The sequence below is a fragment of the Rhizobium leguminosarum genome, from assembly GCF_004123835.1.
GTDB classification, from domain to species: Bacteria; Pseudomonadota; Alphaproteobacteria; order Rhizobiales; family Rhizobiaceae; genus Rhizobium; species Rhizobium leguminosarum_M.
The window spans coordinates 838,321-894,865 of the sequence record NZ_MZMU01000012.1 but is presented as its reverse complement, the minus strand read 5'-3'; the positions used below and the strand labels follow the sequence as shown (position 1 = coordinate 894,865).

At 61.0% G+C, this 56,545-nt stretch carries 55 protein-coding genes and 1 riboswitch (2 of these 56 running past the window's edge); of the genes, 33 read left to right on the top strand and 22 right to left on the bottom strand.

Features of this window, described 5'->3' with window-relative positions; all coding sequences use genetic code 11:
- Positions 1-534 carry the 3' portion of a fumarate hydratase gene (locus tag B5P46_RS21240; protein WP_129420431.1) on the top strand. The gene continues 1,074 nt to the left of window position 1, outside the view, so only the last 534 of its 1,608 coding nucleotides appear in the window; its start codon lies off the left edge, out of view; it ends in the stop codon at positions 532-534.
- 26 nt (positions 535-560) lie between these two features.
- Here B5P46_RS21240 and B5P46_RS21235 read toward each other — a convergent pair whose 3' ends face one another.
- Positions 561-767 carry a hypothetical protein gene (locus tag B5P46_RS21235; protein WP_129420430.1) on the bottom strand — a complete coding sequence of 69 codons (207 nt, stop codon included), beginning with the start codon at positions 765-767 and terminating at the stop codon, positions 561-563.
- Between the two features lie 347 nt (positions 768-1,114).
- Between B5P46_RS21235 and B5P46_RS21230 the strand changes: the two genes are divergently transcribed.
- On the top strand, positions 1,115-2,182 hold the full coding sequence (locus B5P46_RS21230) for a GGDEF domain-containing protein (protein WP_018242281.1): 1,068 nt from the start codon (positions 1,115-1,117) through the stop codon (positions 2,180-2,182).
- A 333-nt stretch (positions 2,183-2,515) separates the two neighbouring features.
- Here the strand turns inward: B5P46_RS21230 and B5P46_RS21225 are convergent, their stop codons facing one another.
- Positions 2,516-3,127 (bottom strand): pyridoxamine 5'-phosphate oxidase family protein, encoded by a 612-nt coding sequence (locus B5P46_RS21225; RefSeq protein WP_129420429.1) that lies wholly within the window; start codon positions 3,125-3,127, stop codon positions 2,516-2,518.
- Positions 3,128-3,162: 35 nt separating this feature from the next.
- The gene (locus B5P46_RS21220) at positions 3,163-4,143 is read right to left on the bottom strand and encodes an alpha/beta hydrolase (protein WP_129420428.1); all 981 of its coding nucleotides are present in this window, start codon (positions 4,141-4,143) and stop codon (positions 3,163-3,165) included.
- Positions 4,144-4,190: 47 nt separating this feature from the next.
- Here B5P46_RS21220 and B5P46_RS21215 point away from each other — a divergent pair, with 47 nt between their 5' ends.
- Positions 4,191-4,658 carry a MarR family winged helix-turn-helix transcriptional regulator gene (locus B5P46_RS21215; RefSeq protein WP_129420427.1) on the top strand — a complete coding sequence of 156 codons (468 nt, stop codon included), beginning with the start codon at positions 4,191-4,193 and terminating at the stop codon, positions 4,656-4,658.
- A 3-nt stretch (positions 4,659-4,661) separates the two neighbouring features.
- Here the strand turns inward: B5P46_RS21215 and B5P46_RS21210 are convergent, their stop codons facing one another.
- Together B5P46_RS21210 and B5P46_RS21205 are read right to left on the bottom strand one after the other, a co-directional pair.
- Positions 4,662-5,852: a low temperature requirement protein A gene (locus B5P46_RS21210; RefSeq protein WP_129420426.1), complete on the bottom strand. Its 1,191-nt coding sequence runs from the start codon at positions 5,850-5,852 to the stop codon at positions 4,662-4,664.
- 62 nt (positions 5,853-5,914) lie between these two features.
- A complete protein-coding gene (locus B5P46_RS21205; RefSeq protein ID WP_129420551.1) occupies positions 5,915-6,289 on the bottom strand; it encodes a gamma-butyrobetaine hydroxylase-like domain-containing protein in 375 nt (124 codons plus the stop codon).
- A gap of 137 nt (positions 6,290-6,426) precedes the next feature.
- Between B5P46_RS21205 and moaA the strand changes: the two genes are divergently transcribed.
- Positions 6,427-7,473, top strand: coding sequence for a GTP 3',8-cyclase MoaA (gene moaA / locus B5P46_RS21200; RefSeq protein WP_129420425.1), 1,047 nt, complete (start codon positions 6,427-6,429; stop codon positions 7,471-7,473).
- A 303-nt stretch (positions 7,474-7,776) separates the two neighbouring features.
- Here moaA and B5P46_RS21195 read toward each other — a convergent pair whose 3' ends face one another.
- On the bottom strand, positions 7,777-8,562 hold the full coding sequence (locus B5P46_RS21195; protein WP_129420424.1) for a class I SAM-dependent methyltransferase: 786 nt from the start codon (positions 8,560-8,562) through the stop codon (positions 7,777-7,779).
- A gap of 115 nt (positions 8,563-8,677) precedes the next feature.
- On the opposite strand from B5P46_RS21195, the gene B5P46_RS21190 reads away from it, so the two are divergent.
- The 3 genes from B5P46_RS21190 to B5P46_RS21180 are packed head-to-tail and all read left to right on the top strand — an operon-like array spanning position 8,678 to position 11,637.
- Entirely contained in the window at positions 8,678-9,814 is a 1,137-nt protein-coding gene (locus B5P46_RS21190) for an ABC transporter substrate-binding protein (protein WP_129420423.1), read from the top strand.
- A 6-nt stretch (positions 9,815-9,820) separates the two neighbouring features.
- Positions 9,821-10,891 carry a FecCD family ABC transporter permease gene (locus tag B5P46_RS21185; protein WP_129420422.1) on the top strand — a complete coding sequence of 357 codons (1,071 nt, stop codon included), beginning with the start codon at positions 9,821-9,823 and terminating at the stop codon, positions 10,889-10,891.
- Complete coding sequence (locus B5P46_RS21180; RefSeq protein ID WP_129420421.1) at positions 10,885-11,637, top strand: ABC transporter ATP-binding protein; 753 nt, start codon at positions 10,885-10,887, stop codon at positions 11,635-11,637. The genes B5P46_RS21185 and B5P46_RS21180 overlap by 7 nt, the downstream gene beginning before the upstream one ends.
- A 24-nt stretch (positions 11,638-11,661) precedes the next feature.
- Here B5P46_RS21180 and B5P46_RS21175 read toward each other — a convergent pair whose 3' ends face one another.
- From B5P46_RS21175 to B5P46_RS21160, 4 genes are all read right to left on the bottom strand, one after another.
- Entirely contained in the window at positions 11,662-12,612 is a 951-nt protein-coding gene (locus tag B5P46_RS21175) for a sugar-binding transcriptional regulator (RefSeq protein WP_028741194.1), read from the bottom strand.
- A gap of 21 nt (positions 12,613-12,633) precedes the next feature.
- On the bottom strand, positions 12,634-14,100 hold the full coding sequence (locus tag B5P46_RS21170) for an FGGY family carbohydrate kinase (protein WP_129420420.1): 1,467 nt from the start codon (positions 14,098-14,100) through the stop codon (positions 12,634-12,636).
- A 68-nt stretch (positions 14,101-14,168) separates the two neighbouring features.
- Positions 14,169-15,125, bottom strand: coding sequence for a transketolase family protein (locus B5P46_RS21165; protein ID WP_062942160.1), 957 nt, complete (start codon positions 15,123-15,125; stop codon positions 14,169-14,171).
- Positions 15,125-15,934 (bottom strand): transketolase, encoded by an 810-nt coding sequence (locus tag B5P46_RS21160; protein WP_011652254.1) that lies wholly within the window; start codon positions 15,932-15,934, stop codon positions 15,125-15,127. The genes B5P46_RS21165 and B5P46_RS21160 overlap by 1 nt, the downstream gene beginning before the upstream one ends.
- Before the next feature lie 205 nt (positions 15,935-16,139).
- Between B5P46_RS21160 and B5P46_RS21155 the strand changes: the two genes are divergently transcribed.
- From B5P46_RS21155 to ribB, 6 genes are all read left to right on the top strand, one after another.
- Positions 16,140-17,120, top strand: coding sequence for an ABC transporter permease (locus tag B5P46_RS21155; RefSeq protein ID WP_027667634.1), 981 nt, complete (start codon positions 16,140-16,142; stop codon positions 17,118-17,120).
- Between the two features lie 117 nt (positions 17,121-17,237).
- Positions 17,238-18,167, top strand: a complete 930-nt coding sequence (locus tag B5P46_RS21150; RefSeq protein ID WP_003540275.1) for a sugar ABC transporter substrate-binding protein — start codon at positions 17,238-17,240, stop codon at positions 18,165-18,167.
- A 28-nt stretch (positions 18,168-18,195) separates the two neighbouring features.
- Positions 18,196-19,674 carry a sugar ABC transporter ATP-binding protein gene (locus tag B5P46_RS21145; RefSeq protein ID WP_129420419.1) on the top strand — a complete coding sequence of 493 codons (1,479 nt, stop codon included), beginning with the start codon at positions 18,196-18,198 and terminating at the stop codon, positions 19,672-19,674.
- Positions 19,675-19,696: 22 nt separating this feature from the next.
- On the top strand, positions 19,697-20,485 hold the full coding sequence (locus B5P46_RS21140; protein WP_129420418.1) for an SDR family oxidoreductase: 789 nt from the start codon (positions 19,697-19,699) through the stop codon (positions 20,483-20,485).
- Positions 20,486-20,758: 273 nt separating this feature from the next.
- The gene (locus B5P46_RS21135) at positions 20,759-21,541 is read left to right on the top strand and encodes a glucose 1-dehydrogenase (RefSeq protein ID WP_017994294.1); all 783 of its coding nucleotides are present in this window, start codon (positions 20,759-20,761) and stop codon (positions 21,539-21,541) included.
- A gap of 193 nt (positions 21,542-21,734) precedes the next feature.
- Positions 21,735-21,922: riboswitch (FMN riboswitch) on the top strand.
- Between the two features lie 126 nt (positions 21,923-22,048).
- A complete protein-coding gene (gene ribB, locus B5P46_RS21130; protein WP_129420417.1) occupies positions 22,049-22,684 on the top strand; it encodes a 3,4-dihydroxy-2-butanone-4-phosphate synthase in 636 nt (211 codons plus the stop codon).
- Between the two features lie 211 nt (positions 22,685-22,895).
- Here ribB and B5P46_RS21125 read toward each other — a convergent pair whose 3' ends face one another.
- Positions 22,896-23,663 (bottom strand): SDR family oxidoreductase, encoded by a 768-nt coding sequence (locus tag B5P46_RS21125; RefSeq protein ID WP_129420416.1) that lies wholly within the window; start codon positions 23,661-23,663, stop codon positions 22,896-22,898.
- A 326-nt stretch (positions 23,664-23,989) separates the two neighbouring features.
- Between B5P46_RS21125 and B5P46_RS21120 the strand changes: the two genes are divergently transcribed.
- From B5P46_RS21120 to mobB, 3 genes are read left to right on the top strand one after another with little or no spacing between them, the layout of a single operon-like run.
- On the top strand, positions 23,990-24,898 hold the full coding sequence (locus B5P46_RS21120) for a DMT family transporter (protein WP_129420415.1): 909 nt from the start codon (positions 23,990-23,992) through the stop codon (positions 24,896-24,898).
- Between the two features lie 9 nt (positions 24,899-24,907).
- Positions 24,908-25,537 (top strand): molybdenum cofactor guanylyltransferase MobA, encoded by a 630-nt coding sequence (gene mobA / locus B5P46_RS21115; RefSeq protein ID WP_129420550.1) that lies wholly within the window; start codon positions 24,908-24,910, stop codon positions 25,535-25,537.
- Complete coding sequence (gene mobB / locus B5P46_RS21110; protein ID WP_129420414.1) at positions 25,534-26,055, top strand: molybdopterin-guanine dinucleotide biosynthesis protein B; 522 nt, start codon at positions 25,534-25,536, stop codon at positions 26,053-26,055. Before mobA ends, mobB begins: the two co-directional genes overlap by 4 nt.
- On the opposite strand, the gene B5P46_RS21105 is transcribed toward mobB, so the two are convergent.
- The 3 genes from B5P46_RS21105 to B5P46_RS21095 form a co-directional block, all read right to left on the bottom strand.
- Positions 25,987-28,146, bottom strand: coding sequence for a response regulator (locus B5P46_RS21105; RefSeq protein WP_281023428.1), 2,160 nt, complete (start codon positions 28,144-28,146; stop codon positions 25,987-25,989). The two genes, mobB and B5P46_RS21105, sit on opposite strands and share 69 nt — an antisense overlap.
- Positions 28,124-29,635 (bottom strand): ATPase domain-containing protein, encoded by a 1,512-nt coding sequence (locus B5P46_RS21100; RefSeq protein ID WP_129420413.1) that lies wholly within the window; start codon positions 29,633-29,635, stop codon positions 28,124-28,126. The genes B5P46_RS21105 and B5P46_RS21100 overlap by 23 nt, the downstream gene beginning before the upstream one ends.
- A 153-nt stretch (positions 29,636-29,788) precedes the next feature.
- Positions 29,789-30,682 (bottom strand): LysR family transcriptional regulator, encoded by an 894-nt coding sequence (locus tag B5P46_RS21095; RefSeq protein WP_129420412.1) that lies wholly within the window; start codon positions 30,680-30,682, stop codon positions 29,789-29,791.
- A 165-nt stretch (positions 30,683-30,847) separates the two neighbouring features.
- Here B5P46_RS21095 and B5P46_RS21090 point away from each other — a divergent pair, with 165 nt between their 5' ends.
- The gene (locus B5P46_RS21090; RefSeq protein ID WP_129420411.1) at positions 30,848-31,243 is read left to right on the top strand and encodes a (R)-mandelonitrile lyase; all 396 of its coding nucleotides are present in this window, start codon (positions 30,848-30,850) and stop codon (positions 31,241-31,243) included.
- 14 nt (positions 31,244-31,257) lie between these two features.
- Entirely contained in the window at positions 31,258-32,247 is a 990-nt protein-coding gene (locus tag B5P46_RS21085) for an aldo/keto reductase (protein ID WP_129420410.1), read from the top strand.
- A gap of 48 nt (positions 32,248-32,295) precedes the next feature.
- Here B5P46_RS21085 and maiA read toward each other — a convergent pair whose 3' ends face one another.
- The 6 genes from maiA to B5P46_RS21060 form a co-directional block, all read right to left on the bottom strand.
- Positions 32,296-32,931, bottom strand: coding sequence for a maleylacetoacetate isomerase (gene maiA / locus B5P46_RS21080; protein WP_129420409.1), 636 nt, complete (start codon positions 32,929-32,931; stop codon positions 32,296-32,298).
- 19 nt (positions 32,932-32,950) lie between these two features.
- Complete coding sequence (locus tag B5P46_RS34525) at positions 32,951-33,112, bottom strand: hypothetical protein (RefSeq protein ID WP_164986520.1); 162 nt, start codon at positions 33,110-33,112, stop codon at positions 32,951-32,953.
- Positions 33,113-33,177: 65 nt separating this feature from the next.
- A complete protein-coding gene (locus tag B5P46_RS21075) occupies positions 33,178-33,594 on the bottom strand; it encodes an organic hydroperoxide resistance protein (RefSeq protein ID WP_129420408.1) in 417 nt (138 codons plus the stop codon).
- Between the two features lie 191 nt (positions 33,595-33,785).
- Positions 33,786-35,108 carry a sensor histidine kinase gene (locus B5P46_RS21070; RefSeq protein WP_129420407.1) on the bottom strand — a complete coding sequence of 441 codons (1,323 nt, stop codon included), beginning with the start codon at positions 35,106-35,108 and terminating at the stop codon, positions 33,786-33,788.
- Positions 35,105-35,845: a response regulator gene (locus B5P46_RS21065; RefSeq protein ID WP_129420406.1), complete on the bottom strand. Its 741-nt coding sequence runs from the start codon at positions 35,843-35,845 to the stop codon at positions 35,105-35,107. Before B5P46_RS21065 ends, B5P46_RS21070 begins: the two co-directional genes overlap by 4 nt.
- Before the next feature lie 122 nt (positions 35,846-35,967).
- Entirely contained in the window at positions 35,968-37,014 is a 1,047-nt protein-coding gene (locus tag B5P46_RS21060) for an alpha/beta fold hydrolase (RefSeq protein WP_129420405.1), read from the bottom strand.
- A 358-nt stretch (positions 37,015-37,372) separates the two neighbouring features.
- Between B5P46_RS21060 and B5P46_RS21055 the strand changes: the two genes are divergently transcribed.
- The 11 genes from B5P46_RS21055 (at position 37,373) to B5P46_RS21000 (ending at position 50,912) form a co-directional block, all read left to right on the top strand.
- Positions 37,373-39,148, top strand: coding sequence for a cytochrome c biogenesis protein DipZ (locus B5P46_RS21055; RefSeq protein ID WP_129420548.1), 1,776 nt, complete (start codon positions 37,373-37,375; stop codon positions 39,146-39,148).
- 54 nt (positions 39,149-39,202) lie between these two features.
- Complete coding sequence (locus B5P46_RS21050; protein WP_129420404.1) at positions 39,203-39,961, top strand: alpha/beta fold hydrolase; 759 nt, start codon at positions 39,203-39,205, stop codon at positions 39,959-39,961.
- Between the two features lie 382 nt (positions 39,962-40,343).
- Positions 40,344-41,066 (top strand): DeoR family transcriptional regulator, encoded by a 723-nt coding sequence (locus B5P46_RS21040; protein ID WP_129420402.1) that lies wholly within the window; start codon positions 40,344-40,346, stop codon positions 41,064-41,066.
- Positions 41,067-41,244: 178 nt separating this feature from the next.
- On the top strand, positions 41,245-42,258 hold the full coding sequence (deoC, locus tag B5P46_RS21035) for a deoxyribose-phosphate aldolase (protein ID WP_129420401.1): 1,014 nt from the start codon (positions 41,245-41,247) through the stop codon (positions 42,256-42,258).
- Between the two features lie 5 nt (positions 42,259-42,263).
- The gene (locus tag B5P46_RS21030) at positions 42,264-44,651 is read left to right on the top strand and encodes an aldehyde dehydrogenase family protein (protein ID WP_129420400.1); all 2,388 of its coding nucleotides are present in this window, start codon (positions 42,264-42,266) and stop codon (positions 44,649-44,651) included.
- A gap of 157 nt (positions 44,652-44,808) precedes the next feature.
- Positions 44,809-45,264 carry an RbsD/FucU family protein gene (locus B5P46_RS21025; protein ID WP_129420399.1) on the top strand — a complete coding sequence of 152 codons (456 nt, stop codon included), beginning with the start codon at positions 44,809-44,811 and terminating at the stop codon, positions 45,262-45,264.
- Between the two features lie 11 nt (positions 45,265-45,275).
- Positions 45,276-46,208: a ribokinase gene (rbsK, locus tag B5P46_RS21020; protein ID WP_129420398.1), complete on the top strand. Its 933-nt coding sequence runs from the start codon at positions 45,276-45,278 to the stop codon at positions 46,206-46,208.
- The gene (locus B5P46_RS21015) at positions 46,205-47,080 is read left to right on the top strand and encodes a carbohydrate ABC transporter permease (RefSeq protein ID WP_003560016.1); all 876 of its coding nucleotides are present in this window, start codon (positions 46,205-46,207) and stop codon (positions 47,078-47,080) included. Before rbsK ends, B5P46_RS21015 begins: the two co-directional genes overlap by 4 nt.
- Positions 47,077-48,105, top strand: coding sequence for a carbohydrate ABC transporter permease (locus B5P46_RS21010; RefSeq protein WP_112846370.1), 1,029 nt, complete (start codon positions 47,077-47,079; stop codon positions 48,103-48,105). Before B5P46_RS21015 ends, B5P46_RS21010 begins: the two co-directional genes overlap by 4 nt.
- Before the next feature lie 43 nt (positions 48,106-48,148).
- The gene (locus B5P46_RS21005; RefSeq protein ID WP_129420397.1) at positions 48,149-49,603 is read left to right on the top strand and encodes an extracellular solute-binding protein; all 1,455 of its coding nucleotides are present in this window, start codon (positions 48,149-48,151) and stop codon (positions 49,601-49,603) included.
- A 220-nt stretch (positions 49,604-49,823) separates the two neighbouring features.
- Positions 49,824-50,912 carry an ABC transporter ATP-binding protein gene (locus B5P46_RS21000; protein ID WP_129420396.1) on the top strand — a complete coding sequence of 363 codons (1,089 nt, stop codon included), beginning with the start codon at positions 49,824-49,826 and terminating at the stop codon, positions 50,910-50,912.
- On the opposite strand, the gene B5P46_RS20995 is transcribed toward B5P46_RS21000, so the two are convergent.
- The gene (locus B5P46_RS20995) at positions 50,909-51,088 is read right to left on the bottom strand and encodes a hypothetical protein (protein ID WP_129420395.1); all 180 of its coding nucleotides are present in this window, start codon (positions 51,086-51,088) and stop codon (positions 50,909-50,911) included. The two genes, B5P46_RS21000 and B5P46_RS20995, sit on opposite strands and share 4 nt — an antisense overlap.
- Positions 51,089-51,170: 82 nt before the next feature.
- Positions 51,171-53,348 carry an OmpA family protein gene (locus tag B5P46_RS20990; protein ID WP_129420394.1) on the bottom strand — a complete coding sequence of 726 codons (2,178 nt, stop codon included), beginning with the start codon at positions 53,346-53,348 and terminating at the stop codon, positions 51,171-51,173.
- Positions 53,349-53,678: 330 nt separating this feature from the next.
- Between B5P46_RS20990 and B5P46_RS20985 the strand changes: the two genes are divergently transcribed.
- The 4 genes from B5P46_RS20985 to B5P46_RS20970 all read left to right on the top strand — a co-directional run.
- The gene (locus B5P46_RS20985) at positions 53,679-54,452 is read left to right on the top strand and encodes a transporter substrate-binding domain-containing protein (protein ID WP_129420393.1); all 774 of its coding nucleotides are present in this window, start codon (positions 53,679-53,681) and stop codon (positions 54,450-54,452) included.
- Positions 54,453-54,565: 113 nt separating this feature from the next.
- Complete coding sequence (locus tag B5P46_RS20980) at positions 54,566-55,372, top strand: ABC transporter permease (protein ID WP_129420392.1); 807 nt, start codon at positions 54,566-54,568, stop codon at positions 55,370-55,372.
- Entirely contained in the window at positions 55,369-56,199 is an 831-nt protein-coding gene (locus B5P46_RS20975; protein ID WP_129420391.1) for an ABC transporter permease, read from the top strand. The genes B5P46_RS20980 and B5P46_RS20975 overlap by 4 nt, the downstream gene beginning before the upstream one ends.
- 163 nt (positions 56,200-56,362) lie before the next feature.
- Positions 56,363-56,545: the 5' portion of an usg protein gene (locus tag B5P46_RS20970; protein WP_062942183.1), read on the top strand. It continues 84 nt past the right edge of the window; only the first 183 of its 267 coding nucleotides appear in the window; the start codon lies at positions 56,363-56,365; its stop codon lies off the right edge, out of view.

Genomic DNA, 56,545 nt, shown 5'->3' with positions numbered 1-56,545 from the left:
CGGCCGATGGCCGAGGTGCTCGCCGAACTCTCCAGGCATCCCGTCAAGACCCGCCTGTCATTGACCGGTACCATCATCGTCGCCCGCGACCTCGCCCATGCCAAGATCCGCGAACGGCTGGAAAAGGGCGAAGGCATGCCCGACTACCTGAAAAACCACCCGGTCTATTACGCCGGCCCCGCCAAGACGCCGGTCGGTTACGCCTCCGGCTCCTTCGGCCCGACGACGGCCGGGCGCATGGATAGTTACGTCGACCAGTTCCAGTCCTTCGGCGGCTCGATGGTGATGCTCGCCAAGGGCAACCGCTCGCGCGCCGTGCGCGAGGCCTGCAAGAAGCACGGCGGCTTCTATCTTGGCTCGATCGGCGGTCCCGCCGCCCGTCTTGCCCAGGACTGTATCCGCAAGGTTGAAGTATTCGAATATCCCGAACTCGGCATGGAAGCGGTCTGGAAGATCGAAGTCGAAGACTTCCCCGCCTTCATCGTCATCGACGACAAGGGGAATGATTTCTTCCAGGAACTGAATTTGGGGTGATGGGCCAGGTTGCGTTGCCGCCTGCTCTACCGTGCCGACGCCTTATCCGACGCGCTGACATCCCGCGCCGTCACCGCGTCGCCCACACCCACCACATCCCCGGCATCGACCCTTGCCAGGATCTCCGTGCGGAAAGCGCCGGCGAAGAAGCCGGTGTGCTCCAGCAGCAAGGTGCCGGCGGCGAGGACGGTGAAGGCGAGGATAGCGAAAGAAATATGACGGGAGGTTTCCACGATCTCACGCCCTGGCTTGCAGGCTACGATCGGGTTTGCCACCAAGAAATATCACGCCGAAATACCGGGCCTGCAATACGAAACGGCCAAAACCAGCTGTCGACAAGATGAATACGGTCTCCGGCAGAGAAGAACTGTAAGTTTTTCAGACACTGTACCCGCTCAGCGAGTATGCACTGTCTCACTAAAGATACGTTTTTCCATGGAGAATCATAGGCCTGATCGAAGTATTACCCCATGGGGCATTTGTCGTATGTAATCTTTGGTATATATCGCTTTAATCTTTTCCCAAGAAATTTAAGCTAACAAATAGAATATTGCCTTTGAATATATGAGGAGTTCGCCGGATGAATACGGCTGTCGCGCCCAAGGTGCCGGTTCCCGACGTTGCGGGTCAGATCACCTATGCCATGCGCTCCATGGGCGTCGCGCCGATACCGCGCAATTACCAGCTCTTCTACGAGGCCTATATCGGCTCCAATCCGGCCCTGACCCGCGAGCTCGCGGCCCTCGGCGGCCAGGTGACCCAGGCCGAACTCGATGCGCTCGGCGCGCAGCATTTCACCCACAGCCCGGCCCGCGTCTTCGACGATGCCCATACGCGCATTGCCGGCGAACTCGATGGCCTGCTGCGCATTCTCAGGCAGGAGCAGAGCTCGCTCGAAAGTTATACCAGGCTGCTCGGCGAGACCCACAAGCGCATCACCTCCAAGAGCAATGCCAGCGTCGAACTGATCGAAAACGCCATCGATCTCCTGAGCCAGGCGACCGGCGACACCATGGCGCATGGCGAACGCACCGTCGAGGACGTCGTCCAGCGCTCGCAGGAGATGGATCAGGTCCGCAAGGAACTCGACGAATACAAGCGCATCGCCAACACCGACTCGCTGACGCGCCTTTCCAACCGCCGCGCCTTCGACGACCGCCTCGCCGCCATTTTCGACAATTCGAGCATGCGGCCGGTGACGGCGCTGCTGCTCTGCGACATCGACAATTTCAAGAAGATCAACGACACCTACGGCCATCCGGTCGGCGACAAGGTGCTCGCCACCGTCGCCTCCGTCATCCGCAGCAATGTCCGCCGTGACATCTTCGTTGCCCGCACCGGCGGTGAGGAGTTCGCCCTCATCATCGATGGCAACACACCCGAGGAAGTGACCGCGATCGCCGAGCGCATTCGTCGCACGCTGGAGACGACGCCCTTCAAGAACTCCCGTACGCGAGTGAATTACGGTCCGGTTACCGTCTCGATCGGCATCTGCATGGCCTCCAGCGCCGGGGATGCCGGCGAACTCTATAGCAAGACCGACATCGCCCTTTACGGCGCCAAGAATGCCGGCCGCAACTGCACCATCCTCTATCAGGACGGAATGCAGAAGGATTTCACCAAGAGCTGGCTGATCTACAAGACGTGACGGCCCCCACGCTGTCACTGCCAGGTGACGGCGACAAGCTGCTATCCGGTCCGCGCCGCTTGCTCCCTCTTCTCCCCAGCGGGGAGAAGGTGCCCGTAGGGCGGATGAGGAGGCCGCACGGCACATCCTTCATGATTGCCCTTCGCTTACGCTCAGCGCATTCGCTCCTGTCGTCGCTCACCCCCTCATCGCCTCGCTATCGCTCCGGCACTTCTCCCCGCTGGGGAGAAGTGGTATGTGGCAGCGCCGTATTCCGTCAGGAGCCTGAGGGAACGGGCGAGTTCGCTGCTCGCGACGGCGAGTAAAAAGTCGGCGGCCACGGGCAGGATGCTTTTACCACATCGTTTTCGCCGCCCGCCCCGGCCATTCCCGGTCGTAGGTTTCCTGGTCGAAATCTCCGGTCGCGGCCTTCAGCATCTGCCCGGGCGTCGGCAGCTTCGCCGGATCGGCGAAGTGTTCTCCATTCCAGAGCTCGGCTCGCATCACGGCGCGCGCGCATTGGAAATAGACCTCGTCGATCGAAATGACGACGACGGTGCGCGGATGTTTGCCGTCCATCTCGAAGCTCGAAAGCAGCGCCTCATCGTTGGAGACGACGCCTCGGCCGTTGATGCGCATCGTCGTGTTCGAGCCGGGGATCAGGAACATCAGCGCCAGACGCGGATCGCGCACGATGTTGGAGAGCGAATCGACCCGGTTGTTGCCGCGCCAATCCGGCAGATGCAGCGTCTCGTCGTCGACGACGCGCACCACGCCGCCGAGATCGCCGCGCGGTGAACAGTCGAGACCCTCCGGCCCGACGGTCGCAAGCGCCGCAAACGGTGAGATCTCGATCATCTCACGATAGAGCGGGGTCAATTGCTTCGTCACCTTGGTGACGGAGGCCGGCGAAAGCCCGGCGCCATAGATCGTATTGAGCTCTTCGATGCTGCTGATGATTTTCATGAGGTCCCGCCGCGGCTTGATCTTCGCGACGGACGCTACAATGCCGCGCGCCTTGCCGGAAGCTCAAAAAACGGAATGATCTCCGCATCTTTTTTGATGCTTTCATCAGGAGCTTCACTCACGCCCCGATCGCCGTCGAGAAACGCCGCGATCGCGTCAAGAACCGGTGCGGCGCCGATGATGCGCCGGTGGCCGAAGCCGTTCGCCCAGAGAAGTCGAACGCCCTTTCCCGCCGCGCCATAGCGCCTGGCATGGAGTGACGACACCTCCTTGTCATCTTCGGCATGGATGACGAGCACCGGCCGGCCGATGACGCCCGCCGCCGCGCCGGCGTCGAAATCCTCAAGTCTCCGTCCGGTGACGCGATGGACCTCATTCTCCAGTGCCGCTTGCGCCGCAGGGCGAAGGCCGATCATCCGGCCGAAATCGGTAAACAGCCAGCCCATCTCGCTCGGCGCGCCGATCAGCACCAGGCGATCGCCGCCGACAGGGGCCGCGCCGGGCAGTAGGCCCGCCGCCGAAACCATCAGCGCCGCCCCACCGAAGGAATGGCCGATCGCCGCATCGAATGCCCCGAAGCGCGCCTCGGCCGCCGCGATCGTCTCGACGGCAAGCCCCATATGCAGGTAGCGCCCGCCCGAACGGCCGTGGCCGGGAAAATCGAGTGCCACGACCTCCGCGCCCGTCGCCGCAAGCATCGAGACGAGTTCGGCCATATATGCCGCGCTCGATCCCCAGCCATGCGTCACCAGATAGCGCTTGCGTTTGCCCCTCGCCCCGCCGTTCAGCCGATAGGCATGCGCTTGGCGCCCGCCGGCAAGCCGGAGGGTGAAGCGTTCGGCACCGGCAAGCCGGGCCGCGCCCGCTGCATGCGCCGCCTTCGCCTTTGCTCCCTTCGGCTTTGTCGATGGCGTCCGGCAGAACAGCTGGAACGCTGCTCTGCCTGCCAGATCAGGAGAAACCGCCTGCAGAATCGAAAACCCGAGGCGGGTGACGTCAAGCGCAAAGTTTGCCATAGTGGGATTCCAAAAGACTGTTCAACACTGAACAATAAAGTACAACGATGAACAAAAATCAATCCCTTCCCTGGGATCATCCGCGTTTTCGCAGCTGGATCGCGGTGGCTCGCGCCTGCCAGCTGATGCAACAATCCCTTGCCCGCTCACTTGTCGATCTCGACATCAAACCGCCGCACCTCGATATCCTGGTCAATCTCTATCGTTTCGAAGGCATCTCGCAGCAGGAGCTGGCGCGCAAGCTGCTGGTCGGCCGTTCCAACATGAGCATGCTGCTGCCGCAGATGGAAAAGCGCGGTCTGATCCTTCGCCGCGATGACGAGCGCGACAAGCGCGTGCTGCGCCTCTATTTGACGCCAGAGGGTCGAAAGCTGAGTGAGGAAGCCATGGCCATCCAGACCGGCCTCATCGACCACGTGCTGTCGGACGAGCCGATAGAGCAATGCATGGCGACCGCCGATTCGATGGAGCGGATCATCACTGTGCTGCTGAAAGATCTGCGCGACGAGGACTGATGTTCAATGCAGCGTCGGCGCGGCCTCCGTGCCCGTCAGCGAGCGATATTCCCAGGCGGCGACGACGATCAGCACCAGCGTCGCCAGAATGCCCATCAGATAGACCTCGATGAAGGGCGCGACAAAGGCAAGCAAGATCAAAAACACCAGGCCGGCGAGATGCGAGAGCGGCATCCGCCCGCTGGTCGCGCCCTTGAACCAGAGATTGCCGATCAAAAATAGGCCGGAGCCGCCGAGCACGGCCGCGGCGATACCAAGATTGCCGGTCTCATGCGGATGCGAGAACATGAACTCGACCGCGACCGCATGGACGATGATGCCGGCAAGAATTGGGATATGCCCATAGGTGAAGGCCTGCCGCGCCAAGCTTCCCGGCGTCTCTTCATGCTCGATGCGGTGGGCGGCGCGCCCGTGTCCGAAGCGGAAATACAGCCACCACATGGCGACCGTGCCGACGAAACCGGTAACGAAGACGACGCTGGTCAGTCCCGAGAACGGCAGCTCCGAAAAGGTGCGGCCGGAAACGAGGATCGCTTCGCCGAGGCAGATGATGACGAAGAGCGCGCAGCGTTCGGCCATGTGCGCGCCGGAAACGTCCCAGTCCCGCGCCGTCGAGCGGCCGAACCCCGGCACGGCAAAGCCCGCGGCCGGCCCGGCATATTCGATCGCAAGCGCAATCACCCAGGCGATCAGCCGGGCCTCGTGCTCGAGCAGCCCGCCGGCGATCCAGAAGACGCCAGCAACCACCAGCCAGGCGGTGATGCGGACGAAATTCAACGTGTTGGCGCGGTCGACGCGCGTCATCGCATAGGTCGTAAACAACGAGCGCCCGACCTGCATCGCCACATAGGCGCCGGCAAACAGCAACCCCTTGTCGCCGAAGGCCTCGGGAATGGAGGCAGACAGCAGCAGCCCGAGCATCATCAGCGCCACCAGCATGCCGCGCACCGGCATCTTGTCCGGATCGAGCCAGTTCGTCACCCAGGCGGTGAAGATCCACACCCACCAGACGGCGAAGGTCATCAGCGCCGCTTCGGCGGCACCGAGCGGCGTGTAGTGGGCGGCGAGCGCATGCGAGAGCTGCGAGATCGAAAAGACGAAGACCAGGTCGAAGAACAGTTCGAGGAAGGTCACCTTGTTGCCGCTGGCGCTGCCCTTGGCGCGCAGCCAGTTCTTTCCGTTCGTTTTCGCCATATGGCCCCCCGATGGCTGGAATTATGCGTCAATTGAAACTGATAGCGGCGCTCTCGTGAGCGTCAGCGCGGCTTCTCCGCCGTGTCGCGGTTCATGCCCTTTTCGCTGAGCTCGGCCTCGTAGGCGGAAAACAGCTCAGCGCCCCGTTCGCCGAGCTCGCGCAGATAGGTCCAGGTGTAGATGCCGGTATCGTGCATGTCGTCGAAGCCGATCCGGACCGCGTAATTGCCGGTCGGCATCATCGAGATGATCGCAACATTGCGTTTGCCCGGCACCGTCACCTTCTGCCCCGGCCCATGGCCCTGCACCTCGGCCGAGGGCGACAGCACGCGCAAGAGCTCGGCCGACAGGTCGAAGCTCTGGCCGTCATTGAAGGTCACCGCCAGCCGCTGCCTGTCTTTCGAGACGCGAAGTTCGCTCGGCCAGATATCGCTCATCATTTTGTCCTCTTCTCATGCGAGAAGTAGGCGCTGATCTTTTTCAGCGCAAGCTGAAATTGGCATGCTCGCGCGGGCTGTTTCCCTTGACGCGACAATAGCATATGCCCACATTGATGAGAGGTACGGAGATACAGGTGAACACCAGAGTTGGAACGACAGGCAATGCATCGCCGCTGGTGGCGGATGCACATCCGATGATCGACCCCTTCGGGCGGGCGGTCACCTATCTCCGCGTCTCCGTCACCGACCGCTGCGATTTCCGCTGCACCTATTGCATGGCAGAGAATATGACCTTCCTGCCAAAGAAGGATCTCTTGACGCTGGAAGAGCTCGACCGGCTCTGTTCCGCCTTCATCTCCAAGGGTGTCAGCAAGATCAGGCTGACCGGCGGCGAGCCCTTGGTGCGCAAGAACATCATGTATCTGGTTCGCCAACTCGGCCAGAAGATCGGCTCCGGCCTCGACGAATTGACGCTGACCACCAACGGCTCGCAGCTTTCCCGCCATGCCGAGGAGCTCTATGATTGCGGCGTGCGCCGCATCAACGTCTCGCTGGATACGCTCGACCCCGACAAGTTCCGCAAGATCACCCGCTGGGGCGATTTCGCCAAGGTCATGGAAGGCATCGACGTCGCGCAGAAAGCCGGGCTGAAGATCAAGCTCAACGCCGTGGCGCTGAAGGATTTCAACGATGCCGAGATGCCGGAGCTGCTGCGCTTCGCCCATGGCCGCGGCATGGATCTCACCGTCATCGAAACCATGCCGATGGGCGAGATCGAAGAAGACCGCACCGACCAGTACCTGCCGCTTTCGAAACTGCGCGCCGACCTCGAAGACCAGTTCACCCTTGCCGACATCGATTACCAGACCGGCGGCCCGGCGCGTTACGTCAGGGTCGAAGAAACCGGCGGACGCCTCGGCTTCATCACACCGATGACCCATAATTTCTGCGAGAGCTGCAACCGCGTGCGCCTCACCTGCACCGGCACACTCTATATGTGCCTCGGCCAGAACGACGCCGCTGATCTGCGCGCCGCACTCCGCGCTACCGAAGACGACGCCCTCCTCCACGCCGCCATCGACGAGGCCATCACCCGCAAACCCAAAGGCCACGACTTCATCATAGACCGCACGCATAATCGCCCAGCGGTCGCGCGGCATATGAGTGTTACGGGTGGGTGAGGCGCGGTCCCCGCGAAGCAGGGAGCGATCGATCCAGTGAATCGATCGCAGCGCCGAACGCCCTGAGCTCCGCGAAGAGCCGGGATACGGTGTAGCAGTCTCCCTCTTCTCTTCTCCCCAGCGGGGAGAAGGTGGCCCGCAGGGTCGGATGAGGGGGGCCGCGCGGCACAACCTTCATGTTGCCCTTCGCTTACGCTCCGAGCATTCGCGGCTTTGCCGCTCACCCCCTCATCGCCTCGCTATCGCTCCGGCACTCTCCCCGCTGGGGAGAAGACGTATGCCGCGGTGTCCGCGCCATCCCCATCACCCAGGCTTGCGCGCACAGATCGCAAACCGGTCCTGCACCATGCGCTCCAGCCCGCGCAGGAACGGCATCTTGCGCGCCTGCGCCCAATGGATGTCGGCAAGCTTGCGGTCGACGACGATGTCCGTAAAACCGGCTTGGCGCAGAAGATCGACCACTGCTTCGGCCGGCATCTGGCTGGAGAAATGCACGCGTGAGCGGATCTTCTGGTGCCGTGCCATCATCTCCGGCGTCATGTGGCTTGCCGGCGGTTTGCCTGTTACCTTCGTCCAGAGCTTCTGCAGGCCCTTGACCCAGGTTTCCTTGTCCATATTGCCGTCGAGGATCAGCACCTTGCCGCCCGGCTTCAGCACCGAGAACCATTCCTTAAAGGCCGACGCCGGGTCAACCAGCGTCCAGACGAGATGGCGATTGGTGATGACGTCGTAGCTGTCCTTGGGCTCCATGGTGTTTTCGGCGTCGCCGGAAACAAAGCGGATATCGGTGCCGCGCTTCTTCGCCTTGGCGCGCGCCTGCGCCAGCATCGCATCCGACCAGTCGAGCCCGGTGACCGCAAAGCCGACATCATGCATCAGATGCGAGATGACGGCGGTGCCGCAGGCGAGATCGAGCGCCGCGCGCCCCTGCCCCTCGCCCAGATGTTTTCTGATCAGCCGCTGCCAGCCTTTCCGCTCCGCTTCTGAAAAGATTTCATGACCGACGCTCTGGTCGAAGGTCGCCGCCCGCTCCGACCAGAAGTCACGGATTTCATCGCGAATGGAGTAGTTCGTATTCATGGAATTCATCTGAGGCACCCCGGCATCGGATCAGTTTGGAAACGCTCTAAAACATATAACTTGATTCATAAAGTCACATTTCTTATGCCTGCGGACATTATTCAGACCTCGGGGGAATTTCCAGATGAATTTCGTGAAAATGGTTGCAGTCTCCGCAGCGGCGATTGCGAGCCTGATGCCGCTTTCGGCCTGGGCGCAGTCCTTCACTGTCAAGGATGTCGCGGGTCGCGAAGTGACCTTCGACAAGCCGGTCGAGCGTGTGATCCTTGGGGAAGGCCGCATGCTCTACGCCGTAGCACCGATCGAGAAGGAAGATCCCTTCGCCAAGATCGTCGGCTGGCGCAACGATCTCTGGACCACCGACAAGGACGGCTTCAACGCCTATGTCGAGAAGTTTCCGAAGGGCAAGGACCTGCCCTTCCTCGGCAACCTGACTGACGGCACGCTGCAGACCGAAACAGTCGTCAAGCTGGATCCCGACGTGCTGCTGCTGCCGATCGGCAACAAGACGGCCGCCGACGAAGTGAAGCTCGAGGACATGCTCGCCGGCATCGGCGTGAAGATCGTCTATATCGATTTCCGCGAGCACATTCTCGCCAACACCGAGCCGAGCCTGAAGATCCTCGGCCAGATCTTCGGTCATGAGGACCGCGCCGAAGCGGTTGCCGCCTTCTGGAAAGAGCAGATGGCCCGCGTCACCGACAGACTGAAGGCCGCCAATCCGCTGAAGCCGAATGTCTTCATGTACCGCGCCGCAGGCCTTGTCGAATGCTGCGGCACCTTCGGTCCCGACAATTTCGGACTGATGGTCGATTGGGCCGGCGGCCACAATCTCGGCTCCGATTTCCTGCCTGGCTATACCGGCTCGATCAATGCCGAGCAGGTCGTCACCTCCAATCCTGATGTCATTGTCGTCACCGGCTCCAACTGGAGCCAGACCAAGAATGCCAAGGACTTTGTGAATGTCGGCCCGAATGCGGCCGCCACCTTCGACGACAGCCGCAAGGCTCTGAACACGCTGATGGAAAACCCTGCCTTCACCGGCTCCAGGGCGGTTGCCGGCGGCAATGTCCACGCGATCTGGCACCAGTTCTATACCAGCCCCTACCAGTTCGTTGCCGTCCAGCAGCTGGCCAAGTGGTTCCATCCGAACCTCTTTGCCGATCTCGATCCCGATGCCACCTTCAAGGAATTCCACGAAAAATTCCTGCCCGTCGCCTACCAGCCGGGTTACTGGGTCGACGCCAAGGCGGGGCAGTAATCCGAAATGGCCGAGATCGCCGTCATATCGATTGATGCCGAAACCGGGAGGGAGCGCTACCGCGCCCTCACCCGGCGCAAGCTGCTGATCCTTGCCGCCATGACGGCAGCGCTCTGCCTGTCCTTTGCGGTCGATCTCGCCTGGGGCCCGGCCCGCTATAGTCTCGGTGAAGTCGTCGCCGCCCTTCTCGACCCCTCCTCCGTGTCCGATCAGGTGCGGGCCGTCGTCTGGGGCATCCGCATGCCGGTTGCCGTGATGGCGATCGTCGTCGGCGCATCGCTCTCCGTCGCCGGCGCGCAGATGCAGACGATCCTCGCCAATCCGCTCGCCAGCCCCTTCACGCTCGGCATTTCGGCGGCAGCAAGCTTCGGCGCCGCACTGGCGATCGTCACCAGCGTTCCGCTTCTGCCTGTAGCAGCCGGCCTGCTCGTGCCGGTCAATGCCTTCATCATGGCGCTGATCGCCACGCTCTTCATCCATTTCGTCTCGCAGGCCCGCGGCGTCTCGGTACAGACGGTGGTGCTGCTCGGCATCGCGCTGGTCTTCACCTTCAATGCGTTGCTCGCCTTCCTGCAATATCTCGCCTCAGAACAGGCGCTGTCGGCCGTCGTCTTCTGGACGATGGGCAGCCTCACCAAGGCCACCTGGCCGAAGATCTGGGTAACGCTTACCGTTCTCCTGATCGCCCTGCCCCTCTTTGCACGTAACGCCTGGGCTCTGACCGCCATCCGCCTCGGCGAAGACAAGGCCGCGAGCTTCGGCGTCAATGTTCGCCGCATCCGGCTGGAGACCATGCTCGTGGTCTCGCTGCTTGCCGCAGTCCCCGTCAGCTTCGTCGGCACGATCGGTTTCGTCGGCCTCGTCGGGCCGCATATCGCCCGCATGATCCTCGGCGAGGATCAGCGCTTCTTCCTGCCGGGCTCGATCCTGTCGGGCGCGCTGCTGCTGTCGCTGACCTCGATCGTCTCGAAGTCGATCATCCCGGGTGTCGTCTTCCCGATCGGCATCATCACCGCGCTGGTCGGGGTGCCCTTCTTCTTCTCGCTCATCCTCTCGAACAGGAGCCGGTCGTGGTAGCGCTTCAGTTGCAATCGGTCGGCGCCTATCACGGCCGCAATCTCTTCGTCGAAGACGTGACGACGCCGGTGATGACATCGGGCGAGGTCGTGGCGGTGATCGGCCCGAACGCCGCCGGCAAGTCGACCCTCTTCAAGCGCATCACCGGCCTGCTCAAGGGGCCGGGCAACGTCATCGTCGAAGGCTCGAAGACAAAAAACGCCATCAGCTACATGCCGCAGGATACCTCGGCCAACGCGGTGCTGACGGTCTACGAATCCATCCTGCTTGCCCGCAAGCAGGGCCAGTCCTGGGCCGTCAGCGACAGCGACCTGCGCTTCATCGACGAGGTCATGAAGGCGCTCGATATCACCGCCATCGCCTTTCGTGATCTCGGCGCGCTCTCCGGCGGCCAGCGCCAGCTCGTCTCGATCGCCCAGGCCCTGGTGCGCGAGCCGGAGATCATGCTGATGGACGAACCAACCAGCGCGCTCGATCTTCACCGCCAGGTCGAAGTTCTCGACTTCATGCGCTGCCAGGCCCGCACCAAAGGCATGATCGTGCTGATCGCCATCCACGACCTCAACCAGGCGCTGCGCTTCGCCGACAAGGTCCTCGTCATCGCCAACGGCCGCATGCACGCCTGCGGCACCCCCCGCGACGTCGTCACCGCCGAGATGCTGCGGGAGATCTACAGGGTCGAAGCCCGGGTGGAGAAATGCTCGCTGGACCACGACCATGTGATTGTGGATGGGACGGCGCATTGAGATTGGCGAAATCAGTCTGCCTCATCAGTTGATCAATCGCTGCGCGGTAAACTTGTCCGTAACAAGCATGTCGATGACCCCCACGCGGAGCGCCCCTGCGATAGCGTCAGTCTTTTTGGACCCGCCGGCAAGAGCAATGACCCGGTCCACCCGTTCGAGATCCTCGAGTGGAAGCCCTATGACCCGGTCGTCCAGAGGTGTCTTGACCGGCTTGCCGTTTTTATCGAAGAAGCGAAGCGAGATATCGCCGACGGCTCCTGCTTCCGCGAGATCAGACAGTTCGCGAGACGAAAAGATGTTGCCGGACCGTGCGAGAAGTTCGGACGGTTCGACTGCTCCGATTCCGACGATCGCAAGCGTTATGCTGCCGAACAAGTCCATCGTCTCCCGAACGTATGGATCGGCCTGCATAAGAAATTTTGCCTCTCTGGACGTCGTAACGCCCTGCACAGCGAGCAGTTTTGGCTCAGCACCGGTCAGCCGAGCAAGCCGCGTGGTGAGCTGCGTCGCATGCGTCTGCACTGAAGGATCGCCCATGCCTCCAAGGGTTTGGACGACGTATTTCGCCTGAGCGCTCTTCAGGGGATGAATGTTCTCGACCATCTTGGAGATGGTCTGGCTCCAACTCGAAACGCCGATGATTTCCCCTGGCGCAAGCGTCACCTCCAAGAGATGAGCCGCTGCCTCGCCGATACGGGCCATGATGGCTCCGTCCCGATCTTCCGTACACTCAACGACGATCGCCTCCGGCAAATCATATTTCTCGCGAAGCGCGCTCTCAAGCTCGCTGTAGGTGCCAACGGGAGGGGTCACGCTGGTTCGCACAATATCTTCGGCCTCGGCACGCTTGAGCATGCGCGACACCGTCGCCTGCGACAGGCGAAGGTGCTGTGCGATCTCCGCCTGTCGCCGTCCCTCCAAGTGGTACATCTGGGCGACCCTTGAGATGAGACGGAGTTCATTGAGGCGAGTCATCGCTAATCCTAGGGTGAATTTTTATTCATCATTAGCCGTTGTTTCGCGTGCCGTCGAGCGGGCAAGTGCATCATTCCAAGTATCCAGAAGCACCGCTCGATCCACCGGTTCCGGGTCAATGATATGTGAGCTCCGGGGCAGCTCTGCGATAACCTGAAGATCGCTCCACAGGCCAAGTGAGAGACCCGCGAGATATGCGGCCCCCAAAGCCGACGCCTCGGGTGCTTCGCATTGGATCACGGGATGTTCGATGAGGTTCGAGACACATTGCATCAGGAAGCGGTTTTGGCTCGGTCCGCCGTCTACATAGAGCGCCCCGAGCTCGCCGCCGCTTTGTGCTCGCATGGCGGCGATCACGTCGTGCACCTGGAGGGCGATCGAGTCGGTTACCGACCGCGCCATTTGTGCACGTGTCGTATTGAAGTTGATCTGGGAAAACAGGGCCCGGGCGTCGGAATTCCAATAGGGTGCGCCCAGTCCCACGAATGCTGGCACGAAGCCCGGTCCGCCCGGTTCGGCGCTCGCCGCAAGTTCGACGAGGGCCGCCACGTCCGAAAGGCCGAGAATGCCCGCCATCCAGGGGAGACTGGCCGCGCAGACGAGAATATTGCCTTCGAAAGCGAAAGTCGGCTTTCCATGGAGACGCCATGCGACGGTCGTTGTGACGCCGTTGCGTGGAGGAATAAATTGCGGAAGCGTGGTCATCACCGACGAGCCGGTTCCGAAGGTTACCTTGCCATCACCCGGCTTGAATGCTCCATGACCGAACAGCGCAGCATGACTGTCTCCGATCACGGCCATGATCGGAGTTCCATCCGGCACGCCTGGCAACCCTTGCGTCCTGCCGAAGTCGGCAGAGCTGTCGAGTACCTCGGGGAGGAGCGCGATATCCACGCCGAAAATCCCGCCAAGCTCCTCGCTCCATCTCTGCTCCCGGAGATCGAACAACTGGCTCCTGGCGGCATTCGAAGCGTCGCAAACATGCCGGCGCCCGCCCGTCAGGCAGTGGACGAGCCAACTGTCGACCGTTCCCAGCCGTACCGATCGCCCGGCCCGAATACGGTCGAGCAGCCATCGGAATTTCGAACCCGGGAACATCGGATCCAGTGGCAGGCCTGTAAGCGCCTGCACACGGTCAAGGCGGCCTTCAGCAATGAGACGTTCGCAATCCTGTGCCGTCCGACGGCACTGCCAGCTTACCACCGGTCCAAGTGCTTCTCCCGTTTCGGCGTCCCAGGCAGTGACTGACTCGCGTTGATTGGAAATCGCCACGGCCTCGACAGCCACGTCGGGAGTGGCCTTCAGGCAGGCGTCGATCGCCTCGCAGACGGATGCGTAGAGCCGGCGTGGATCTTGTTCGACCCAGCCGGGTTTCGGATAGGTGATGCCGACTGGAGCCGAACCTCTGCCAACAATTTCTCCCTTTTCGGAAACCAGAACTGCCTTTGAATTGGTCGTGCCCTGGTCAATTGCCAGAATTGCCCGCATTCTATCCTCCCCAGATCAGACGGCAGCCGGGACGACAAAAAGCGTCCGGGCTGATCACGTCATCCCAGTTACTTGCGCCTGATCAGCGACTGCGCGGCGTCGGCGATTGCGGACGGCGCCATCCCGAATTCGTCGAGCAGGAACTCTGCCGAACCGGTCGGAGCGTAGACGCCGGGAACGCCGAGACGTTTCATCGGGACCGGAGCATTGTCGACCACCACTTCGGCGACCGCGGAACCGAGCCCGCCAAAGATCGAATGCTCTTCGGCTGTGACGATCGCTCCGGTTTCCTTCGCCGCGGCGATGATGGCGTCCTCGTCGATCGGACGAACCGTTGCAAGGTTGAGCACTCTGGCGTTGATGCCGCGTTCTGCGAGGATCTCGGCAGCCTTTAAGATTCGATGAGTCAAAGTGCCGTTTGCGATAAGGGTGACGTCAGAACCCTGGCGAAGGAGGTTTGCCTTGCCAAGTTCGAATTTGTGACCCTCCGGAAGAAGATCAGGCACACCTACGCGAGACAGACGCAGGAAACAGGGGCCGTTGTAGGCCGCGGCCCACTCAACCGCAGCAGCTGTTTCGATGCGGTCACAAGGCGCAATGACCGGAAGATTAGGCAGAACCCGCGTCCAGGCGAAGTCTTCGATCGAGTGATGGGTCGGGCCGAGTTCGCCATACGCCATTCCGGAAGAAATGCCGACCAGCTTGACGTTGGCATTTGAATACGAAATATCGGCCTTGATCTGCTCCAGCGACCGTCCCGTTAGAAACGGAGCGGCGGCGCACACGAACGGAAGGCGTCCGCCATTGGCGAGGCCTGCTGCAACCCCCACCATGTTCTGCTCGGCGATGCCGACATTGACGAGACGCTCTCCAAATTTCGCCTTGAAGCCGCCGAGCTTGGAGGAGCCCACGGAGTCGTTGCAGACGGCAACGATCGTTTCGTTTTCGGCTGCCAGCCGCTCAAGCGTAGTGGCGAATGCGTCGCGGCAATCGTAGAGCTTGGGTGCGTTTATTGGCGCGTTCATTACAGTGCCTCCGACAATTCTGCCAATGCGATTTCGTATTGTTCCTTGCTCGGTACCTTGTGGTGCCAGTCGACTCGGTCTTGCATGAACGAGATTCCATGGCCCTTGTTGGTGTGGGCCACGATGCAATGCGGTCTCGATCCCCGGTGTTCGAGGGCTGAAACGACCTCGCTCATATTGTTCCCGTTGATCTCGGTGACTTCCCAATCAAAAGCTTCAAGCTTCGGACGAAGCGGGGCGAGATCGTTGGTTTCCGCCAGGGCGGCGCCCTGCTGGAACCTGTTGTGGTCGATGACCAGCGTCAAGTTATCGAGCTTGAACTGCGCGGCCGCCATGATCGCTTCCCAGTTGGAGCCCTCCTGCATCTCACCGTCGCCGGTGACGACATAGGTGTGATATTTCGCACCTGAGAGTTTGGCGGCTTTTGCCATTCCTATTGCGACTGGAAGACCGTGGCCGAGTGGCCCGGTATTCGTTTCGACGCCAGGAACCTTGTTGCAATTTGGATGCCCGTTCAGCCTCGAATGCGGCTGCAAAAAGGTGGAAATCTCTTCCTCCGGGATGAAGCCGCGTTTTGCGAGCGTCACATACAGCGCGCATGCAGTATGTCCCTTCGAAAGAACGAACCTGTCGCGGTCGGGGTGCTTCGGTTGATCGGGCCAAACATTCAGCACACGAAAATAGAGGGCAGTCAAAATGTCGATGACCGACATTTCCCCGCCAATATGGCCGGCGCCCGCTTCAAAGACCGCCTGGAGATCGCGCAATCGGATCTCGCGAGCGACCCGCTCGAGTTCTGTCGTATTCATGGATTCCTCTCATGCATAAATATTCAGTTATCAATATTTTTGCACAAGACACCGATTAGTCAAGCCCTTTAAGTGCTACACCAACAGTTGCAAGTCTAGAAATCCTGTTGACAGCCGGAAAGCAACTTGTTAATGAATTTTCCAGCATCAGTGAATATTTATTCGCAGAATGAATTAGCAGTCAGCCTAGGCATAGGGAGGAACAATGGTGGCGCTCGATATCAATGAACACGGGCTTTCGTCCGGCGCCTGGTTGAGCAAGCTCAAGGGAGCCACCGGCCCGCTCGTGGGGCTGCTCGCGCTTTGCGTTTTCCTGAGCCTCAGCACTGACACGTTTCTTTCGGTTCGGAACGGTCTCAACATCCTCGATCAGATCACTGTCCTCGGCATCATGGCCGTCGGAATGACCTTTGTCATTCTGATCGGCGGCATCGATCTTTCCGTCGGCTCGGCACTCGCTCTTGCGATGATGGTCATGGGCTGGACTGCGAATGTCGCCGGCCTACCGTTGCCGGTCGGGATCGTTTTTGCTCTGGTCGCATCGGGCGTTTCGGGCCTGATCGTCGGACTTCTGGTGACGCAGTTCAGGGTTCCAGCGTTTATTGCCACTCTTGCGATGATGTCCGCGGCTCGCGGCGTCGCAAATATGATCACGGACGGCCAGCAGATCGTCGGATTCCCCGACTGGTTCATGATGCTGGCAATCGATCGCCATTTCGGCGTGTTGACAGCCACTGTGTTTCTCATGCTTGCGGTTGTTCTTGCGGCCTGGCTTTTCCTGCACTTCCGGTCCGAAGGTCGCATGCTCTACGCGGTGGGAGGAAATCCAGAAGTCGCGCGCCTTGCGGGTATCAACGTTCCGCTCGTGACGATTGGCGTCTACGTCGCAAGTTCAGTCCTTGCGGGGCTCGCAGGCATCGTACTCGCCGCCAGGCTGGATTCCGTCCAGCCGTCCAGCGGTCTGGGCTATGAATTGGACACCATCGCAGCGGTCGTCATCGGCGGGACTTCGCTTTCGGGGGGCGCGGGCGGTATCGGAGGAACACTGATCGGCGTTCTTATCATCGGCGTCCTTCGCAACGGGCTCAATCTTCTCAACGTCTCGCCATTCCTGCAGCAAGTGATCATCGGCATCGTCATCGTGCTCGCGGTCGGCGCGGAGACTATTCGTCGGCGTCGCGCCTGACAAACGAGGTCCGCCGCGTCGGCGGACCAGGAATTCCGCTCCAAGGGTTTGGGGCGGATCAATACCCCGAGGGGGAGGACATACCCGAGGGTTCCATCAAACAACGGAGGAAATACAATGAAAATTGCGCGCACCATGCTCGCGTCTGCTGCCCTGCTCGGTCTCATGCTCGGCCCCGTACATGCGGCGGAACTGAAGAAGCTCGGCCTGGCCGTTGCCAACCTTCAGGCAAACTTCTTCAACCAGATCAAACAATCCGTCGAAGCCGAAGCCAAGAAGCGCGGCATCGAAGTCATCACGGTCGACGCAAAGGGCGACGGGCCGACACAGGTCAACCAGATCCAGGATCTTCTAACCCAGAAAATCGACGCGCTGATCTACATTCCGGCCGGCGCGGCGGCTGCGACCGTTCCGGTCAAGCTCGCAAAGAGCGCTGGTATCCCGGTCGTGAACGTTGACCGCAACGCCGAGGGAGCACCCGGCGATACCTTCCTTGCAACGGATTCCGTCGCGTCTGCCAAGGCCGTATGCGACTACATCCTGAAGGAAGCCGGCGGCAAGGGGAAGATGGTCATCATCCACGGCCAGAAGGGCACAACGCCGGAAGTCGATCGTTCGAAGGGTTGCGCTGAATCTCTCAAAGCATATCCGGACGTCAAGGTTGTCGCCGAGCAGTTCTCGAACATCTGGAGCCAGGACGAAGGATTCCAGATCATGCAGAATATGCTGCAGGCAAATCCGGACGTTTCGATCGTGTTCGCCCAGGCCGACGGCCTCGCCCTTGGCGCCGCGCAGGCGATCAAGGTCGCCAATCCTTCCCAGAAGATCGTGGTTGGCGGCTTCGATGGTGACACCGCAGCTCTCGAAGCGCTCAGCAAGGGTGTCTTCAACGTAACTGCGACCCAGCAGACGCAGAAGATGGGCCGCGACGCGGTTGAAAACGCCGCCAAGCTTGTCGCCGGAGAAAAGGTGCCACCGGTCCAGCTCCTGGATGCCACGCTGACAACCAAGGAAAACGTCGCAGGCTTCATCGCCAACCATCCGTAATGAAGTTGAGGTCTTGAGGAGGTGTGCCGTGACTGATCCAGTTCTTTCCCTGAGGGGCATATCCAAATGGTATGGGCCGCTCCAGGTTCTGAAGAATGTCAGCTTGGACGTCTATCCGGGCGAAGTGGTTGCACTTCTCGGTGAAAACGGAGCGGGCAAGTCAACGCTATCAGGCATCATCGCCGGGTCACGCACACCGTCCGAAGGATCAATGACATGGCTGGGGCAGCCTTATGCCCCGGCCACCCCAAGGGAAGCGATCGACAAGGGCGTTGTCCTGATCCACCAGGAGCTGCAGCTTCTGCCGCAGCTGTCGATCGCGGAAAACGTCTTCATCGGACGTTGGCCGATGAAGAACGGCGTCGTCGACCGCGCCCAGATGGTTCGCCGGGCCCAGGACCAGCTCGCTCGATTGAACCTTCACATCCCTGCAACGCGGACGGTCGCCGGCCTTTCCACAGCAAACCAGCAACTTATCGAGATCGCCAAGGCGCTGGCTCTCAACGCAAAGCTCCTGATCCTCGATGAGCCGACAGCCGCCCTTGGCGGCGCGGAGACGGAAGCTCTTTTCGAACAGGTTCGGAAGCTTCGCTCAGAAGGTGTCGGCATCGTCTACATTTCCCACCGCATGGAAGAGATCAAGCGAATAACCGACCGGATCGTCGTTCTTCGCGATGGCGAGCGCGTCCAGGAGTTCCCCGACAGCGCGACACCGGTGCGAACGATCGTCGAGAGCATGGTCGGACGCCCGCTTGACCGCTTGTTCCCTGCCCTGCCGGTTCCGACTGACCATCCAGTACTCCAGGTGTCGGGGCTGTGCTCGCCGGACAACTCGTTCCGTGACGTTACCTTCGATGTGCGCGCCGGGGAAATTCTCGGAATCGCCGGACTGGTCGGCGCCGGCCGCACCGAACTTGTCCGCGCCATTTCGGGCGCGGACCCAATCAGTGCAGGTTCGATCAAGCTCGAAGGCGAAGAACTCAGGCTGCGCGATCCGGCGGATGCGATCGCCAAGGGCATCGTGATGGTTCCGGAAGACCGCAAAGAGCAGGGCCTCGTTGTCGGGCACCGGATCGGCGAGAACATTATCTATGCCAATCTCGACAAGCTGGGCGGGCGTTGGATTACGCCGAGCGTCAAGCGCTCGTTTGCAGATAAGGCAGTGGCCAAGTTCGGCGTGAAGGGCCGTGCGGAGCAATATGCCTCGGACCTGTCCGGCGGCAACCAGCAGAAGGTGGTCATCGCGAAATGGCTGATGCGCGATCCTAAGGTCGTCGTGCTCGACGAACCGACGAGAGGCATCGACGTCGGCGCCCGAGCCGGCATCTACGACATCATCGTCAATCTTGCCAAACGGGGCGTGGCGGTCATCGTCGTAAGCTCGGACCTCGAGGAGGTTCTCGGAGTCTCCAATCGCATTCTCGTGCTTGCACAAGGCAAACAGGCAGGCATTCTCAATCGTGACCAGGCAAATGACGTTTCGGTCATGGAGCTAGCCACCATCTAAACAGACAGAGAAAGGAAGAGCGGTGTCCGACATCACTCTGAACGCCCCGAAGCTTTTCGATCTCAGCGGCCAGGTTGCCATCGTTACCGGAGCCGGGAGCGGCATTGGGCAGCGCATTGCCATCGGCCTTGCGCAATGCGGCGCCGACGTGGCGCTGCTCGACCGCCGAACCGACGACGGATTGGCCAAGACGGCTGAACATACTCGCGCCGCCGGCCGCCGCTCGATCCAGATCGCGGCGGATGTCACGAGCAAATCTTCCCTTGGAGAGGCAATAGCACGTACCGAGGCCGATCTCGGCCCATTGACACTTGCAGTCAACGCGGCGGGCATCGCTAACGCGAACGCTGCGGAAGAGATGGAGGAGGACCAATATCAGACGTTGATGGATATCAACCTGAAAGGCGTCTTTCTTTCCTGCCAGGCAGAGGCTCGCGCCATGCTGAAGAATGGACGCGGCTCCATCGTCAACATCGCTTCCATGTCCGGTGTGATCGTAAACCGCGGGCTGAGCCAAGCGCACTATAACGCCTCCAAGGCGGGCGTCATCCATATGTCGAAGTCCATGGCGATGGAATGGGTCGACCGCGGCATTCGCGTCAACACCATCTCCCCCGGATACACGGCAACGCCCATGAACACCCGTCCCGAGATGGTTCATCAGACCAAGCTCTTCGAAGAGCAGACGCCAATGCAGCGAATGGCAGCGGTGGATGAGATGGTAGGTCCGGCGGTGTTCCTGCTGTCGAATGCGGCAAGTTTCGTGACCGGCGTCGATCTTCTCGTCGACGGCGGTTTCTGCTGCTGGTGATGCGATGAGAAAGCTCATTGCCGCCGCTGGAAAATGCACGGTCTCGCTTCCTCCCTGGCTGAGATCGAGGCGCTGAAGGGACCAACGGGTATGACGGCGTGCGATATCGTCGTCTGCCCGCCCTTCACGCCGATCGAACGGGCGGATGGCTCGGGGCGTCGTCATCGGCGCTCAAGACTGCCTGAATTTGCGACAACCGGTTGAGCTCTAATAATGATCGCATGGTAGGTCGCACCCAGCTTTGCTGTTTATCGACGGACACAAGGAAAGAGCATGAAACGCTTTGAGCAGAAGACTGTCGTCATTACCGGGGGTAGCCGCGGCATCGGAGCGGCGATCGCCAAACGCTTTGCGAAAGAAGGCGCCAATCTCGTCGTATCGGCCAATGAGGACCTGGTCCACGGCGTCGCCGAACAAATCCGGGCCGAAGGCGGCAAGGCGATCTCCTTCATCGGCGATGTCACCGACAAGGCAAGCGTCACCGCCCTCTATGATGCCGCCGAGAAGGAATTCGGCTCGGTCGACGTTTCGATCCAGAATGCCGGCGTCATCACCATCGCCCGCGTCGAGGACCTGACCGAAAACGAGTGGGACAAGGTCATGGCCGTCAACACCAAGGGCGTCTTCCTCTGCGCCCAGGAGGCGATATCAAGGATGCGCAAGCACAAGCGCGGCGGCCGCATCATCAACACCGCTTCCGGCCAGGCCCGCGACGGCTTCATCTACACGCCGCATTACGCCGCTTCGAAAATGGGCGTCGTCGGCATCACCCAGAGTCTGGCCAAGGAAGTCGCGACCGAGAAGATCACCGTCAACGCCTTCTGCCCCGGCATCATCGAGACCGACATGTGGGCCTATAACGACCAGGCCTGGGGCAAGCTGCTCGGCAACTACGCCCCCGGCGAGCTGATGAAGGAATGGGTCGAGGGCATCCCGATGAAACGGGCCGGCTCTGGCGAAGATGTCGCCGGCCTGGTGACCTTCCTCGCCAGCGATGACGCTGCCTATATCACCGGCCAGACGATCAATGTCGACGGCGGCCTGATCATGTCCTGATGCAGGCGCCCAAAAGTGCGTAGCGGTTTTGGGACAACGACATGTATCGAACAAAGAGCACCACCAGCGAAGTGCGGAAGGCGACACGGTCGTCGCCTCCGTGTGAACAGTGTGTCCATCGGCGTTAGGGCAGCTTTGCATTTTTGCCTGGTCGAGTGACCTTGCCATCCGCCTGTTTTTGATCCTATCTTTGAAGTGTTCTCAGGGCGGGGTGTAATTCCCCACCGGCGGTATCAGGAGCAATCCTGGAGCCCGCGAGCGCTTCCGGCACTACAGCGCCGCGCATCTTTCGGATGCGCAAATGGCGTTGCAGGCCGAAAGGTCAGCAGATCCGGTGAGATGCCGGAGCCGACGGTATAGTCCGGACGGAAGAGGACAACACGGGCAGTCGCACTCCATCCCGGAGTCGGCTGACGTTTGTTCGCCCAAGGGCAGAAGGCTCGCTCACGGATTGAGCCGAGCAGACCATGTCAGTCCGCTGACATAACCCTTGAAAGGCCAGACAGCATGACTATCGCAACAATTGAAGATGCCATTTCAGCCATTGCCAGCGGCAAGATGGTCGTCGTCGTCGACGACCAGAACCGGGAAAACGAGGGCGATATCGTGGTCGCGGCCGACGCCGTCACTCCCGAAACAATCGCCTTCATGATGACCCACGCTCGCGGCCTTGTCTGCATCGCCATGGAAGGCGAGCGTCTTGATGCGCTCGATATTCCGCTGATGGTGCCCAACAACACGGAATCGCAGAAAACTGCCTTCACGGTCTCGGTCGATTATCTCAAGGGCACGACGACAGGCATTTCTGCGGCGGACCGTGCCGCCACCGTCAGCGCCCTGGTGGACGATCGCGCAAAGCCCGCCGATTTCGCTCGCCCCGGCCACATCTTTCCGCTCCGCGCCAACCCCCGCGGCGTGCTCGGGCGCTCCGGCCACACCGAAGCCGCCGTCGATCTCGCCCGCCTCGCCGGAAGGATCCCCGCCGGCGTCATCTGCGAAGTCGCCAATGACGACGGCACCATGTCCCGCCTGCCCGAACTCACGCTCTTTGCCGAACGCCACAACCTGCCCCTCGTCACCATCGAGGACCTGGTCGCCTACCTCGACCGCCAGGCGGCAAGAGACGTACGCGAAGTCGCCTGATCTGCGCAAAGCGGCCAGCCCCGTCCTTCGAGGCCCCTGCGGGGCACCTCAGGATGAGGCTGGAGGGAGGGCGTGCCAAGCCCCACGGCACCACAACTAGCCCTCATCCCGAGGTGCGCAGGCCAAAGGCCGGAGCCTCGAAGGACGAGGGCGGGTGGCTGGGTCCCAGACGCGCACGGCTGGTTGCCACAGCACACCCTATTTCCTGCCCCTATGTCCGGCTGATCGAAACCCCACCATCCGCCAGCATCGCCGTGCCGGTCACGAAGCTTGACATGTCGGAGGCGAGGAAAAGCGCCGCATTGGCGATCTCTTCGGGTTTCGCCATGCGTTTCAACGCATGCAGCCCCTCCACGAAGGCGAGCACCTCCGGCGTGGCATCAGGCGCGTTGGTAATGCTGGCGGGTGTGTCGGTGCCGCCGGGAAGCAGTGCGTTGACGCGGATCTTCTGCGCTCCGAGTTCAGCGGCGAGCACCTGCACGAAGCCGATCAGCCCCGCCTTGCTCGCCGCATAGGCGGCCATGCCGGGCATGCCGACGGTGTGGCCGACGAAAGTCGAGGTAAAGATCAGCGATCCGCCGCCTTTTCCCATCGCCGCCGACTGGTGCTTGGCGCCGAGGAAGGCGGCGGTGAGATTGGTCTCGATCGTCTCGCGCCAGCCCTCCAGCGACAGCCCGGCGACCGGCCCCATCTCACCGATGATGCCGGCATTGTTGAAGGCGATGTCGAGCCGGCCGAAACGCGAGACTGCCGTCTCGACGAGCCTTGCCTGCAGAGCCTCGTCTCTGACATCGCCGGATATGGCGACGGCCTGACCACCCTCCGCCTCGATTTCCGCGATGACGGCATCGAGCGCGTCCTGCCGCCGGCCGGTGACCACGAGCTTGGCGCCTTCCCGCGCAAAGAGTTTCGCCGCCGCGCGGCCGATGCCGGAGCTTGCGCCGGTGATGATTGCGATCTTGTCGTTGAGAAGTGTCATATCGGTCTCTCCTGGGTTGTTGCGAGATCTGAGATGCTCAAAGATCAGGCGATGCAGCCACCCGTTTCCCGCGCAGGAAGAGAAAAACGCCTATGGCCGAACCGGCAGCGCGACGGCGCGTCCTCATCGACGCCTTGATTGCGGCGTCGGAAATATCGGAATTCACCTTATAAAACGGGGATTTGCGGAGAGTTGCGCCCACGCCTGTGGTGACATCAGTGCCATTGTGCACCGCATCATCGATTTATGCTTGGTGTGACATCCATCCGATTCCCTTCATACATCTTCGCGACTAAAAGGGGCGCACAGGTAACGGGAATCTCTTCATGCCGCGGTCACGCAATACTGAGGGCGCCATCTATATGACCATGGCGATGGCCGGATTTTCCGCAAGCGACGCTCTATCCAAATCGGTGATCGCCTATATGAACGCCGGCGAGATCATGTTTCTGCGCGGCCTCTTCACCAGCCTGCTCGTCTATCTGATCGCCTGGAAAATGGGGGCGCTGCGCTCCTGGCGCATCATGCTGCAGCCGATGATCATCTTCAGGATCATCTGCGAGATGCTCTCCGCCGTCACCTATATCACCGCGCTCGGCATGATGCCGATTGCCAATGCCTCGGCGATCCTGCAGTCGCTGCCGCTGGTCGTCACCTTCGGTGCGGCGCTCTTCTTCGGCGAGCCGGTCGGCTGGCGGCGCTGGTCGGCGATCCTCGTCGGCCTCGTCGGCGTGATGATCATCATCCGCCCCGGCCCTGATGGATTCACCGCCGCCGCCCTCCTCTGCGTCGCCGCGGTGCTGACGACGGCCGGCCGCGATCTCGCCACCCGAACCATCAGCCCGGAAATTCCCTCGCTGATGATAACCGTCATCACCGCCATGTCAGCCTCCTTCTTCGGTGCGCTGCTCATTCCGGTGCTCGGCGGCTGGCAGCCGGTCAGCGCCGCTGCCCTTGGGCATCTCGTGCTCGCTTCGGTGCTGGTGCTCGTTGGCTACCAGTCGGTCATCCTCGCCATGCGCACCGGCGAAATCTCCTTCGTCGCGCCATTCCGCTATACCAGCCTGATCTTCTCTTCTGTGCTCGGCTTCTTTTTCTTCGCCGAAGTGCCTGACAGCTGGACGCTCGTGGGGGCTGCGATCGTCATCGCCTCGGGCCTCTATACGTTCTATCGTGAGGCCAAGCGCCGCGTGTCGCCGATCGCGCAGGAATCCGCGCCGCGCGCGCCGGTTTGAGGAAGGATGATGGCTGAATTCTCGTTGGATAAATCTCTTGTAGCGGGCGTCGTATTGGCCGGCGGCCGCTCGCAGCGCATGGGCCGCGACAAGGCGGGCGTAATGCTTGGGGCCGAGAGCCTGCTCCGCCATGTGCTGACCCGCCTCTCGCAGCAGGCCTTGTTCGTTGCCGTCAATGCCGATGCCGCCGCCGAGGACGTGCCTGTCGTTCCCGACCGTTTTCGCGGCAAGGCCGGGCCGATGGCCGGCATCCATGCCGCCATGGTCTATGCCGCCGGCCTGCCCTCGATCACCCATGTCGTCACCGTCTCGGTCGATTGCCCGTTCTTCCCGGCCGATCTCGTCGCCCGGCTGGCGGCCGCAATCGAGCACCCGTCGCAGATCGCCATTGCCGCCTCCGAGGGCCGCAGCCATCCCGTTTTCGGGCTCTGGCCGGTGACGCTGGCCGCCGATCTCGAAGCCTGGATCGCCACCGACGAGAAGCGCCGCGTACGCGACTTCCTGCTACGGCATGACGTCACGGAAGTAGCGTTTCCGCTGCATCCGACCCGCGCCAGCTTGCTCGATCCCTTCTTCAACATCAATACGCCTGATGATCTGGTCGAGGCGGAACGCTGGCTGGAGGCCCTTCGCGCATGACCGCACCGAAAATCTTCGGTATCGCCGGCTGGAAGAACTCGGGCAAGACCGGGCTCGCGGTGCGGCTGGTGACGGAGTTCACCCGCCGCGGCTACAGGATCTCGACGATCAAGCACGCCCATCATGATTTCGACATCGACAAGGTCGGGGCCGACAGCTACCGCCACCGCCAGGCCGGCGCCCATGAGGTCACCATCGTCTCCGGCACCCGCTACGCCATCATGCACGAGCTGCGCGGCGCACCCGAACCCGAATTCGAGGAGATCCTCGCCCGTCTCGCGCCCTGCGATCTCGTGCTGATCGAAGGCTACAAGCGCGAACCGATCCCGAAGATAGAGGCCCGCCGGCTGGAGGCCGCCAATCGCGAACCGCTGGCGCCGAGCGATCCCCATATCTGCGCCATCGCCGCCGATCATGCGGTCACGGATACGGCCCTGCCGGTCTTCGATCTAGACGACACAGGCGCCATCGCCGATTTCATCGCTGACATCGTTGGCCTTGCACAGGCGAAGCTTTGAACCACCTGCGTCGCCGCCGGATCTAAGAAGCGGAGCCGTTTCGCTTGCCATCGCCTTGGCGATTTCCTTGGCGAGCTGAGCCTGATCATAGGGCTTTGCCAATCTCGGAAGATCGATGTCGGTACCGGCGGGAAGATCGGCGTAACCTGTCGCCAGCACGATCGGCAATGCCGGATGAATGTCCCGCGCGGCCTGGGCAAGCTGTGCGCCGGTCATACCAGGCATCGAATAGTCGGTTATGACAAGGTCGAAATGCTGGCCGCTGATCAATTCCAGCGCCTGCGAGCCGGAGTTTGCTTCGACGACCTCGTGGCCGAGATCTTCAAGCATGTCGACCGAACTCATGGCGATCAAGGCATCGTCATCGACCAGAAGGATCTTCAGTCTGGATGCAGCTTGCGGAACGGGCAGTTCCGCTTCGGCCGGCCGCTCGGGGCGCCGTTCAGTCGCCGGAAGCCACAGCTCGGCGGTCGTTCCAACCCCAGGCTCGCTTGTCAGAAGAAGTGCGCCATTGAGCTGAACGGCAAGTCCGTGGATCATCGATAAGCCGAGGCCCGTGCCCTTTCCGAGTTCCTTGGTCGAGAAAAACGGATCGACTGCCTTCTTCAGCGTCTCTGCGTCCATGCCGGTGCCGCTGTCGGCCACTCCCAGCACAAGATAGGCCCCCTCGCCGAGAGCGCCGTCATCGCCGGCCACCTGCTCCTCGCGCAGCGATATGGCCAACGTCCCGCCATCCGGCATCGCATCGCGGGCATTGACCGCAAGGTTGAGCAGCGCCAATTCGAGCTGGTTCGCATCCACCAGCGCCGGCGGCAGCGTCGCCGGCAGGGTGGTTTCGATGCTGATCGAGGATCCGACTGAGCGCCGCAGCAGGTCGTTCATGCCGGAGACCAGCTCGGCCAGATCGACGGGCTTGACCTGCAGATCCTGCTGCCTGGCAAAAGCCAGCAGCCGCTGCGTCAACGCCGCCCCGCGTCGCGCGCCCTGAATTGCCCCGTCGACCAAACGTGTCGCCTTGGCATCTCCGGCAACGTGCTTGCCGAGCAGCTCCAGATTTCCAAGAACGACCATCAGCAGATTGTTGAAGTCGTGTGCTACGCCGCCGGTCAGCTGGCCGATCGCCTCCATCTTTTGCGATTGGCGAAGCTGCTCCTCGGCTCTTTCACGCTGGGCGACTTCCTCGAGCAGGGTCTGGTGAGCGGCGTTGACCTCTTTGGTCCGTTCCCTCACACGCTCTTCGAGGTTTTCATTGAGCCGTCTCAGATTTTCCTCGATGGTCTTGCGGACGGTGGTATCGGAGCAGACGCCGACGAGTTTCCTGGCGGAACCATATCTGTCGGAATAAAGCTGCGCGTGGACCTCGGTCCAATGCAGCGATCCATCCGGCCAGATCGTCCTGTGCTCGATCGAATAGTCGCGTCCGGTATCGATCGTCTGGCGCAGGCGCGCCAGCACAAGATCCCGGTCGTCGGGGTGGATGCTTGCGATCAGATCGTCGCGCGTCACATCGTCATCCGGGCTGCGGCCGAAGACTGCCTTGCAGGTCGCCGAGGCCGACAAGGCCATCGAGGACAGTTCCAGCTCCCATGCCCCGAGACGGCCGGCGGCGAGTGCCGTCTGCAATCGCCGTTCTCCCTCGCTCAGAGCCTCGAGCCGGGCTCGCGCTTCGTATTGGCGCAGACGTCCCTTTAAAGCTGTGCGGGCAACGCTGATAAAGGACGTCGCATGGAACGGCCTCTCCAGAAAAGCGACATTACCGAGAACCTCGGAAAGCCTGGCAGCGGCTGGATTTCGTTCAGGTCCGCCACCGCGGCGGGTGAGGACGATGAACGGCAGGTCGGACCAGCTTGGCTGGGCGGCAACCCAGGCAGCAATCGGTTTCAGGTCACTGCCGCGAACGGCCTCTTCCGTCAACACGCCAACCGCGATGTCGTCATCCAGCGACGACGCGAAGAGATTCAAATCGGCAACTGCGATCGATGATAGTCCGGCCTCATCGGTCAAGGATGCCGCAACCTGGGCATCGCGTCCGGCCGGTGCATAGATCAGTGCCTTCGGGTTACTGGAATTAGGAATTGCCGCCGTCCTCACTGTCGGTTGGCAAAAGCGCAGCGGACTTTGCAACGAAGTCCGGGACGCCACGAAGCACCCCCTGAAAACCGACGATGGGGTCTCCGATCGTCAGGCCTTCCGCATCGATCCGATACTCCCGGATGGTGTCCTCGTGGTGGCCGGTCCTCTTCTTGATGACGGAGACCGCCCGCCGAACACGTCCCACGGCCTCGAAGTAACGCAGGAGGATGACGGTATCGGCGAGGTAGGTAACGTCAACAGGTGATTTCATATCGCCGACCAGTCCATGCTGGGCGACCGTAAGGAAGGTGTTCGCGCCTTGTCTGTTCAGATATTGCAGCAGCTCGTGCATATGCAATATCAGCGAATTTTCATCCGGCATCGAAGCCTGGTAGCCATTGATGCTGTCGATGATGACGGTCTTGGCGCCCGACCTGTCGACGCAGGTCCGCACGCGGTGGGCAAATTCGCCGGGTGACAGTTCCGCGGCATCGAGCTGCTCGATGTGCACCAAACCCTCATCCCTCAGTCCCTCGAGATCTATCCCGAGCTGTTTCAGGCGGGCGAAAAGCAAACCGAGCTCCTCATCGAAAATAAAGGCAGCCGCCTTTTCTCCGCGCGCGATGGCCGCCATCAAGAATTGAAACGAGAAAGTGCTCTTGCCGGTGCCGGCGGGACCGAGGATCAGTGTACTGGACCCTCGCTCGAGCCCTCCGCCCAGAAGAAGGTCCAGCTCTGCAATATTGCTGGGAAGCTGATCGCGAACATAATTCAACCTGTGTTCTGCGGCGACGAGACGCGGAAACACCACGACACCGCCGGTCTGGATGGTGAAGTCGTGGTAGCCGCCGCGAAAAGCCTGCCCGCGGTATTTCATCACCCTCAGGCGTCGCCGTTCGGAGCCGTAATTCGGCGCCAGCTCGTCGAGATGGATAACCCCGTGCACGACGCTGTGTACCGTCTTGTCGAGCGTGTCGGAGGTCAGATCGTCGAGGAGAAGCACGGTCGCCCCTTGTCGGGCAAAATAATGTTTGAGCGCAAGAATCTGCCGGCGGTAGCGCAGCGAGCTTTGTGCGAGAAGCCTTATCTCGGACAGGCTGTCGAGAACCACCCGGCTCGGCTTGATCCGCTCGAAGGCGGCGAAAATTTCTCTTGTCGTCTCACCGAGTTCAAGATCCGACGAATAAAGCAGGCTCTGCTGTTGGTCGGCATCCAGCAGGCTTTCCGGAGGCACGACCTCGAACACCTCGATATTGCCGTCGATGATCATGCCGTGGGATGCGGCGCCGGCCCGGAGTTCGGCGTCGGTTTCGGACAGCGTAATGTAGAGCCCGCGCTCGCCGACCCGTGCGCCCTCGATCAGGAACTGTAGCGCGATCGTCGTCTTGCCCGCTCCTGGATTCCCCTCCAAAAGAAACACGTGTCCCGGCGAAAGCCCCCCTGCCAGAATTGTGTCCAAACCGGACACCCCGGTCCGGGCTTTCGTGGCAGGTGCCGCAGTATTCATTCACTGTTTCCTTCAATTTCAAGTGTGAATTAGCGGCGAGCGAAGGAATGTCAAATCACTGGCGGGCATGATTTCACCTCCAGCAAGAGCCAATCGATTGAACGTTAGGTAGCTCGGATCTATGCCTGTCCGGACAGCTCGAAACGGCGAGACCTATCCCCGATAGCGGAGCGCATCGACGACGAGGGCGAATGCCGGCGACGTATGCCGGCGGCTCGGATAGTAGAGATGGTAGCCGGAAAACGGCAGGCACCAATCCTCAAGGACCCGCACCAGCCGCCCATCGGCAAGATGCGTCTCGACCAAGTTCTCCGGCATATAGGCGAGGCCCAGACCGGCCAGCACGGCATTCAGCCGGAGCGCTATATTGTTGAAGACCAACTGTCCTTCGACGCGAACCCTGAGTTCGCGCCCGTCCTTCTCGAACTCCCACGCATAAACGCTGCCATAGGTCGGCAGGCGCAGGTTGATGCAATTGTGATCCGTAAGGTCCTGCGGCGTCAGCGGCTTCGACCTGGTGTCGAAATAGGCGGGAGCGCCGACCACGGCCATGCGCATGTCGGGGCCGATGCGCACCGCGATCATGTCCTTCGCCACCTGTTCTCCCAGCCGCACTCCCGCATCGTAACGCTCCGCGACGATGTCGGTCAGACCGTAGTCAACGATGATCTCGACATTGATATCGGGATAATCAGGCACGAGCTTTTGCAAGGCGGGCCAGAGGACGGCATCGGCCGCATGCTCACCGGCATTGATGCGAATGGTGCCTGCCGGCTTCTCCCGGAACGCGCTCAAGGCAGCCAGCTCGCTCTCGATCTCGTCGAGCCGCGGGCCGATGGAGACGAGCAGGCGTTCGCCGGCCTCCGTCGGCGAAACGCTACGGGTCGTGCGTGTCAGCAATCGCAGTCCAAGCCGTTCCTCAAGCCCTCGGATGGTGTGGCTGAGCGCCGACTGCGACACACCGAGCTTGCCCGCCGCCTTGGTGAAGCTTTGAGCGCGCGCGACGGCGATGAAAGCGATGAGGTCGTTGACGGCGGGGCGCGCCATTTATGAAACTTTCTCATGGGTTCTTGCCGTTTATACTATCTAATCACGACCAAGCGCACGCGCTAAATATCCTGTCCCAGGCAGACGCATCTGCCCCAGCCAGACCTGTCCTGCCCAGGCGGACTTGTTCACCCGGACCCACCCCGACATTGGAAGGAAGACGAGATGGAGATCAAGCGAAGCGGTTCGCAGCCTTCGGCCAAGGGACCAGCCGATTGGTTTACCGGCAGCGTGCGTGTCGACCCGCTGTTTGCCGTGACCAGCCCCGCACGCGCGGCTGGCGCCAGCGTCACCTTTGAGCCCGGCGCCCGCACCGCCTGGCACACCCATCCGCTCGGCCAGACGCTGATCGTCACGTCGGGCTGCGGTCGCGTGCAGCGCGAGGGCGGCCCCGTCGAGGAGATCCGCTCCGGCGACGTCGTCTGCTTCGCACCGGGTGAACGCCATTGGCACGGCGCATCGCCGACGACGGCGGTGACCCATATCGCCATCCAGGAACAGCTCGACGGCAAGGTCGTCGACTGGATGGAGCATGTCACCGACACGCAATACCAAGGTTAGAAAAGGAAACTTCTATGCAGAAGCGTGAACTTGGAAAGAGCGGACTTCAAGTCTCAGCCATCGGTCTCGGCTGCATGGGGCTGAGTTACGGGTATGGCCCAGCGAGAGATATTCAGGAAGCGACCGCACTGATCCGGCGGGCGTTCGAACGCGGCGTGACCTTCTTCGACACGGCCGAAGCCTATGGCCCCTATAAGAACGAAGAGCTTCTGGGAGAGGCGCTCGCCCCCTTGCGCGAGGAGGTGGTGATCGCCACGAAATTCGGTTTCAATTTCGATGCCAATGGCGGCCAGAGCGGTATGAACAGCCGGCCGGAACAGATCCGCGCGGTGGCCGACCAGGCGCTGAAGCGTTTGAAGACCGATGTCATCGATCTCTTCTACCAGCATCGCGTCGATCCCGATGTTCCGATCGAGGATGTCGCCGGTACGGTCAAGGCGCTGATCGCGGAAGGCAAGGTCAGACATTTCGGCCTCTCGGAAGCGGGCGCCCAGACGATCCGCCGCGCCCATGCCGTCCAGCCGGTGGCGGCGTTGCAGAGCGAATATTCGCTGTGGTGGCGCGAACCAGAGCAGGAAATCCTGCCGACGCTTGGAGAACTCGGCATCGGTTTCGTGCCCTTCAGCCCGCTCGGTAAGGGCTTTCTGACTGGCGCGATCAGCGAAACGACCACCTTCGACAGCAAGGATTTCCGCAACGTCGTGCCGCGCTTCTCTCAGGAGGCGCGAAAGGCCAACCAGGCGCTCGTCGAGCTTCTCGCCGAGATCGCCGCCCACAAGAAGGCCACCTCCGCCCAGGTCGCCCTGGCCTGGCTGCTGGCGCAGAAACCCTGGATCGTGCCGATCCCCGGCACCACCAAGCTGCATCGCCTTGATGAGAACATCCAGTCTGCCGAGGTCGAATTGACGGCCGAGGATCTCGGCAATATCGAAAGCGCGCTCGCCACCATCAAGGTGGAAGGCGATCGATATCCCGCGCATCTGCAGGCAAGGGTCAACCGCTGAGAAAAGAAACGGCCGCCATCGTTTGCGGTCGCTTCTTCATTGATCGCATCATCGTCTGGGCGCCGGCGCATTCTCCTGGAAAGCCGGGATCGCCTCGAGCCTGCCGACAATCTCCGCGATATTGGGCCACAGGGCGAGATCGAAGCCCATGCGCCGGGCGCTGATCGCCTGCGGGAAGAGAAAGATATCGGCAATACCAGGCCGGTCGCCGATGGCGAAGGCGCCTTGCCTGCGGCCGGCGATCATCGTCTCCACAGTGGCCATTCCCTCGCCGACCCAGTGACGGCTCCAGGCGGCAATGGCATCGGCATCCGCCTGGAAGGCCGTTTTGAGGTGCAGGCCGATCCGCGGCGGCAGCAGCGCATGGATCTCGGCTGCGATCGCAAGCGCGATCGACCGCGCCAGCGCCCTGCCCTCCGCCGTGCCAGGCAGCAGCGGCGGTTCGGGCTTTATCTCATCGAGATATTCGACGATCGCCAGCGACTGGGTGATGAGGACGCCGCTGTCCGTCAGCAAGGCCGGCACCAGCCCTTGCGGATTAACGCTGCGATATCCGGCCTGCCGGCTCTCGGCCTCTTCGCCGAGGATGGTGACCGGCAGCGCTTCGGCCGTCAGTCCTTTCAGGGCGAGTGCGATGCGGACTCGAGACGTCGCCGAGGAAATTTCGTTCTGATAGAGTTTCACAGTCTTCTCCCTGGTGAGTCTAAAAGAGCAGTTGGAGCGGCGGCCGCTCCCATGAGGATGAAGCTGCGGATGCCGCCGTCACGAGGCCGGCAAGCGGCGACGGCTCCTGTGAGCTTACATCGTAGATGCAGGGCGCTGCGAAAATCGTCGCCCCCAGAATGCAGATGATCATCAGTCTCATTGGTTCCTCCATCGACGAGGCCCGACTGGCCTCGTCATGTTTTCTTTGGCGATCGACCCCATCTGTCAGGCAATGCTCAATTCGACATTGATATTGCCGCGGGTTGCTTTCGAATAGGGGCAGGTGCGGTGCGCTTCATCTACAAGCGCCCTTGCCAGATCCGCTTCGATACCCGGCAGGCTGACCTTGAGGCGAGCCTGCAGGAAATAGTCGCCGTCGGTCGCCCCCAGATCGACCTCGGTGTCGACGGCAAGATCTGCGGGAAGCCTGATCTTCTGCTTAGCCGCAGCAATGCCGATCGCGCCGATGAAGCAGGCAGACCAGCCGGCGGCGAAAAGCTGTTCGGGATTGGTGCCGGCGTGGTTGCTGCCCGGAGGCGAAAGCTTGATATCAAGCTGGCCGTCGTCGCTGTGCGAAGCGCCGTCGCGCCCGCCTGTCGTGTGGGTCTTGCCGGTATAGAGAACCTTGTCGATCTTTGTCATGGAACACTCCTTCTGTTGCGTCGCTCCAGGCGACTGGCCGCGCTGCGCGGCCGGGTTGACGGAGTGTGGTTTGAGCGACGGATATATCCGTCATGTTTCCGAAATCGCCCGAAATGTCACAAAACGTAGCATCCGATATCAAAGACATCTTTACATACAAACATCTCGAAATTTTGCGGTGACTGCCGACGTCAACGAATGGTGACTTCTGCCACCAGACCACCGCCGGCGCGATTGTAGAGCCGGAGCGATCCGCCGATCTTGGCCGTCAGCTGCTGGGCGATCGCAAGACCGAGACCGGTGCCGCCGGTTTCCCGGTTGCGAGATTGTTCCAACCGGAAGAATGGCTGCATGGCGGCTTCCAGCATATCGTCCGGAATTCCCGGCCCGCGATCCATGACTGTGATGACGATATCGTTATCGGCGCTGCGCCCGACGCTGATCTCGGCAGCACCAGCGAACTTCAGCGCATTGTCGATGAAGTTCGACAGGATTCGGCGAAGTGCATGCGGCTTGGTGAAGGCAGCACCCTGAACCAGCCCGACGACGGTGACGGCCTTTCCGGTATCCTGGTAGTCATAGGCTATGCTGTCGATGAACGAGGCGAGATCGATCCGGGCGCCCTTCTCGCCGTTGCCATGCGCGCTGCGCGCATAGGCAATCCCGTCCTGGACGAGACGCTGGATCTCGCCGAGATCATTCACCAGCTTGTCTTTCTCCGGCGACTCCTCCGCCATGTCGGCGCGCAGCCGCATGCGGGTGATCGGCGTCTGCAGGTCATGCGAGATTGCCGCCAGGATCTGGACGCGCTCTTCGAGGTAATGGGCAATCCTCTCCCGCATCGCGTTGAATGCCCTTGCCGCATGGGCGACCTCGCTCGGCCCCGCCTCGCTCAAGGCCGGACCGTCCTTGTTCGGGTCGAGAGCATCGGCGGCGGCGGCAAGCTCGCCGAGCGGCCGGATCGCCTGGCGAACCGCAAACCAGGTGCAGAGGATCAGCAGAGCCATCTGGACGATAAAGACATAAGGCAGCCATGCGGCAATCGGCATGACGCCCTTCGGCGTGACGTCGATCGTCAAGGGGCTTCCGTCGCTCAGCGTCAGATGCGCCTGCAGCCGGTTCACATCGCCTGGAATCCGTTCGATCCGGATTGGAAAGCGGTGCCCGATAGCCTCCTCGATCTTTCCTGAGATTTCTGCCCCTTTGCTTGACGTGTCAGGCACGCCGGGAAGGCCGGATCCGAGCACGAAACGGTAATTGCCGCGGCTCAGCCGGTCGAGCAAATCGCCACGCTCGCCGGGCGGAAGCCGATCGAGAACCGCAATCGATGTTGCCACGTCATTTTCCAGCGTGCCGAGCATCACCGCCTTGGCCGACATGTACCGCTCCATATAGAGCACACTGAAGGACAGACCGTAGGCGAAGGCCAGTCCGATTAGCAGGATCAGAAAGATCCGAGACCGCAACGTGCTCGGCCACGTCAGGCCCGAAGGCAAGGGGATTGCCGCCTTCATTGGCGCGGCTCCGATATTTCGACGGGAACCGAAAACACATAACCTTCGCTGCGTACCGTCTTGATATAGGTCGGCTCGCGGGCATCGTCGCCCAGCCGCTGACGAAGGCGGCTGACCAGGAGATCGATCGAGCGATCGAAGAGATCCGCGTCGCGCCCCTGCGTCAGGCTCAGAAGCTGGTCGCGATTGAGCACACGCTGCGGGTGATCGATGAAGACGCGGAGCAGACGGTATTCGGCGCCGCTGAGCGCAATCGCGGTCCCTTCCCTGTCGAGAAGGTGCCGGGCGACCGTATCGAGCCGCCAGTCACCGAAAGTCAGCAACTGTCCGGCCTCGCTGATCTGCAGGTTGGGCGGCAGCATCCGCGTGCGCCGCAACACCGCCTTGATGCGAGCGAGAAGCTCACGCGCAGCAAAGGGCTTGGGAAGATAGTCGTCGGCGCCCATCTCCAGGCCGAGGATTCTGTCCATCTCGTCGGTGCGGGCCGTCAGCATCAGGATCGGGATCGCCTTGTGCCGGCCGGAGCGCAGTTCGCGGCACAGCACCAGCCCATCGTCACCGGGCATCATAACATCGAGTACGATCAGGTCGACGGCATTGGCCTCGATAAAGCTGCGCATCTGCCGTCCATCCGCAGCAACGCTTGTCCTCAGACCGTTCTTCTGCAGATAGCCCGAGACCAGCTCGCGGATTTCGCGATCGTCATCGACGATCAGGATGTGATCGACATGATCCATATTTTCCGGTTCCTTACCGATAGAAGCGGCCGCGCCCTCCGCCCCATATCGAGGCGGTTGACACGACCTACGCATATTCCGCCGGCCGGAGCAACGAGGCCCTGCAGCCCGATACCGTCGACTTAAAAGCGATCAACGTCTATGACAGCCTGCGCGAAGGCCTGCGGCGCCTCCTGAGGCAGGTTGTGGCCGATGCCGCCGCCGATCGTGCGGTGCTCGTATCTGCCGGAGAATTTTCCGGCATAAGCGGAAGGCTGCGGATGCGGCGCACCGTTTGCATCGCCCTCCATGGTGATGGTCGGCACCGAAATGACAGGCGTTGTAGCAAGCGTCGTCTCATAGGCATCGTACTTGGCCTCGCCTTCGACAAGCCCCAGGCGCCAGCGATAATTGTGAATGACGATGGCGACGTGGTCAGGATTGTCGAAGGCAGCGGCCGATCTGTCGAATGTCGCATCGTCGAAGTTCCACTTCGGCGATGCCGTCTGCCAGATTAGCTTTGCGAAATCATGCGTGTTGCTCTCGTATCCCAGACGGCCGCGTTCGGTGGCGAAATAGAACTGGTACCACCAGGCAAGTTCGGCTTTCGGTGGAAGCGGCTTCTTGTTGGCCTCCTGGCTGCCGATCAGGTAGCCGCTCACCGATACCATCGCCTTGCAGCGCTCGGGCCAGAGCGCCGCCATGATGTTGGCGGTCCGCCCGCCCCAGTCGTAGCCGGCAATGACGGCCTTCTCGATATCGAGCGCATCGAGCAGCGCGATCATATCGGCGGCGAGCGCTGACGGCTGGCCATTGCGCGGCGTCTGATCGTCCAGGAAGCGGGTCGTCCCGTAACCGCGCAGATAAGGCGCAATCACCCTGTAGCCCGCCGAGGCAAGCAGCGGCGCGACATCGACGAAACTATAGATGTCATAGGGCCAGCCATGCAGCAGCAATACGACCGGGGCATCCGCCTTTCCCGCCTCGGCATAACCGATGTCGAGCACGCCTGCCTTGACCTGCTTCAGCGTTTCGAAGGACGTGTGGGTTCCCGCTTTGACATCAGGCAGGGATGCGGCGGGCGCTGATTGAGCGGCGGCCGTGCCGGCCACGCCGAATTCGACGGCCGCAAGGGCTATTGCCGTCATGCCGAAGAAACGGCGGCGGTGATGGTTGATTGGCTCTGACATCGGTCTCTCCTGTCGAATGGATCACGGTGCGGATATGACGTTGCGCTTGTATCCCCCATATGTCGCGACCCGTCGGTTTTTGAATGCGGATGTAGCTTCCGGCCGCCGGGATACATTCTGATACAATCGCGCCGACCGAGCAAAGCCTCGCACCGGCCGCGGCGCTTCCGCCACAGCCCGTCGCCGAGCGGCAGTTTGTATCGCTTTGTATCGCCCGCCCCCGACCGCAATAGTTCGGTACATTTCCCCGCGAAACCGGACACATCGGGGATACGTCCGCACGGCCATATCCCCGCCGTTGCTGGTTCAGGCCCCATCGCCGTCCAGAGCCCGATCAATCGGTTCAAAGGAAACGATGATGACACTTCTGATCATTGCCTATCTCGGAGGCGCGCTGACCATCCTCAGCCCCTGCATCCTCCCCATCCTCCCCTTCGTCTTTGCGCGTGCCGGACAGCCTTTCGTCAGGAGCACGCTGCCGATGCTGGCGGGCATGGCCGCCACCTTCGCGCTGGTCGCCACACTGGCCGCAGTCGGCGGCAGCTGGGCCATTCGCGCCAATGAATATGGCCGCCTTGCCGCCATCGTCCTGCTTGCCCTCTTCGGCGTGAGCCTGCTTTCGCCGCGCTTTGCAAGCACGCTTGCCCGGCCGATCGTCGACCTCGGAAACAATCTGGTGAACGCCAGCGGCGGCGGACGCGGCACCACGACAGTGAAGAGCGCGCTTCTTCTCGGCGTCGCCACCGGACTGCTCTGGGCGCCCTGCGCCGGTCCGATTCTCGGCCTTGTGCTGACCGGGGCCGCATTACAGGGCGCCAATCTGCAGACGACCTTCCTGCTGATCGCTTATGCCGCTGGTGCTGCAAGTTCGCTTGCCGTCGCCCTGCTTGTCGGTGGCCGCATATTCGCCGCCATGAAGCGTTCGCTCGGCGTTGGCGACAGGATTCGTCAAGGGCTCGGCGCTGCCGTCCTGGCGGGCGTCGCCGTCATCGCGCTTGGACTGGATACCAGCCTGCTCGCCCGGCTCTCCTATGCCAGCACCACATCGCTGGAACAGGCCGTGCTCGACAGGCTGCATGCAAAGCCGCTCAGTGGCGCATCTTCCGAGCTGGCGAGCAACGAGGTGATGATCGCCGCAGCTGATGAGAAGAAACCCTTCCGCAGCGACTTGCCCGTCGAAGGCCACGCCCCTTCGCTCGACGGCGCGGTCGAATGGCTGAACTCTGAGCCTCTCACCACGGAACAGCTGCGAGGCAAGGTCGTGCTCGTCGATTTCTGGACCTATTCCTGCATCAACTGCATTCGTACCATCCCCTATGTCAGGGCCTGGGCGGAAAAATATGCGGACCAGGGCCTCGTGGTGATCGGCGTCCACGCCCCGGAATTTGCCTTCGAGAAGAAGATCGGCAACGTGAAGAAGGCGATCGGCGACTTCCAGATCGGCTATCCCGTTGCGATCGACAATGATTACAGCATCTGGCGCGCCTTCGAAAACAGCTACTGGCCTGCCGCCTATCTGATCGATGCCAAGGGCCAGATCCGCTACCACCATTTCGGAGAAGGCAATTACAACAGGACCGAAAAGGCCATTCAGGACCTGCTGCGCGAGGCCGGCAGCCAGACGACGGCAAGCGCGCCGGTCGCGCCGGATGCCAAGGGCGTGGAAGCAGGCCCGGATCTCCGCAATATCCGCTCCGGCGAGACCTATCTCGGTTACGAACAGGCGGCGAATTTCGCCTCTCCGGAAGGGCTGCAGGCTGACCTGGCACAAAATTACACGATCGGCGAACCGGGCCTCAATGGCTGGGGCCTGTCCGGAACCTGGATCGTCGGCCGGGATCAGGCGACGCTTGATCAGCCGGGCGGCGGTATCACTTATCGCTTCAGCGCCCGCGATCTGCATCTCGTTCTCGGGCCTGGCGCTAGCGGCAAACCGATCCGCTTTCAGGTGAAGATCGACGGCAAGATGCCGGGGCCTGACCACGGTGCAGACATCGATGCCGACGGCAACGGCACGGTGACCGCGACGAGGCTTTACCAGCTTGTCCGCCAGTCCGGCCCGGTCGTCGCCCGCAATTTCGAAATCCGCTTCCTCGACCCCGGGGTGCAGGCCTACGCCTTCACATTCGGCTGAACCTGAAACGCATCAATATCCCGATCATCAACAATGACCAAAGGAGTGATAGTCATGAACAAACGTCTTCTTTTCGCTGCAGCGCTTGCATTTGCCACCACCGCCATCGCGTTCGCAGCAGAGGCTGCCGCGGTCAAGAACATCGTGATCGTCCACGGCGCGCTGGCCGATGGCTCGGGATGGCGCAAGGCGACGGACATTCTCGAGAAGCGCGGCTTCAACGTCACCATCGTCCAGCAGCCCATTACCTCGCTCGACGACGATGTGGCGGCGACCAAGCGGGTTCTCGACCTTCAGGACGGACCGGTCCTGCTCGTCGGCCACAGCTACGGCGGCATGGTCATCACCGAAGCCGGCAACGATCCGGCGGTCGCGGGCCTGGTCTATGTCGCGGCATTCCAGCCCGACAAGGGAGAAAGCCTGCTGAGCCTCGCCAGCTCGAAACCCGCAGGCAGCATGGATATAAAGGAAACGAAGGACGGCAAATATCTCTATCTCGATCCGGGCGCCTTCGCCGCGGCTTTCGCAGCCGACCTTCCGCAAGCCGAGGCCGATTTCATGGCAAAGTCGCAGGTCTTCGCCTCGAAGCAGGCATTCTCCGCCAAGATCACCCAGCCGGCATGGCGGACGAAGAAAAGCTGGTCGATCGTCGCCACCGAGGATCGCTCCATCAACCCCGAGCTGGAGCGTGACATGGCAAAACGCGCCGGCAGCGAAGTGACCGAGATCAAGGCCAGCCACGCCGTCTTCGCCTCCCAACCGGAAAAGGTTGCCGATGCGATCGAAACGGCAGCAAGGAAAGCCGGCGAGTAGCGCGCGCAGGAAGGTCCTAAGCAGTCGCGAGGATGAAGCCTCTGGTCGGAAGGCCACCCGACCAGAGGCGTGAGAAGTCGCGGCCGGCCAAGAATGTCGATCTCGTCGTCACCCGCTTTCCCGGGCACCATCCATGCAGTTTTGTGACTATTCCATCAAAAAATGGAAGATTGGTCACAAATTCTCATTTCAAATCGCCGGTTTTCTCTATAAAATAATTGAGACGATATGCCATGTTGCGCGCAACCGGGTGGTGCAGAAGCTGTAGCTCGGCGCAAATGCCGAATCGTAGGTCGAGGACAAACGAGATGGGAATGGCAGTTCCTTGTTAAATTTTCATCAAAACACTATTCCAGTGTAAACGATAAGGGAGACATGCGGTATGGATAGTCGCAGGGGCCGGCGCATCGCAGTCTTATCCGAGGCCCTTTCACAACATCGCATTCTGCACATCAAGAATGCTGCCGAGATCCTGGGTGTCTCAGAGATGACGGTGCGACGTGATGTCAGCGCCAATGCAGGCCAGTTCGCCTTTCTCGGCGGCCATATCGTCCCGACTGTCGAAACGGAAAACGATCCCTATGAAATTTCCAAGGCAGCCGACAGTCATGCCGCTGCAAAACGGCTAGTTTGCCAGCAAGCCATTGATTACATTCACCATGATGATACGGTGTTTTTCGATTGCGGCACCACCTTACCCTATCTGGTCGATCTTCTCCCAGACCGGATTCACATAACGGCGATCTGTTACGCCATGAATGTCGCCGATCGTCTGACGCGAAAACCAAACGTTCGCCTTGTTATGCTCGGTGGCCTTTACCACCCAGCATCGGCGAGTTTTTCCGGTGCATCGGGGCTGGAAATGCTCGATCAGCTTGTGATCAACGTGGCATTTCTTTCTGCAGCCGGTGTCGATGTCCGGCGTGGCGCGACCTGCGCGCATTTTCACGAAGCGGAGATCAAGAAAAAGGCGATGTCCCGGGCACGAAAGAACATTCTTCTCGCCGACAGCAGCAAAATCGGCAAGCTCAAGCCAGCCTTTTTCAGCGACATGAAGTCGTTCGATGTGGTCATTACCGAGAATGGCATGAACGATTTCGACTGAGAAATCCGTATTTTTTCCGCGTCTGTCGAAATCTAACTTGACGCGACGGCAAGCTGATGCAAATCTCACAAACAATGAAAAAAAACTCACATTTGAGTTGATTGTGAAGACCGCTTTCCGCTGCGCGCATCTGCACGTTAGCAACAGGATCTTCACGCCCTGCCCGGGAGGATTCTATTTGGAAACCGTTGCTGTTCACAATGCGGCAAACGCCCCCTCGCAATCGCCGGAGCGCACCCATAACCGGCCGCGCAATGCCGGTATGGAACTCGATCTGTCGTGGGTTCTTGACGCCCGGGTCAATCTGTCTGCCACCGAGCGCCGCGTAGCCTCGCTTCCCGGACGCCGGACCGTCAAAAAAGACGCGCAGGCAGCGTGGCTCCTGAAGGCGGTGACCTGCATCGATCTGACGACGTTGAACGGCGACGATACTCCCGAGCGTGTCAAACGGTTATGCGCGAAGGCGATGAATCCGATACGTGCCGACATTCTGGATTCGCTTGGCATGAGCGGCCGTTCGATCACCACCGGCGCCATCTGCGTCTACCATCGTTTTGTTGCAACGGCCGTCGAGGCGCTCGGAGATTCCGGCATTCCGGTCGCAGCGGTTTCGACCGGTTTCCCCGCCGGCCTCAGCCCGCACCACCTCAAGGTCAAGGAAATCGAGGCGTCGGTTGCCGATGGCGCGAAGGAAATCGACATCGTCATCACCCGTGAGCATGTGCTGACGGGCAACTGGACAGCACTCTACGAGGAAATGAAAGAATATCGCGCCGCCTGCGGTGATGCGCATGTCAAAGCCATTCTGGCGACGGGCGACCTGAAGACGCTCCGCAATGTCGCCAGGGCCTCGCTGGTCTGCATGATGGCGGGAGCCGATTTCATCAAGACTTCGACCGGCAAGGAAGGCGTCAATGCGACGCTGGCCGTGACATTGACCATGCTGCGGGCGATCCGCGCCTATCAGGAGCGCACCGGTATCAAGATCGGCTACAAGCCGGCCGGTGGCATTTCCGCAGCGAAGGACGTGTTGAACTACCAGTTCCTGATGAAGGACGAACTGGGGCGCGAGTGGCTGGAGTCCGATCTCTTCCGCATCGGTGCATCAAGCTTGCTTGCGGATATCGAGCGGCAGTTGGAGCATCACGTCACCGGTGCCTATTCGGCCCTCAACAGACACCCGATTGGATGATCCAGATGACTGTTGCAAAGTATTTCGACGAAATGTCCTACGGCCCCGCCCCTGAATCCGATATCGAAGCTCGCGACTGGCTAGCGCGCCACGCTTCCGGTTTCGGGCACTTCATCAATGGCGCGTTCGTGCCCTCCGCGTCGGGCAAGAACTTCGACACATTCGAGCCAGCTACCGGCAAGGTCCTGGCGAAGCTCGCGAACGGCGGCGCGGCGGATGTGGACAATGCGGTTGCTGCCGCCCGCAAGGCACAGGCGTCATGGGCGCGACTGCCGGGCCACGCGCGCGCGCGCCATCTCTATACGCTTGCCCGGATGATCCAGCGCCATGCGCGTCTGATTGCTGTGGTCGAGGCAATCGACAACGGCAAGCCGATCCGCGAAACCCGCGATCTCGACGTGCCACTGGCAGCCCGTCATTTCTATCATCACGCCGGATGGGCGCAGATCCAGGAGACGGAATTTGCCGATCATGTGCCGGTGGGCGTCGTCGGCCAGATCATTCCGTGGAATTTCCCATTCCTGATGCTGGCCTGGAAAGTGGCGCCGGCTTTGGCGCTCGGCAACACCGTCATCCTGAAGCCTGCCGAATTCACATCGCTGACGGCGCTTCTCTTTGCCGAACTGGCATCCGCGGCGGGCCTTCCGCCGGGCGTACTCAATATCGTGACGGGAGAAGGCGAAACAGGCGCGCTGCTCGTCGGGCATGACGATATCGACAAAATTGCCTTTACCGGATCGACCGAAGTCGGGCGCGTCATTCGCGAGCGTACCGCGGGTAGCGGCAAATCCTTGACGCTGGAACTCGGCGGCAAGTCACCTTTCGTCGTTTTTGACGACGCCGATATCGATGGCGCCGTAGAAGGGGTCGTCGACGCGATCTGGTTCAACCAGGGACAGGTCTGCTGCGCCGGTTCGCGGCTTCTGGTCCAGGAAGGCGTTGCCGATCTTTTCCACGAGCGGCTGAAGCGCCGCATGCAGACATTGCGGGTCGGTCAGCCTTTGGACAAGTGCATTGATATGGGTGCGATCATAGCGCCCGTGCAATTGACGCGTATCGAAGCGCTGGTGAAAAAGGGAGTTTCAGAAGGCGCGACGCTGCATCAGGCGAAGATCGACCTGCCGAAGGGCGGCAGCTTCTACCCGCCGACGCTTCTGAGCGGCGTGCAGCCGACATCGATCGTCGCGACCGAGGAAATCTTCGGGCCGGTTGCGGTCTCCATGACTTTCCGCACACCGGAAGAGGCTATCCAGCTTGCCAATCACACCCGCTACGGCCTCGCCGCGAGCGTCTGGAGCGAGAGGATCGGCTTGGCGCTGAACGTTGCGGCAAAGCTTGCAGCCGGCGTGGTCTGGGTGAATGCCACCAATCTTTTCGATGCCGCCGTCGGTTTTGGCGGCAAGCGCGAATCCGGATTCGGCCGCGAAGGCGGACGCGAAGGTTGCTACGAATATCTGAAGCCGAAGGCTTGGGTCGGTCGCAAGGCGCGAGCAGCTATGCCCGCACTTTCGCAAGTAAAGCCGGTTGCCAGCGATTTTGCCCTGCCAAGCATCGACCGGACGGCAAAGCTCTTCATCGGCGGCAAGCAGGCACGCCCGGACGGCAATTATTCCCGTGTCATCGCCTCGCCCAAGGGCAAGGCCATCGGGGAGGTCGGCGAAGGCAACCGCAAGGACATCCGCAATGCGGTGGTTGCCGCACAGGCCGCCTCCGCCTGGTCGAATGCGACCACTCATAACCGCGCCCAGGTTCTCTATTACATCGCCGAAAACCTCAGTGGCCGCGCCGACGAGTTCGCCTCGCGGATAACAGCGATGACCGGAGCTTCCGCAGCCAATGCAAACGCCGAGGTCGCCGCCGCGATTTCCCGTCTCTTCACCTACGCAGCCTGGGCGGACAAGTATGAAGGCGGCATTCACCAGCCGCCGCTTCGCGGCGTTGCCCTGGCCATGCCGGAAGCCATTGGCGTCGTTGGCGTCATTTGCCCGCCGGAAGCGCCGCTGCTCGGCTTTATCAGTCTGGTTGCGCCGTTGATTGCCACCGGCAATCGTGTCGTCGCGGTGCCGAGTGAGGCCTTCCCCCTTTCGGCCACGGATTTCTATTCCGTTCTGGAAACGTCGGATGTGCCTGCCGGTGTCGTCAATATCGTCACCGGGTCCGCGATCGAACTGGCAAAGATCCTTGCCGCGCACAATGACGTTGATGCGTTGTGGGCCTTCGGCTCGGCGGAACTTTCGACGACGGTGGAGAAGCTGTCTTCGGGCAATCTCAAGCGAACCTTCGTGGACAATGGCAAGGCGACGGACTGGATGGACAGAGCCGCTGCCGAAGGCGCGCTATACCTTCGCCGCGCTGTGGATGTGAAGAATATCTGGATCCCCTACGGAGAATAAGGCTCCAACTCTGGTCATCCGGGCGGGAGGAGAGCCGCACCGGCAGGCGCAAGCAACGGAATTTGAGGGAATCGCAGAGCTGTAACGGCGCTACGGTTGTCGGGCTCTGTTTTGCGGCACGAGGTGCTGCGAAATGATGCAATTAAGGGAGGACTTCATGCTGAAGAATATCGATCCGGCTCTGAATGCGGATGTGCTGCACGCGCTCCGGTCTATGGGGCATGGCGACACGGTCGTCGTTTCCGACACCAATTTTCCTTCGGATTCCATTGCCCGGCAAACGGTGCTCGGCAAGCTGTTGCGCATAGACAATGTGTCCTCTGCCCGCGCCATCGAAGCTATTCTTTCGGTAATGCCGCTGGATACGCCGCTGCAGCCGTCTGCCGGACGAATGGAAATCATGGGGGCGCCGGACGAGATCCCTCCAGTGCAGCAGGAAGTCCAGGCCGTGATCGACGGCGCCGAGGGCAAGCCGGCGCCGATGTATGGCATCGAGCGTTTCGCCTTCTATGAGGAAGCCAAAAGGGCCTATTGCGTCATCACCACGGGCGAAAACCGCTTCTACGGCTGCTTCCTGTTCACCAAAGGCGTGATTCCGCCGGAAACCGTTTGAGGGGAAACGAAATGAAGGTGGGTGTTTCGATCCTCGGGATTTTCGTCGCCGACACGGCCTATCTGGCCAAGCGCATGCCAAACGTTGGCGAGACCATCACCGGGACCGGTTTTGCAGTAGGCCCGGGCGGCAAGGGATCCAACCAGGCTGTCGCTGCTGCCCGCGCCGGTGGAACAGTCTCCTTCATCTCGAAGATCGGCCGCGACACCTTCGGCGATATGGCGCTGAAGACCTATGCGGAAGCAGGGGTGACGCCGAAGGTTGTACAGATGGACGATATGCCGACCGGCGCTGCCTTCATCTACGTCAATGACAGTAACGGCGACAATGCGATTATCGTCTATCCAGGTGCCGCAGGCACCATCGGCGTTGGTGATGTTGAGGCGGCCCGCGAAACCATCGAGCAATCGGCCGTTTTCGTGACCCAGCTCGAACAACCGGCTGAAGCGGCGCAGCGCGCCCTCGAAATCGCCCATGTGGCCGGCGTTACCACTGTTTTCAATCCAGCGCCGGCCGAGCCGTTTCCGGACACGATCTATCCGCTCTGTGACTATATCGTGCCAAACGAGACCGAGGCGGCGGCCATCGTTGGCTTTCCGCTCGACACGCTCGACGACGCCAGACGGGCTGGCGACGCCTTTCTTGTCAAAGGCGTGAAAGCCGCGCTGATCACACTGGGTGGTCGCGGTGTTCTGTATCATACGGCCGGGCAATCGGTTCATGTTCCGGCGGTCTCGTCGGGAGCGGTCATTGATACCACCGGCGCCGGCGACGCATTTGTCGGTGGCTTCTCGGCAGCGCTCTCGCGGGGCTTTAGTCCGGTCGAGGCCGTGCGTTTCGGCTGCGCGACCGCCGGTATTGCGGTGACGCGGCGGGGTACCGCGCCAGCAATGCCGACGATCGAAGAAATTGAGGCGCTTCTCCAGAAAGGAGGCGCGGCATGACCCGCAACGATCCGGTCAAACACTTTTTCATCTGGCCGGCGTTGCTGATCGTGCTGGTGATCTCGATCTTCCCGCTGATCTATTCGCTGACCACCAGCTTCATGAGCCTGCGGCTCGTGCCGCCGATCCCCGCGCATTTCGTCGGCTTCGGCAACTATGCGGAATTGCTTCAGAATCCGCGCTTCTGGAGTGTCACCTGGACGACGACGATCATCGCTTTTGTTGCGGTGTCGCTGCAGTATGTCATCGGTTTTTCCGTGGCGCTGGCGCTCAGCCGTCGCGTGCCTGGCGAAGGTTTGTTCCGGGTCAGCTTCCTGGTGCCAATGCTGGTGGCGCCCGTCGCCGTTGCACTGATTGCCCGCCAGATCCTCAACCCGACGATGGGCCCGCTCAATGAGTTGATGACCGCCTTCGGCTTTCCCAATCTGCCGTTTCTGACGCAGACCAGATGGGCTATCGGCGCCATCATTTCCGTCGAAGTGTGGCAGTGGACACCCTTCGTCATCCTGATGCTTCTTGCCGGGCTGCAAACCCTGCCAGAGGACGTCTACGAGGCTGCCGCGCTTGAAAATGCCAGCCCCTGGCAGCAGTTCTGGGGGATCACTTTCCCGATGATGCTGCCGATTTCGGTGGCTGTGGTCTTCATCCGCCTCATCGAGAGCTACAAGATCATCGACACGGTGTTCGTCATGACAGGCGGTGGGCCTGGCATTTCGACCGAAACGCTCACCTTGTTCGCCTATCAGGAGGGCTTCAAGAAGTTCAACCTCGGCTACACCTCCGCCCTGTCCTTCCTGTTCCTGATCGTCATTACCGTGATCGGGCTCGTCTATCTCGCCATCCTGAAGCCCTATCTGGAGAAGCACAAATGAGCGTGCGTGACCTCAAAGGATCCGGCCGCTGGTGGGCGCTCGCAGGCTGCCTACTCTGGCTAGCCTTCACCTTCTTTCCGCTTTACTGGGTCGCGATCACCTCGTTCAAGTCGCCGCTTGGGGTCGTCGGCGGGCCGACCTATATTCCATTTGTCGACTTCGACCCGACGCTGACAGCCTGGAGCGAGCTTCTGTCGGGCGCGCGCGGCCAGTTCTACAACACCTTCATCGCCTCGACGATCATCGGGCTTTCCGCATCGGTGCTGGCCACCTTCATCGGATCCATGGCAGCCTATGCGCTGGTGCGCTTCACCTTCGAGGTCAAGCTGCTGTCCGGCGTGATTTTCGTCGTTGTTGCCTTCGGCGGATATCTGCTCGGCCGTCATGTGCTGGGCTACGGGCAGGCTATTTCGCTGATCTTTGCCTTTGTTGCAGCGCTTGCGCTCGCCATCGGCTCCAGCCGAATGAAGCTTCCAGGGCCGCTCCTCGGCAATGATGATATCGTCTTCTGGTTTGTGAGCCAGCGCATGTTTCCGCCGATCGTCGCCGCCTTTGCCTTGTTCCTGATGTATACGGAAATGGGCAAGTTGGGGTTCAAGCTGGTGGACACCTATACAGGCCTCACCTTCGCCTATGTCGCCTTCTCGCTGCCGATCGTGATCTGGCTGATGCGCGATTTCTTTGCGGCACTGCCGGTAGAAGTCGAAGAGGCGGCGATGGTCGACAATGTGCCGTCGTGGAGAATTTTCTTCGGTATCGTCCTGCCCATGTCCAAGCCGGGCCTGATCGCGACATTCATGATCACGCTCGCCTTCGTCTGGAACGAGTTCCTGTTCGCGCTCTTCCTGACCAGTTCCAAATGGCAGACACTTCCCATTCTCGTCGCAGGGCAAAACAGCCAGCGTGGCGACGAGTGGTGGTCGATATCGGCAGCCGCCCTGGTCGCGATCATACCGATGGTCGTCATGGCGGGCATTTTGAGCAGGTTAATGCGGTCTGGCCTGCTTTTAGGAGCAATAAAGTGACCGTTCGACAACCCTAGTCATTGTTCAATTCCGGGAGGAAAACATGAAAAGATTGCTATTGAGTTCAACGGCCGCAGGACTACTTGCTGCGGCGGGCGTCACATCCGCGCTCGCCTGCGAACCGGACTACACCGGTGTCACGCTCACCGCCACGACGCAGACAGGCCCCTATATTGCCTCTGCGCTGCAACTCGCGGCCAAGGGCTGGGAAGAAAAGACCTGCGGCAAGGTAAATGTCGTCGAATTTCCGTGGTCGGAACTCTATCCGAAAATCGTAACCTCGCTGACCTCGGGCGAAGACACGTTCGATGTGGTTGCCTTTGCGCCGGCCTGGGCACCGGACTTCACCGACTTTCTCTCGGAAATGCCGAAGAATATGCAATCAGGTGCCGACTGGGAGGACATCGCGCCGGTTTACCGCGAGCAACTGATGGTCTGGAACGGCAAGGTCCTGTCGCAGACCATGGACGGTGATGCCCATACCTATACCTACCGCATTGATCTGTTTGAAAACGCGGAAAACCAGAGCGCCTTCAAGGCGAAGTATGGCTACGATCTGGCCCCGCCGAAGACATGGAAGCAGTATCTCGACATCGCTGAATTCTTCCAGCAGCCGGACAAGGGCCTTTGGGGCACGGCGGAAGCCTTCCGCCGTGGTGGCCAGCAATTCTGGTTCCTGTTCAGTCACGTTGCGGGATACACCAGCCATCCCGACAATCCCGGCGGCATGTTCTTCGATCCTGACACGATGGATGCGCAGGTCAACAATCCGGGCTGGGTGCGCGGCCTTGAGGAATATATCCGCGCCTCCAAGCTCGCACCGCCGAACGCGCTCAACTTCTCCTTCGGCGAAGTCAATGCCGCCTTTGCCGGTGGCCAGGTCGCGGAATCGATCGGCTGGGGCGATACCGGCGTCATCGCCGCCGACCCGAAGCAGTCCAAGGTCGCCGGCAATGTCGGTTCGGCATCGCTGCCGGGCTCGGACGAGATCTGGAACTACAAGACCAAGAAGTGGGACAAGCAGCCCGAGGTCGTCCAGACTTCCTTCATGGCCTTCGGCGGTTGGCAGGCGGCTGTTCCGTCGTCGTCCAAGAAGCAGGAGGCAGCTTGGAACTATATCCAGTTCCTGACGAGCCCAGCAGTTTCCGGTCAGGCGGCGATTACCGGCGGCACAGGCGTCAATCCTTACCGTCTTTCGCACACGACAAATACTGCGTTGTGGTCGAAGATCTTTTCCGAGCGTGAGGCGAAGGAATATCTTGGAAGCCAGGAGGACGCGGTGACCGCCAAGAACACGGCGCTCGACATGCGCCTGCCGGGCTATTTCTCCTATACGGAAATTCTTGAGATCGAGCTTTCCAAGGCATTGGCTGGAGAAGTGACGCCGCAGCAGGCGCTGGATACCGTGGCTGCCGGATGGAACAAGCTGACGGACGAGTTCGGCCGCGACAAGCAACTGGCAGCCTATCGTTCGTCGATGGGCCTGCCTGCGAAGTAAGCCCATCCTCAACATCCCATCCCGGCGGTGCCGGGATGGGATTAGACATCGTTGAAAGAAGAAGGAAACCATCGCCGCTTAGAGCGCCGTGCGTCCTTTCGGACGCACAAAGGACGCTCTAACTCTTTCAATCCTCGCATCGTGCTTTCCGAAAATCGATTCCGATTTTCGGGCCGATGCGCTGGGCCAGGCGATGGAATTCTCATGAAAAGGTTACAGCATGTCCCAGGTGCGTTTGGATCAGGTCACCAAATCCTTTGGTAGCGTTGAGGTCATTCCTCCGCTCGATTTGGCAATTGCCGACAAGGAATTCGTGGTTCTTGTCGGGCCTTCCGGCTGCGGGAAGACAACCACCCTGCGGATGATCGCGGGGCTGGAACAGACGACATCAGGGGAAATCCGTATCGGTGAGCGGGACGTTACTACGCTGCGCCCGGGTCTGCGCAATTGCTCGATGGTGTTTCAGAATTACGCGCTCTATCCGCATATGACAGTCGCCGAAAACATCGGCTACGGCATGAAGGTGCGCGGAACGCCGAGGCAGGACATCGATGCCGCCGTTGCAAATGCGGCGCGCATTCTCAATCTCGGTGCCTATTTGAAACGCAAGCCGAACGCGCTCTCAGGTGGCCAACGCCAACGTGTGGCGATTGGCCGAGCGATCGTTCGCCAGCCGGATGTGTTCCTGTTCGACGAACCGCTGTCCAACCTCGACGCTAAATTGCGCATTGAAATGCGAACAGAAATCAAGCTGTTACACCGCAGGCTCAAAACCACGATCGTGTACGTTACACACGATCAGGTAGAGGCGATGACGATGGCAGATCGGGTCGTGGTTATGAATCAAGGGCGGATCGAGCAGGCCGCTGATCCGATCACCCTTTATGAATCCCCGAAGAATCTCTTTGTCGCTGCCTTCATCGGCTCGCCAAGCATGAATTTCATCGAGGGGCGACTTGTGCAAAACTCCGGTGGAATTGCCTTCCAAGCTGAAGGTGGCGTCGACATTGCAGTTCCTACGCAAAAAGCCGAGCGCCTTTCGGCGGCAGTGGGACAATCAGTGGTTCTCGGAATCCGACCGGAGCATACTATGGTTAGGGATCCCAACGTTTCAACGGTGAGCCTTCAGGTCGCCGATATCGAGCCCCTCGGTCCATATACACTGGCGATCGGCAAGGTCGGGTCAGCGGCCTTTACTGCCCAAATCGACGCGTCATCGCGCGTTGGCCCGGATGACAGAATTAGCGTTCCAATTGATACCCAAAAAATGCACTTTTTCCTTAAAAGTACCGGAGATACGGTCGGCTAAGAAAGCACAGTGAGCTTATCCGGCAATCCACCAAAAGGGCATGCGGCCATCGCGATCTGCGGCGTACGCGGCGTCGGCAGCGCCGCATAGGCGCTATAGGGCGTCGCAATGCCTCGAAGATCGACGACAATCCGCTCCCTGCCGGCACCGCCCGCTGGCAGAAGAGCGAGCCGCACTTCTCCACCATCTTTCAAGCCACTTGGAAAGCAGAAGCAAGACCGAAATGCCCCTCCCCGGAAATGGGGAGGGGCAACATCATTACTTGTTGGCAGCGACCGGGCGGACTAGTGCCGTGACGCGGCGGATGGTGACGCGGCGGTTTTCCTGCTCGGGGGCCGACGTGTTGACCTTCAGGTAGTTCTCACCATAACCCTGCGTCGCGAGGTTCTCCGGCGCGATGCCGTAGACGTCGGAGAGCACGTTGGCGACCGATTCCGCCCGCTGGTCGGAGAGGATCAGGTTGCTCTGGTCTGAGCCGACAGCATCGGTATGCCCCTCGATCAGGAAGGTTTCGCTCGGATCCTTCTCGAGCACCTGGCTGATCGCGTCGGCGACCTTGCGCAGCGTCCGCGCCTGGGTCATCGGGATATCGGCGCTGCCGGTCGCGAAGGTGATCGTGTCGAGGTCGATGCGACGCACCTTGTCGCGGATACGGGCCGAGTACTTCACCTCATCCAGCGAATAGACGCGCTCGACCGGCTCGACCGGCGGCTCGCTCAGGAACTCGTAATAGTCCCGGTTCGGGTCGCTGCGAGTATCGATGATGTAGTCGCTGAGCGGTACGCGCAGCCGCATCGGCGGCAGGTCGGCGCCCGGATCCTCGAAATAGTCGCGGTCCGGATCGTCATAGAGGTCCTGCGAATAATAGAGCACGTCCTCGCGCCCGCGGGCATCGACGCGCGACCGCTGGATGATGTCGCCGTAACGGTTGCGGATCGTCACGATGCGATAGCCTTCCGGCCGCGTGATCGTCTCGCGGTAGCGGTCGCCTGACAGCTCTTCGTAGCTCGGCCGTTCGCCGTCGCGTAGGAAACGTCTGTCGTCGTCGCCGCGCACGATCGTCCTGTTGTCGTACTGGATGATCACACGGCTGTCGTCGCCGCGGTCATCGAAGCGCGCGCCGTCAGGACGGACGAATCGTGGCCGCTCATCGAGCTTCCTGCCCTTCTCGCGGGTCACCGCCTCGAGTTTGACTGGCGCCGGCGCTTTGGCGCCGCTCAAAGCCTGTGCATCGGCATCCGAGGTCGGCACCTTCACCTCCTGGCTGTCGGCGCGCTGCCTGTCGCGGTCGCGGCGGCCTTCCCGGCCCTTGCTGCGGTCGGCATCCTTGTCGCTGTCGAGCACGGCCGCACCGTTCTCCACGGGCAGCACGACGGTCTCGCTGCTCTTGGCCGGATCTGCGGCGATCTTCTTACGGCGCTCCAGCTCCTCGGGCGAAGCCTTTTCCGGCGCTGGAATAGCCTGCTCCACCTGCTGGCCGCCGCTGGCATCCGGCAGCGGCTGGGCAGTGTCAGTCGCGGGCGCGGTCGGCTGTGCGCCGGCGGGCTGTTCACCGGCAGGCTTTGCCGCCGTGCCATCCTTGGGCTTTTCAGCGGGCACGGCTTCCGGTGCCGCCGCCTTGCCTTCGGTTGCCTTGCCTTCAGTCGCCTTGTCTGTGGGTGCTTTGTCTGCTGGTGCTGCAGTCTCGCCCTTTGCCGGCTTTTTCTCGGCCGGCGCCTCGGCGGCGGGTTTTTCCTCGGGCTTGGCCGAGTCCGCAGTCGGCGTCACGGCTTCGGGAGCGGCAGGCTGAGCTTCTTTCTCAGCCTTGCCCTTGCTTTTATCCCCGCCCTGGGCCTTGTCCTGTCCCTTATCCCGTTTGCCGCCTTCCGGCTTGGCTTCGGGCTGTGCCTGCTCCGCTTCCGGCTGAGCTTCCTTTGCTGCCGGCTGCTGTTCGGGCTCGGCCTGCTGTGCCTCAGTCTTCTTCGGCTTCTTCGGTTTTTCCTGGGTTACCGGCTGCTCGGCCTCCGGCTTCGCCTCGGGCTGCGCTTCCGATTTGGCTTTCCGCTCAGGCTTGCTTTCCGGCTGCGAAGCAGGCTCCTCTTTCGGCGCTGCTTCGGCCTTGGGCGGTTCCGGCTCTGCCTTGGGTTCAGGCGCCGGAGCTTCCTTGCGCTCAGCCTTCGGCTTTTCCGGGGGCGCTTCCTGCTGCGCCGGCTGCTCGGCGGCCGGCGCCTTTTCGGCCGGGGCTTCCTCCTGCTGCTTGCGCTTCTTCTTCAGCAACTCCTCCTCGGAAGGCGCGTCCTGCGCCACCTCGAAGCTGCCTTGCTCGGCCTGTCGCACGACCGATGCCTGCGTCGCGACGTCGCGCACGGCAGCCATCGCCGTTGCCGGCTGCAGAGCCAGCGACAGAGAAAGCAACGGAAAAGCCGCGCTCGCGAACAATCTTGATTTCATGCCCATCGGGTTTCCTCGATCCTGTTTGAGCTTCTTGAGGCCGTCAGGCCCTGGTTCCGCCCCTAGCTGCGCATTGAGGCGAAACGGCGGAATGGCAATTGCCGAGCCGCCGATTTGTTCCGGTTCTAGGAAGTCGGGGATTAACCTCGCGTGAATGTTGCAGTCTGCCGGCGTTCATCTCGCCTGTTATTTGCACCGCACAATTGCGATGGGATTTGTGTTGCAATTCCATGAAAAAAAGTCTGATTATCGCCGCAAGGCGGTCTCTGCACCGTTGAACTGCGGCCGTCAGCCCAACAGAAAAAGGAGCGACGGCTACCAACAGAGAGGATCCTCATGCTTAATTCTACCCGTATCTTCGCGGCAGCCTCGATCGCGGCGATGTCCCTCTTCGCTGGCTCGGCCATGGCCGATGGCGAGAAATATGTGATCGGCACCGATTCGACCTATCCGCCCTTCGAATTCGTCGATGCCAGCGGTACGATCCAGGGCTTCGACATCGACATCACCAAGGCGCTCTGCGCTGAAATGAAGGCGGAATGCACCTTCGTCAGCACCGACTGGGACGGCATCATCCCGGCGCTCAACGCCAAGAAGTTCGACATGATCGTCTCCTCCATGTCGATCACGCCGGAGCGTCTGAAGCTCGTCGACTTCTCAAACAAGTACTACAACACCCCGCCGGCCATTGCCGTACCGAAGGATTCGACGATATCAGACGTCGCCGGCCTCAAGGGCAAGGTGATCGGCGCGCAGACCTCCACGACGCACGCCAACTATGCCGAGAAGCATCTCGCCGACACAGAGCTCAAGCTCTATCCGACCGCTGACGAATACAAGCTCGACGTTGCCAGCGGCCGTGTCGACGCCGTCATCGACGACGTCGTCGTTCTCTCCGAATGGGTCAAGTCCGACGCCGGCGCCTGCTGCAAGATCCTGACGACCCTGCCGGTCGACAAGGAAATCAATGGCAACGGCGCCGGAATTGCTATCCGTAAGGGCGACCCGCTCAGGGAAAAGCTGAACACAGCGATCGCTGCGATCCGCGCCAGCGGTGAATACAAGAAGATCCAGGACAAGTACTTCGACTTCGACGTTTACGGCGAATAAGAAATTCGCTATCTGGCCGATGAAGATAATGGCGGAAGGCTTGCTCTTCCGCCATTTTTGTTTGACAAAGATGGCAAGATCAAAACGGCAAAAGCCGTGAGGGGAATTCTCGCATGGGCGGATTATTTTCCGCGCTGGGCTCCTTCTGGAGCTGGATTGTGCATATTTTCGATCCGCTTTGCGGACCCGTTGGCATCTTCACTTGGTTAGGTCAGTCGACGATTCTTGCCTGTGGCGATACCGGCTGGGGCGATGAGATTGCGCTTGGCCTGCAGGTCACCGTTTCGGTGGCGATCGTTACCCTGCCGATCGGCCTCGCCATCGGCTTCCTGGTGGCGCTTGGCCAGCAGTCGGAGGAAAAGCCGCTGCGGCTGGCGGCCGGCATCTACACGACGATCTTCCGCGGCCTGCCGGAGCTTCTGACGCTCTTCATCATCTACTACGGCATGCAGATGCTGATCCAGTCTCTGCTGACCTTCGTCGGTTATGACGGGCCGCCGGTCGAGATCAACGCCTTCCTCGCCGGCGTCATCGCGCTTTCGGTCGTCTTCTCCGCCTATTGTTCGGAAGTGCTGCTCTCGGCCTTCCGCGCCATTCCCAAGGGGCAATATGAGGCAGGCGACGCGCTTGGGCTGCATAGCGGCCGCACGCTACGCCTGATTATCCTTCCGCAGCTCGTGCGCATCGCGCTGCCGGGCCTGACGAACCTCTGGATGGTGCTGTTGAAGGACACCTCCTACGTCTCGATCATCAGCCTTGCCGATATCCTGCGCCAGACGAGTGTCGCCGTGCGCGTGACCAAGGAACCCTTCTTCTTCTATGGTCTGGCCTGTTGCCTCTATCTGGTGCTCGCAATCCTCTCTTCCTTTCTGCTCGTCTATGTCGAGCGTTGGGCCAAGCGTTCGGAGGTCCGCCGATGAGTTACGCTGAAACGTTGATCCCGCCGCAGCCCGCACCCCGCAAAGTGATGAAGCCGATGACGCCGGCGCGCATGGCCGGCTATATCTTTGTCGCCATCTGGGCCGTGCTCGCAGTCCTTCTCGTCATTTCCGTCATCAATGGCTGGGATCCGGAAAAATTCACCCGCTACGGGCCGCGTTACCTCCACGGTCTCTGGATAACGCTGAGCCTCGTTTTCATTTCCGTCATCTGCGGCGCCATCCTGTCGCTGCCGCTTGCGGTGGCGCGCATGTCAAGGAACCGGGTGCTGAATGCGCTGGCCTACGGCTACATCTATTTCTTCCGCGGCACGCCGCTGCTTGCCCAGCTGTTTCTGGTCTATTACGGCCTCGGCATATTCCGGCCGCAGCTTGAGGCCGTCGGCATCTGGTGGTTCTTCCGCGATGCCTGGTATTGCGGCCTCTTTGCCATGACCATCAATACCGCGGCCTACCAGGCGGAAATCCTCCGCGGCGCCATCGAAAGCGTGCCGCATGGCCAGCACGAGGCGGCGAGTGCGCTGGGCATCCACAAGTTCATCGCCTTCCGCAAGATCATCATGCCGCAGGCTCTCATCGTCGCACTTCGCCCTTATGGCAACGAGATCATCCTGCTGATCAAGGGTTCGGCGGTCGTCGCCATCATCACCGTGCTCGACCTGATGGGCGAAACCCGCTACGCCTTCTCCCGCACCTTCGACTACCAGACCTATCTTTGGGCGGCGATCTTCTACCTCACCATCGTCGAGGCCTTGCGCCATCTCTGGGCCTGGATCGAGCGCCGCCTGACGCGGCATCTCAAGCGCTGAACCTTTAGCAGCACTCTCAGGACGATGCTGCCAAGCCATTGATATTAAAAAATAAATTGCTCTTTTACGAAGTATCTGCAAAGCTTTCGTTAACCACTCGCATGTTTCCATATCATCTAGCGCTAATAAGTGCGCGAGTGGGAACAAGAAGAAGCGGAATACGATGCACAAGGACATGGAAAAACAATTGAAGGGCTATGGTTTGACCACCGCCCAGATCCTCTACCGCCTGCCGGACCACCCGGTGATACTACAGACCTATGTTTGGCAGGATTACGACCTCGCCCCTGATTTTCCTGAAATGCGCGGCTTCCTGAAATTCTGGGAAGAGAAGCTGGACGGGCCG

Coding starts and splice junctions, on each gene's coding strand:
- B5P46_RS21230 (WP_018242281.1), top strand. CDS start 1,115: ATGAATACGGCTGTCGCGCCCAAGGTGCCGGTTCCCGACGTTGCGGGT.
- B5P46_RS21225 (WP_129420429.1), bottom strand. CDS start 3,127: ATGAAAATCATCAGCAGCATCGAAGAGCTCAATACGATCTATGGCGCC.
- B5P46_RS21220 (WP_129420428.1), bottom strand. CDS start 4,143: ATGGCAAACTTTGCGCTTGACGTCACCCGCCTCGGGTTTTCGATTCTG.
- B5P46_RS21215 (WP_129420427.1), top strand. CDS start 4,191: ATGAACAAAAATCAATCCCTTCCCTGGGATCATCCGCGTTTTCGCAGC.
- B5P46_RS21210 (WP_129420426.1), bottom strand. CDS start 5,852: ATGGCGAAAACGAACGGAAAGAACTGGCTGCGCGCCAAGGGCAGCGCC.
- B5P46_RS21205 (WP_129420551.1), bottom strand. CDS start 6,289: ATGAGCGATATCTGGCCGAGCGAACTTCGCGTCTCGAAAGACAGGCAG.
- B5P46_RS21195 (WP_129420424.1), bottom strand. CDS start 8,562: ATGAATTCCATGAATACGAACTACTCCATTCGCGATGAAATCCGTGAC.
- B5P46_RS21190 (WP_129420423.1), top strand. CDS start 8,678: ATGAATTTCGTGAAAATGGTTGCAGTCTCCGCAGCGGCGATTGCGAGC.
- B5P46_RS21185 (WP_129420422.1), top strand. CDS start 9,821: ATGGCCGAGATCGCCGTCATATCGATTGATGCCGAAACCGGGAGGGAG.
- B5P46_RS21175 (WP_028741194.1), bottom strand. CDS start 12,612: ATGACTCGCCTCAATGAACTCCGTCTCATCTCAAGGGTCGCCCAGATG.
- B5P46_RS21170 (WP_129420420.1), bottom strand. CDS start 14,100: ATGCGGGCAATTCTGGCAATTGACCAGGGCACGACCAATTCAAAGGCA.
- B5P46_RS21165 (WP_062942160.1), bottom strand. CDS start 15,125: ATGAACGCGCCAATAAACGCACCCAAGCTCTACGATTGCCGCGACGCA.
- B5P46_RS21160 (WP_011652254.1), bottom strand. CDS start 15,934: ATGAATACGACAGAACTCGAGCGGGTCGCTCGCGAGATCCGATTGCGC.
- B5P46_RS21155 (WP_027667634.1), top strand. CDS start 16,140: ATGGTGGCGCTCGATATCAATGAACACGGGCTTTCGTCCGGCGCCTGG.
- B5P46_RS21150 (WP_003540275.1), top strand. CDS start 17,238: ATGAAAATTGCGCGCACCATGCTCGCGTCTGCTGCCCTGCTCGGTCTC.
- B5P46_RS21135 (WP_017994294.1), top strand. CDS start 20,759: ATGAAACGCTTTGAGCAGAAGACTGTCGTCATTACCGGGGGTAGCCGC.
- ribB (WP_129420417.1), top strand. CDS start 22,049: ATGACTATCGCAACAATTGAAGATGCCATTTCAGCCATTGCCAGCGGC.
- B5P46_RS21125 (WP_129420416.1), bottom strand. CDS start 23,663: ATGACACTTCTCAACGACAAGATCGCAATCATCACCGGCGCAAGCTCC.
- B5P46_RS21120 (WP_129420415.1), top strand. CDS start 23,990: ATGCCGCGGTCACGCAATACTGAGGGCGCCATCTATATGACCATGGCG.
- mobA (WP_129420550.1), top strand. CDS start 24,908: ATGGCTGAATTCTCGTTGGATAAATCTCTTGTAGCGGGCGTCGTATTG.
- mobB (WP_129420414.1), top strand. CDS start 25,534: ATGACCGCACCGAAAATCTTCGGTATCGCCGGCTGGAAGAACTCGGGC.
- B5P46_RS21100 (WP_129420413.1), bottom strand. CDS start 29,635: ATGAATACTGCGGCACCTGCCACGAAAGCCCGGACCGGGGTGTCCGGT.
- B5P46_RS21095 (WP_129420412.1), bottom strand. CDS start 30,682: ATGGCGCGCCCCGCCGTCAACGACCTCATCGCTTTCATCGCCGTCGCG.
- B5P46_RS21090 (WP_129420411.1), top strand. CDS start 30,848: ATGGAGATCAAGCGAAGCGGTTCGCAGCCTTCGGCCAAGGGACCAGCC.
- B5P46_RS21085 (WP_129420410.1), top strand. CDS start 31,258: ATGCAGAAGCGTGAACTTGGAAAGAGCGGACTTCAAGTCTCAGCCATC.
- B5P46_RS34525 (WP_164986520.1), bottom strand. CDS start 33,112: ATGAGACTGATGATCATCTGCATTCTGGGGGCGACGATTTTCGCAGCG.
- B5P46_RS21075 (WP_129420408.1), bottom strand. CDS start 33,594: ATGACAAAGATCGACAAGGTTCTCTATACCGGCAAGACCCACACGACA.
- B5P46_RS21070 (WP_129420407.1), bottom strand. CDS start 35,108: ATGAAGGCGGCAATCCCCTTGCCTTCGGGCCTGACGTGGCCGAGCACG.
- B5P46_RS21065 (WP_129420406.1), bottom strand. CDS start 35,845: ATGGATCATGTCGATCACATCCTGATCGTCGATGACGATCGCGAAATC.
- B5P46_RS21060 (WP_129420405.1), bottom strand. CDS start 37,014: ATGTCAGAGCCAATCAACCATCACCGCCGCCGTTTCTTCGGCATGACG.
- B5P46_RS21055 (WP_129420548.1), top strand. CDS start 37,373: ATGACACTTCTGATCATTGCCTATCTCGGAGGCGCGCTGACCATCCTC.
- B5P46_RS21050 (WP_129420404.1), top strand. CDS start 39,203: ATGAACAAACGTCTTCTTTTCGCTGCAGCGCTTGCATTTGCCACCACC.
- B5P46_RS21040 (WP_129420402.1), top strand. CDS start 40,344: ATGGATAGTCGCAGGGGCCGGCGCATCGCAGTCTTATCCGAGGCCCTT.
- B5P46_RS21030 (WP_129420400.1), top strand. CDS start 42,264: ATGACTGTTGCAAAGTATTTCGACGAAATGTCCTACGGCCCCGCCCCT.
- B5P46_RS21025 (WP_129420399.1), top strand. CDS start 44,809: ATGCTGAAGAATATCGATCCGGCTCTGAATGCGGATGTGCTGCACGCG.
- rbsK (WP_129420398.1), top strand. CDS start 45,276: ATGAAGGTGGGTGTTTCGATCCTCGGGATTTTCGTCGCCGACACGGCC.
- B5P46_RS21015 (WP_003560016.1), top strand. CDS start 46,205: ATGACCCGCAACGATCCGGTCAAACACTTTTTCATCTGGCCGGCGTTG.
- B5P46_RS21010 (WP_112846370.1), top strand. CDS start 47,077: ATGAGCGTGCGTGACCTCAAAGGATCCGGCCGCTGGTGGGCGCTCGCA.
- B5P46_RS21005 (WP_129420397.1), top strand. CDS start 48,149: ATGAAAAGATTGCTATTGAGTTCAACGGCCGCAGGACTACTTGCTGCG.
- B5P46_RS21000 (WP_129420396.1), top strand. CDS start 49,824: ATGTCCCAGGTGCGTTTGGATCAGGTCACCAAATCCTTTGGTAGCGTT.
- B5P46_RS20990 (WP_129420394.1), bottom strand. CDS start 53,348: ATGGGCATGAAATCAAGATTGTTCGCGAGCGCGGCTTTTCCGTTGCTT.
- B5P46_RS20985 (WP_129420393.1), top strand. CDS start 53,679: ATGCTTAATTCTACCCGTATCTTCGCGGCAGCCTCGATCGCGGCGATG.
- B5P46_RS20980 (WP_129420392.1), top strand. CDS start 54,566: ATGGGCGGATTATTTTCCGCGCTGGGCTCCTTCTGGAGCTGGATTGTG.
- B5P46_RS20975 (WP_129420391.1), top strand. CDS start 55,369: ATGAGTTACGCTGAAACGTTGATCCCGCCGCAGCCCGCACCCCGCAAA.